General features: G+C 67.4%; 41 protein-coding genes and 6 tRNA genes (2 of these 47 running past the window's edge). 29 read left to right on the forward strand and 18 right to left on the reverse strand.

Features of this window, described 5'->3' with window-relative positions; all coding sequences use genetic code 11:
- Positions 1–457: the 3' portion of an AAA family ATPase gene (locus VD997_10535; protein HYE62423.1), read on the forward strand. Its footprint begins 149 nt before the window's first position; the window shows 457 of its 606 coding nt (coding positions 150–606); its start codon lies off the left edge, out of view; its stop codon occupies positions 455–457.
- A 141-nt stretch (positions 458–598) separates the two neighbouring features.
- On the opposite strand, the gene VD997_10540 is transcribed toward VD997_10535, so the two are convergent.
- Positions 599–1,072, reverse strand: a complete 474-nt coding sequence (locus VD997_10540; protein ID HYE62424.1) for a VOC family protein — start codon at positions 1,070–1,072, stop codon at positions 599–601.
- Between the two features lie 24 nt (positions 1,073–1,096).
- Between VD997_10540 and VD997_10545 the strand changes: the two genes are divergently transcribed.
- Together VD997_10545 and VD997_10550 are read left to right on the forward strand one after the other, a co-directional pair.
- Positions 1,097–2,095: an NAD-dependent epimerase/dehydratase family protein gene (locus VD997_10545; protein HYE62425.1), complete on the forward strand. Its 999-nt coding sequence runs from the start codon at positions 1,097–1,099 to the stop codon at positions 2,093–2,095.
- Between the two features lie 50 nt (positions 2,096–2,145).
- Entirely contained in the window at positions 2,146–2,607 is a 462-nt protein-coding gene (locus tag VD997_10550; GenBank protein HYE62426.1) for a nuclear transport factor 2 family protein, read from the forward strand.
- A gap of 91 nt (positions 2,608–2,698) precedes the next feature.
- Here the strand turns inward: VD997_10550 and VD997_10555 are convergent, their stop codons facing one another.
- Positions 2,699–3,307 (reverse strand): hypothetical protein, encoded by a 609-nt coding sequence (locus VD997_10555; protein HYE62427.1) that lies wholly within the window; start codon positions 3,305–3,307, stop codon positions 2,699–2,701.
- A gap of 168 nt (positions 3,308–3,475) precedes the next feature.
- Here VD997_10555 and VD997_10560 point away from each other — a divergent pair, with 168 nt between their 5' ends.
- The 13 genes from VD997_10560 (at position 3,476) to VD997_10620 (ending at position 22,106) form a co-directional block, all read left to right on the forward strand.
- Positions 3,476–4,648, forward strand: a complete 1,173-nt coding sequence (locus tag VD997_10560) for a tetratricopeptide repeat protein (GenBank protein HYE62428.1) — start codon at positions 3,476–3,478, stop codon at positions 4,646–4,648.
- A 107-nt stretch (positions 4,649–4,755) separates the two neighbouring features.
- On the forward strand, positions 4,756–5,859 hold the full coding sequence (locus VD997_10565; protein ID HYE62429.1) for a hypothetical protein: 1,104 nt from the start codon (positions 4,756–4,758) through the stop codon (positions 5,857–5,859).
- A 21-nt stretch (positions 5,860–5,880) separates the two neighbouring features.
- Positions 5,881–7,023 carry a hypothetical protein gene (locus VD997_10570; GenBank protein ID HYE62430.1) on the forward strand — a complete coding sequence of 381 codons (1,143 nt, stop codon included), beginning with the start codon at positions 5,881–5,883 and terminating at the stop codon, positions 7,021–7,023.
- A gap of 335 nt (positions 7,024–7,358) precedes the next feature.
- Positions 7,359–7,787, forward strand: coding sequence for a 50S ribosomal protein L11 (gene rplK, locus VD997_10575; GenBank protein HYE62431.1), 429 nt, complete (start codon positions 7,359–7,361; stop codon positions 7,785–7,787).
- A gap of 52 nt (positions 7,788–7,839) precedes the next feature.
- On the forward strand, positions 7,840–8,541 hold the full coding sequence (rplA, locus tag VD997_10580) for a 50S ribosomal protein L1 (GenBank protein HYE62432.1): 702 nt from the start codon (positions 7,840–7,842) through the stop codon (positions 8,539–8,541).
- 3 nt (positions 8,542–8,544) lie between these two features.
- A complete protein-coding gene (gene rplJ / locus VD997_10585) occupies positions 8,545–9,102 on the forward strand; it encodes a 50S ribosomal protein L10 (GenBank protein ID HYE62433.1) in 558 nt (185 codons plus the stop codon).
- 133 nt (positions 9,103–9,235) lie between these two features.
- Positions 9,236–9,634, forward strand: a complete 399-nt coding sequence (gene rplL / locus VD997_10590) for a 50S ribosomal protein L7/L12 (GenBank protein ID HYE62434.1) — start codon at positions 9,236–9,238, stop codon at positions 9,632–9,634.
- A gap of 359 nt (positions 9,635–9,993) precedes the next feature.
- Positions 9,994–13,809, forward strand: coding sequence for a DNA-directed RNA polymerase subunit beta (rpoB, locus tag VD997_10595; GenBank protein ID HYE62435.1), 3,816 nt, complete (start codon positions 9,994–9,996; stop codon positions 13,807–13,809).
- A gap of 237 nt (positions 13,810–14,046) precedes the next feature.
- Positions 14,047–14,202 (forward strand): hypothetical protein, encoded by a 156-nt coding sequence (locus VD997_10600; protein HYE62436.1) that lies wholly within the window; start codon positions 14,047–14,049, stop codon positions 14,200–14,202.
- Positions 14,202–14,456, forward strand: a complete 255-nt coding sequence (locus tag VD997_10605) for a hypothetical protein (GenBank protein ID HYE62437.1) — start codon at positions 14,202–14,204, stop codon at positions 14,454–14,456. Before VD997_10600 ends, VD997_10605 begins: the two co-directional genes overlap by 1 nt.
- A 50-nt stretch (positions 14,457–14,506) precedes the next feature.
- On the forward strand, positions 14,507–18,892 hold the full coding sequence (gene rpoC / locus VD997_10610; protein ID HYE62438.1) for a DNA-directed RNA polymerase subunit beta': 4,386 nt from the start codon (positions 14,507–14,509) through the stop codon (positions 18,890–18,892).
- A 186-nt stretch (positions 18,893–19,078) separates the two neighbouring features.
- Positions 19,079–20,896, forward strand: a complete 1,818-nt coding sequence (locus tag VD997_10615; GenBank protein ID HYE62439.1) for an NACHT domain-containing protein — start codon at positions 19,079–19,081, stop codon at positions 20,894–20,896.
- Between the two features lie 550 nt (positions 20,897–21,446).
- Positions 21,447–22,106, forward strand: coding sequence for a fibronectin type III domain-containing protein (locus VD997_10620; protein ID HYE62440.1), 660 nt, complete (start codon positions 21,447–21,449; stop codon positions 22,104–22,106).
- Positions 22,107–22,193: 87 nt separating this feature from the next.
- On the opposite strand, the gene VD997_10625 is transcribed toward VD997_10620, so the two are convergent.
- The 3 genes from VD997_10625 to VD997_10635 all read right to left on the reverse strand — a co-directional run bounded on the left by VD997_10625 (position 22,194) and on the right by VD997_10635 (position 25,341).
- Positions 22,194–23,399 (reverse strand): HAMP domain-containing sensor histidine kinase, encoded by a 1,206-nt coding sequence (locus tag VD997_10625; GenBank protein ID HYE62441.1) that lies wholly within the window; start codon positions 23,397–23,399, stop codon positions 22,194–22,196.
- A gap of 119 nt (positions 23,400–23,518) precedes the next feature.
- Positions 23,519–24,004 carry a universal stress protein gene (locus VD997_10630; protein ID HYE62442.1) on the reverse strand — a complete coding sequence of 162 codons (486 nt, stop codon included), beginning with the start codon at positions 24,002–24,004 and terminating at the stop codon, positions 23,519–23,521.
- Complete coding sequence (locus tag VD997_10635) at positions 23,998–25,341, reverse strand: hypothetical protein (protein ID HYE62443.1); 1,344 nt, start codon at positions 25,339–25,341, stop codon at positions 23,998–24,000. Before VD997_10635 ends, VD997_10630 begins: the two co-directional genes overlap by 7 nt.
- A 230-nt stretch (positions 25,342–25,571) precedes the next feature.
- Between VD997_10635 and VD997_10640 the strand changes: the two genes are divergently transcribed.
- The 3 genes from VD997_10640 (at position 25,572) to VD997_10650 (ending at position 27,467) form a co-directional block, all read left to right on the forward strand.
- The gene (locus VD997_10640) at positions 25,572–26,150 is read left to right on the forward strand and encodes a hypothetical protein (protein HYE62444.1); all 579 of its coding nucleotides are present in this window, start codon (positions 25,572–25,574) and stop codon (positions 26,148–26,150) included.
- Between the two features lie 48 nt (positions 26,151–26,198).
- Positions 26,199–26,735, forward strand: a complete 537-nt coding sequence (locus VD997_10645; GenBank protein HYE62445.1) for a hypothetical protein — start codon at positions 26,199–26,201, stop codon at positions 26,733–26,735.
- Positions 26,736–26,945: 210 nt separating this feature from the next.
- Entirely contained in the window at positions 26,946–27,467 is a 522-nt protein-coding gene (locus VD997_10650) for a DinB family protein (GenBank protein HYE62446.1), read from the forward strand.
- A 188-nt stretch (positions 27,468–27,655) separates the two neighbouring features.
- On the opposite strand, the gene VD997_10655 is transcribed toward VD997_10650, so the two are convergent.
- Entirely contained in the window at positions 27,656–27,877 is a 222-nt protein-coding gene (locus VD997_10655) for a hypothetical protein (protein ID HYE62447.1), read from the reverse strand.
- Between the two features lie 75 nt (positions 27,878–27,952).
- On the opposite strand from VD997_10655, the gene VD997_10660 reads away from it, so the two are divergent.
- Positions 27,953–28,504 (forward strand): hypothetical protein, encoded by a 552-nt coding sequence (locus tag VD997_10660; protein HYE62448.1) that lies wholly within the window; start codon positions 27,953–27,955, stop codon positions 28,502–28,504.
- Positions 28,505–29,196: 692 nt separating this feature from the next.
- On the opposite strand, the gene VD997_10665 is transcribed toward VD997_10660, so the two are convergent.
- The 3 genes from VD997_10665 to VD997_10675 all read right to left on the reverse strand — a co-directional run bounded on the left by VD997_10665 (position 29,197) and on the right by VD997_10675 (position 30,920).
- Positions 29,197–29,484 carry a hypothetical protein gene (locus tag VD997_10665; protein ID HYE62449.1) on the reverse strand — a complete coding sequence of 96 codons (288 nt, stop codon included), beginning with the start codon at positions 29,482–29,484 and terminating at the stop codon, positions 29,197–29,199.
- A 110-nt stretch (positions 29,485–29,594) separates the two neighbouring features.
- Complete coding sequence (locus VD997_10670; GenBank protein ID HYE62450.1) at positions 29,595–30,110, reverse strand: phosphatidylglycerophosphatase A; 516 nt, start codon at positions 30,108–30,110, stop codon at positions 29,595–29,597.
- Between the two features lie 72 nt (positions 30,111–30,182).
- Positions 30,183–30,920 carry a CDP-alcohol phosphatidyltransferase family protein gene (locus VD997_10675; GenBank protein ID HYE62451.1) on the reverse strand — a complete coding sequence of 246 codons (738 nt, stop codon included), beginning with the start codon at positions 30,918–30,920 and terminating at the stop codon, positions 30,183–30,185.
- 209 nt (positions 30,921–31,129) lie between these two features.
- Here VD997_10675 and VD997_10680 point away from each other — a divergent pair, with 209 nt between their 5' ends.
- The 5 genes from VD997_10680 (at position 31,130) to VD997_10700 (ending at position 38,389) form a co-directional block, all read left to right on the forward strand.
- A complete protein-coding gene (locus VD997_10680; protein ID HYE62452.1) occupies positions 31,130–32,161 on the forward strand; it encodes an NADH-quinone oxidoreductase subunit J in 1,032 nt (343 codons plus the stop codon).
- On the forward strand, positions 32,158–32,505 hold the full coding sequence (nuoK, locus tag VD997_10685; GenBank protein ID HYE62453.1) for an NADH-quinone oxidoreductase subunit NuoK: 348 nt from the start codon (positions 32,158–32,160) through the stop codon (positions 32,503–32,505). Before VD997_10680 ends, nuoK begins: the two co-directional genes overlap by 4 nt.
- A gap of 73 nt (positions 32,506–32,578) precedes the next feature.
- On the forward strand, positions 32,579–34,882 hold the full coding sequence (nuoL, locus tag VD997_10690) for an NADH-quinone oxidoreductase subunit L (GenBank protein ID HYE62454.1): 2,304 nt from the start codon (positions 32,579–32,581) through the stop codon (positions 34,880–34,882).
- A 139-nt stretch (positions 34,883–35,021) separates the two neighbouring features.
- Complete coding sequence (locus VD997_10695; protein HYE62455.1) at positions 35,022–36,767, forward strand: NADH-quinone oxidoreductase subunit M; 1,746 nt, start codon at positions 35,022–35,024, stop codon at positions 36,765–36,767.
- Positions 36,764–38,389 carry an NADH-quinone oxidoreductase subunit N gene (locus tag VD997_10700; protein ID HYE62456.1) on the forward strand — a complete coding sequence of 542 codons (1,626 nt, stop codon included), beginning with the start codon at positions 36,764–36,766 and terminating at the stop codon, positions 38,387–38,389. Before VD997_10695 ends, VD997_10700 begins: the two co-directional genes overlap by 4 nt.
- A 171-nt stretch (positions 38,390–38,560) precedes the next feature.
- On the opposite strand, the gene VD997_10705 is transcribed toward VD997_10700, so the two are convergent.
- On the reverse strand, positions 38,561–39,361 hold the full coding sequence (locus VD997_10705; protein HYE62457.1) for a hypothetical protein: 801 nt from the start codon (positions 39,359–39,361) through the stop codon (positions 38,561–38,563).
- Between the two features lie 695 nt (positions 39,362–40,056).
- On the opposite strand from VD997_10705, the gene VD997_10710 reads away from it, so the two are divergent.
- Positions 40,057–49,545, forward strand: a complete 9,489-nt coding sequence (locus VD997_10710; GenBank protein ID HYE62458.1) for a hypothetical protein — start codon at positions 40,057–40,059, stop codon at positions 49,543–49,545.
- 59 nt (positions 49,546–49,604) lie between these two features.
- Here VD997_10710 and VD997_10715 read toward each other — a convergent pair whose 3' ends face one another.
- Complete coding sequence (locus tag VD997_10715; GenBank protein HYE62459.1) at positions 49,605–50,375, reverse strand: SDR family oxidoreductase; 771 nt, start codon at positions 50,373–50,375, stop codon at positions 49,605–49,607.
- 143 nt (positions 50,376–50,518) lie between these two features.
- On the opposite strand from VD997_10715, the gene VD997_10720 reads away from it, so the two are divergent.
- Positions 50,519–51,958: a hypothetical protein gene (locus VD997_10720; GenBank protein ID HYE62460.1), complete on the forward strand. Its 1,440-nt coding sequence runs from the start codon at positions 50,519–50,521 to the stop codon at positions 51,956–51,958.
- A 613-nt stretch (positions 51,959–52,571) separates the two neighbouring features.
- Positions 52,572–53,900 (forward strand): hypothetical protein, encoded by a 1,329-nt coding sequence (locus VD997_10725; GenBank protein ID HYE62461.1) that lies wholly within the window; start codon positions 52,572–52,574, stop codon positions 53,898–53,900.
- Positions 53,901–53,964: 64 nt separating this feature from the next.
- Here the strand turns inward: VD997_10725 and VD997_10730 are convergent.
- From VD997_10730 to pckA, 6 genes are all read right to left on the reverse strand, one after another.
- Positions 53,965–54,039 (reverse strand) — tRNA-Arg (locus tag VD997_10730).
- Between the two features lie 11 nt (positions 54,040–54,050).
- Positions 54,051–54,124, reverse strand: a tRNA-Leu gene (locus VD997_10735).
- A 14-nt stretch (positions 54,125–54,138) separates the two neighbouring features.
- Positions 54,139–54,212 (reverse strand) — tRNA-His (locus VD997_10740).
- A gap of 35 nt (positions 54,213–54,247) precedes the next feature.
- Positions 54,248–54,321, reverse strand: a tRNA-Leu gene (locus VD997_10745).
- Positions 54,322–54,363: 42 nt separating this feature from the next.
- Positions 54,364–54,436, reverse strand: a tRNA-Asp gene (locus VD997_10750).
- A 557-nt stretch (positions 54,437–54,993) separates the two neighbouring features.
- Complete coding sequence (gene pckA, locus VD997_10755; GenBank protein ID HYE62462.1) at positions 54,994–56,589, reverse strand: phosphoenolpyruvate carboxykinase (ATP); 1,596 nt, start codon at positions 56,587–56,589, stop codon at positions 54,994–54,996.
- 175 nt (positions 56,590–56,764) lie between these two features.
- Here pckA and VD997_10760 point away from each other — a divergent pair.
- Positions 56,765–56,838, forward strand: a tRNA-His gene (locus tag VD997_10760).
- 54 nt (positions 56,839–56,892) lie between these two features.
- On the opposite strand, the gene VD997_10765 is transcribed toward VD997_10760, so the two are convergent.
- Positions 56,893–57,671: the 3' portion of a response regulator gene (locus VD997_10765; GenBank protein HYE62463.1), read on the reverse strand. Its footprint extends 376 nt past the window's final position; 779 of the gene's 1,155 nt are visible here — the last part of the coding sequence; its start codon lies beyond the right edge, outside the window; it ends in the stop codon at positions 56,893–56,895.

Genomic DNA, 57,671 nt, shown 5'->3' on the forward strand with positions numbered 1-57,671 from the left:
AGAGCGTGCTGCCTTCGCAGCCGGCCGAGTCATGCTCGCACGACTGCGGGAACTTGCGGCCGCGGGCGAGAGCTTCGCCTTCGAATCGACGCTTTCGAGCCGTACGTTCGCACCGTGGCTCCGCGGACTTGTCGGTTCAGGGTGGCGCGTCCATCTTTCCTATGTCTGGCTCTCGAGGCCTGAACTCGCGGTGCGTCGGGTCGAGAGGCGAGTTCGTCGTGGCGGCCACAGCATCCCCGTAGACGTGATCAGACGGAGATACTTCCGTTCGGCCGCGAATCTGTTTGAACTCTACTTACCACTCGCGCGTTCTTGGGCGATCTACGACAACTCTGGCCCTGGCGCATCCATCATCGCTGAGCTCCGCCCGGCTCGATCCTCCAACCCAATAATCCATGATGCGGCCGCCTATAGCGCCCTGAAGGGAGCAGCGGAAAATGCCAGCGAAGAGGATTGAGAAGAAGCCAAGAAAATCGCTTGATGAGCTGCTGGAAGACGGCCGAGCCATGAACGCCGCCGTTCGCCGCGCCACTCGTGCGGCCGCAAAGGCTGACGCCACCCCCGTCCGAGCGACGCGGCGGAAAAAGACCGGGTAAACCTACCGCCCCGCAGCCGCCTTCAACTCCGCGATATCCAGCTTCACCATCCGCATCACCGCCTGCATCACTTCGGCGCTGCGTGGGCCCTCGATCAGCGGCCACAGCTCCGCCGGGACGACCTGCCACGAGAGGCCGAACTTGTCCTTCAGCCAACCGCACTGCACCTCGGCCCCGCCGTCGGCGGTCAGCTTCTGCCAGTAAGAGTCCACCTCGGCCTGGTCCTTGCACGTGACCACCATCGAGATCGCTTCGTTGAACTTCGCGTGGGGCCCGCCGTTGAGCGCGGTGAACTGCTGCCCTTCCAGCTCGAACGCGACCGTCATGACGGTGCCCTCGGGCAGGTGCATGTTCGCGCTGTAGTGGGTCACGCTGAGAATCCGCGAGTTCTTGAACACCGACACATAGAAACGCGCGGCCTCCTCGGCGTTCGTATCAAACCACAGCATCTGCGTGATCTTCTGCGTTATAGCCATGCCCGCATGCTAGCCTGCCACCCCGTGGCACCCCCCGCAACCCCAAAGAAGATCCTCATCCTCGGCGGCACGCAGTTCGTCGGCCGGCACATCGCCGAGGCCTCGATCCGCGCGGGCCACGCCGTCACCATCCTCAACCGCGGCCTCACCCCCGACCCCCTCGCGCCGCAGGTCGAACGCCTCCGCGGCGATCGCGACGCCGGCCCCGACGGCCTCGCCGCCCTCCGCAATCGCACATGGGACGCCTGCATCGACGTCAGCGGTTTCACGCCCCTCCAGGTCCGCCCCGCCCTCGATCTGCTCCGCAACCGCATCCACCGCTACGTCTTCATCAGCGCCGTGGCCGTCTACGGCGACCCGCCCCGCGGCCCCGTCACTGAAAACTTGCCGCTCCTCGCACCCGCTCCCGACGACGTCGTAGACCTCGACCAGGAGATGTACGGGCGCGCCAAGGTCGCCTGCGAGAACCTCTGCAACGCGACCTTTGCCGATCGCGCCACCATTCTCCGCCCGCAGATCGTCGCCGGCCCCCACGACCCCTCCGACCGCTACTCCCACTGGGCTCGGCGCGTCTCGCAGCCCGGCCCGATCCTCGCCCCCGGCGACGGCTCCGACCACGTGCAGGTCATTGACGCGGCGGACCTCGCCCGCTTCGCAATCCGCACCATCGAGCACCACATCGGCGGCATCTTCAACCTCGCCGGCCCGCGCCTCACGTGGCGAGAGTTCCTCCGCGCCATGGGCGCCCGCGACAAGGACCTCGCCTGGACGCCAGCATCACTGCTTCAACGCGAGAACATCACCGAGCAGCAGCTCCCCCTCTACCGCCAGGATGGCGGCTACCGCAGCGCCCTCATGCACGTGGACAGCACCCGCGCGCAGGCCGCGGGCCTCGTGCTCACCGAACCCGCGGCCACCGCCGCCAGCATCCGCGCCCACCTGCATGACATCCCTAGCTCCCCTGTGCTCACCCCCGCACACGAGCGCGAACTCCTGCAGCTCGCCGCCCACGCCCGGGACTGAGCCGCACAAATCATCTGGAAGCGCCCACCCGCACCCGGTACGCTGCCCTCATGAGCACCACCACCACCCCCGCCCCAGCCACCAACACCGCCAAGCCCGACTTCACGCCCCCGCCGCCCAGCCCCGAGCACCTCGCCACCAAGCAGGTCGCCGACCGACTCGTCGCCCTCGTCCGCGAGGGCAAGAGCTACCAGGCGATCCAGGAGCTCTACGCCGACAACGCCCGCCACCTCGAGCCCTTCTCCATGCCCGGCTGCCCCGGCGTCAACGAGGGCAAGCAGCGCCTGCTCCAGATGTGCGAGCACTGGGAGAAGACCACCACCGTCCACAGCGCCACCTGCGGCGACCCCATCGTCAACGGCAACCAGTTCATCTGCCCCATGTCCCTCGACGCCACCAGCACCGAGGGCCCAATGGCGAACAAGCGCATGCAGATGAGCGAGACCGCCCTCTACACCGTCAAGGACGGCAAGATCACCGAGGCGCGGTTCTTCTATGGCTGCGGGATGTAGCTCCTCAGCTGGGCACGGTAAGAGAAGGTCAACGGTCGATCGTCATAGAGGTCCTCGCAGACCTCGATGACCTACTGCCTTTCACTCGAACCTACTCCACCCGCTGCGTCTCCCCAATCAGCGCCCGCATTGCCCGCTCCATCCGTTCCGCGGTCTCTTCATCCAGCCGCCCCGACACCCCGCCACTGAACACACACGCGCCCAGGCGATCGTTGAACCCGCCCGTCGCGCTCACCAGCCGCAGCGTCGCGTTCCGCACGCTGCCCTCGAACACCTTGTCGCCCGCGTCCGCGCCGTCAACAAAGAACCCGCCGCCGCCGTACACGCCGATCTCCCCGCGCGCCAGCACCATGCACCGCAGCGTGGCCGTGCTCGCCGTGTCCGCGATCGGCGTCCGCCCCGACTTGGGCCGGATGAACATCCGCACGTGGACCAGCGTGCCCGCCATGTCGCTCACGTCCGCCCCCGCGTTCCACACGCTCTCGGGCAGGTCGGTCATGTAGATGTCCACCGTGTCCGCATCCCGCGGCGCGTACACCCGCGTGGGCAGGCTCAGCCGCAGCTCGCCCTCGCCCTGCAGCGATTGCAGGCGCGCCTCCCCGCCCGAGTGCCCGATCCCGCACCCGCCCAGCAGGCAGCACGCGAAACAGCACAGAAACACCGCCGCCACCAACCCAGCGCGTGAACAGCCATTCAGCATGGCGTGAAGATACGCGAATCAACTCGGGCCCGCGCATCCAGCCGGATGGAACCGCTCGCCCCTCCCCGCGTCTATACCCTTACATGTGCGGGCGCACGACGCGCCCGACCCAGGCGCGAAGCTCGCGGCCACAGCCGCTGGAGCGAACACGCCAGAAAGGGCCCAGCGATGGTCCGTCCTCCCGTGCTCGCCGCCGTTGTTGCGCTTGTCTCATTGGCCGGGCTCGCCCCCGAGTCCCTCGCCCAGGCCCGCTCGCAGCCCCGCTCAAGCGACGCCGGCCAGCGCCACCACCGCCCGCCCCGTCCCACGCCGCCGCCCCGCCCGACCCGTCCCGTCTACCGCGGCGGCAATGACGCGGGCGGTGACAGCAACGTCCTGCCCGGCTCCATCGCCCCGCGCTCTTACCTCGGCATCGGCACCAGCAGCCGCGCCAACATCGACCTACTCAACAACCCCGCGGCCAACCGCCAGTTCCCCTCCCCACCCGTCGTCGTGACGCCCATCCCGCCCCGCCACGACCACGATCATCACCACCACCACTGGGACCGCGACGACCGCGCCCGCTGGTGGTATTACAAGAACCGCGACCGCCACGACCATCACCGCACGCCCATCTACTACCACTTCCCGCGCGAGACCTTCGTCAGCATCGGCTCTGGCCTCTCCATCGGCGGCTTCGGCTACCCCTACCCCGTGAACTACCCCGTCTACACGCAGGGCTACACCCCCACCGTCGGCGTGATGAACCTCCCCGCGCCCGCGATCGTCTACGACCAGGCCACAGGTGCGTACATCTACGCCTACGGCAATCCCTACGGCCCGCCCCTCGTCCCTGCGACGACACCCGCCCCCGCGCCCGCCACCACCCCCGAGGTCGTGTACGCGCCGCCGCGCGAGCTCACGCCGATGGAGCAGGCAGTCGAAGAGCTGCGCCTCGGCATGCCCGACCGCGCCCTCACCACCTTGCGCGACCACCTCAAAAAGAACGCCGACGATGCCCGCGCCCACCGCGTGCTGGCCGTCGCCCTCCTCGAGCAGCGCCGCTTCGACGACGCCGTGGCGTCCCTTCGTCAGGCCTACCGCACCGACCCCACGCTCGCCGACTCCGCGCTCAACGCCTACGAGCTGGGCTACACCGACGAGTCCCTCCGCTCGCTCGTCGTCCGCACCGTCACCTACGCCAACCGCGTGAACACCGGCTCCTCCTGGCTCACCGTCGCGGCCCTGATGCAGGCCGAGGGCCGCACCGAACAGGCCCGCAACGCTCTCGACAAGGCCCGCCGCCAGGGCCTCGAGCCCGAGGTGCTGGGCGCCATGAAGGCCGCCTTGAAGCAGAGCTAGACCGCGGCGGCGGTGAGCGGACTCAGCACCCGGAAACTGCAACCCAACCCGCCCCGCCCGTGGTATCACTGTGGTACCGGCGCCCCGCGCCGGCCGGGGACCACTCAATGCACCGCACCGCCGTGACCGTCGGCTGCCTGACGCTCGCCCTCCTTGCCGGCGGTGCCCGCGCGCAGACTCCACAGACCCCGCCACAAGACCGGGTGGAGAAGCCCCGCTACGACGAAGCCGGCCCGCGCTCGGGTGGCCGCTCGCCCATGCCGACCAAGCGCGTGTACGAGGATGGCCTGCAGCGCCGGCTCTTCCCTAGCGGCTTCAAGCGCATCGCCATCCCTTCTACACGCCCTCAAGGCTTTTCGGAGAAAGGGGGCCGCCGCCCGCTGCCCCGCATGATCTTCGTGCGCGAACCGGTCGTCCCAAACGTGACGCCCCGTCGCAACGACGACATCATCGGCGCCGCCAGCCTCTCCGACACCATCCGCGCCAACAACCAGAGCTACACCCGCGAGTACGAAAAGGTGACCCGCCGCAGAGAGGTCGACCGCAAGCACGTGCTGTCCATCCTGCGTGATCAAGAGCGGCTCGCGCCCGAGGCCCTGATCGAAGGACCGGCCCCGCGAAACTGCAACCCTTCCCCCTGCTCGCCCTGCCAGCCGCGCAAGAGCGTGTTCAAAGAGTCCGAAGCGGCCCGCCCGTCCATCGGCGCGGAGCGCAGCCCCCCGAAAGCCACCGACGCACCCGCGGCCTCGACCACAACCGCCGCACTCAAGCTTCCGCTGCTCACAACAAGTGAAGCGCCCCGCGTGCAGCTCACCGACGCCAACGCCGAGGCCTCCCTGCGGGAGCACGTCAAGGCGAACCCCGACGATTTCCGCGCTCGCCGCGACCTCGCGCTGGCGGAACTGAATTTCCATCGACCAGCCGACGCCGCCCGCACCATCGCCGCCGCCTACGCCAGCGACCCGCTCCTCGCCCGCGAACCGATGAACCTTGCCGCTCTGGGCCTGGACGACACCACATCACGCAGTCTGGCCACGCTGGCCCACAACACCGCCATAAGAGCGAACACGTCCGACACCTGGCTGCTTGTCATCGTTCTCCGACAGGCGCAGGGCCAGCTCGTGCAGGCGATCGCCGCGTGCGACAAGGCCGAGAAGGCCGGCCTCGACGCGGCCCTCGTCGGCGTGTTCCGCCACTCCATGTCCAGATAAGCTGTCCATCGGAGAAAAGCCGTGCGTCCCACCCCTGCCGCAGTCCTGCTCACCGCGATGCTTGCGACCGCCGCGGGCGCGCAGACCACAACGACGTACGACGAGCCCGGCCCCGGCCGCTCCAACGTGTCCCCGACCGCTCGCTCCCGCGCGCCCCGCACCACGGTGGGCACGCCCGCGCAGACCACCTCCCCCGCAGCCCCGAAGACGACCCAATCCACCGGCGCCGTCCGCTCTGCCCCCGCCGCACGCACGTCAGCAATGAGCGTCAACACCCGCCCGTCCGGCCGCTGGATCACACTTCGAAAGATCTACCCGGAGGGCTTCGCGCGCATGCCGCTCACCTACGGCCGCATCATGCCCATCGGACTGCCGCGCATCCCGGAGAAGGTCGTCGGGCACGTCCGCCCCACCATGGCCCTGCTCGAGAGCCCGCGCCGGTTCCTCACTGAGACGCCCATGCCGACCGACGCTCCGATGAGCGTCCTCCGCAACAAGCGCGCGTTCGAGCCAGACCTCATCCGCGCCCACATCCGCGACGGCGAGCACGCGAAGCTCGCCCCCGCCGCGAGTGCCGCGCACGCGGAGCGCGGGCGTGCGAGCAGCGACCGCGCTCAGGACGAGCGGTTCGAGCGCTGTCGGCGCGAGCACCAGTTCCGAGTCGCGGGCATCGGTCCCCCCACCCCCAACGAGCGCATCGGCAGCGGCATCTCCGACCCCAACCTCCGCCCCAGGTACGAAGAGGGGTTCGACCCCAGGACCCTCGCCACCGACACGCCGCGCGCCCTCACCGAGCTCCAGTCGCATCTCAAGACCCACCCCGACGACTTCCACTCCCAGCGCCTGCTCGCGATCGCGCACCTCGCCAGCCGCGACGCCGCTCAGGCCGCCACCACCATGGCCCAGGCGTACGCCTCCGACCCGCTCCTCGCGAGCGAGCCCCTGGACCTTGCAGCGCTCGGCTTCGAGCCCGCCCGCATCCCCCCGCTCACCGCCCTCGCCGCCGGGCACGCCAACAAGGACGCCACCAACGCCCACCTGCTCACCCTCGTCCTCCACCAGGCCCAGGGCCACAAGGACAAAGCCAAAGCCACCCTCGACCGCGCCCGCAAGGCCGGCCTCTCCCACGAGCTGGCCGACCTCTTCGCCGAAGCCCTCCGGTAATCACCGCCCCCCGAAAGGGGGCCGCGGAGGATGGCTGCACCTCCCCACCTCCCCACCTCCCCACCTCCCCACCTCCCCACCTCCCCAGCTTCACCCCTCCACTCCACTTCTCCTCCCCTCCTCCACTCCTCCACTCCCACCCCCTTGCCCCACCCCGCCTCCCAGCTATCATCCTCTCCCTTCTGGAAGCCCCTGCGCTGACGCGGAGCGGGTTTACATCCAGGACCGGTTGAACTACCGGACTCCGCTCGCACCCAGGCCGGGGCGGGCACGCTGAAAGGGCCAGGCAGGTTGCCGAGCCCTCCAGCAAAGGAGCCGGTGGGAGGTTTGCAAGAATGGCCAAGAAAGAAGTCACCAACGTATTCAAGATCATGGCCACGGGTGGCGCTGCCACCCCGGCTCCTCCCCTGGGCCCGGTTCTGGGCTCCAAGGGTGTGAACCCCGGCCAGTTCATCCAGAAGTTCAACGCCGCGACCCAGAACGTCAAGGGCAAGGTCGTCGGCTGCATCGTGACGGTCTACTCCGACCGCACGTTCGACTTCGAGGTGAAGAGCTCCCCCGCCAGCGTCCTCATCCTCGAGGCCGCCGGCAAGGAGAAGGGCTCGGGCGTCCCCAACAAAGAGAAGATCGGCAAGATCTCCAAGGCCCAGGTCGAGAAGATCGCCAAGGAGAAGATGGTCGACCTCAACTCCGCGAGCCTCGAGGCCGCGATGCGTGTGATCGAAGGCACCGCCCGCTCCATGGGCGTTACGGTCGAAGGTTGACCGGTACGAGCCCCGACCGTGAGGGAGGGGTTCTGAAAGGAGAAGAACCAGTATGCCGGTCAGAATCAGCAAGCGTCGTAAGGCCAACATGGCCATCACCCCCAAGGACGCGATCCTCCCCACCGAGGCCGTCGCCACCCTCAAGAAGTTCAAGGGCCCCAAGTTCGACCAGACGGTCAACGTGGTGATGCACCTCAACCTCGACACCGCGCAGAGCGACCAGAACCTCCGCGGCGCCATCAGCCTCCCCAAGGGCATCGGCAAGTCCAAGCGCGTCGTTGCCTTCTGCCAGTCCGACGTGGCCCAGCAGGCCCTCGCGGCCGGCGCCGTCAAGGCCGGCGGTGAGGACCTCGTCGCCGAGATCGAAAAGGGCTGGATGGACTTCGACGTCGCCGTCGCGTCCCCCGACATGATGCGCGTCGTCAGCCGCCTGGGTAAGGTCCTGGGCCCCAAGGGCCTCATGCCCTCCCCCAAGGCCGGCACCGTGACCCCCCAGGTCCCCGAGGCCGTCAAGGAATACTCCGCCGGCAAGGTCGAGTACCGCGCCGACAAGGCCGGGAACATCCACGCCGTCATCGGCAAGATGAGCTTCCCCGAGGACAGCCTCGTCGCCAACCTCGAGTTCTTCATCCACGCGATCGAGCGGGCCCGCCCCTCGACCGTGAAGGGTCAGTACATCAAGAAGATCACCGTCAGCGGGGCCATGACCCCCGGCGTGCAGGTCAAGCACGTTTCTGCCGTGGTGGAGGAGTAAGCCATGTCGAAGACCGTCAAGCAGATCATCATGCGGGACTACAAGAACCGCATCGCCGGCGGCGGCGAGGACTACGGCAACGCCCTCCTCATCTCCATCCGCGGCCTCAAGGCCATCGACACCACCAAGCTGCGTGGGTCGCTCGCCAAGAAGAAGATCAAGATCACCGTCCTGCGCAACTCGCTGGCCCGCAAGGCCTTCGAGGGCACCAGCCTCGCCCAGCTCGGCGAGCTGATGTCCGGCGCCTCGGCCCTCGCCCACGGCGGCGAGTCCGTGGTCGAGGTTGCCCGCGAGATCGTCGAGGCCATGGGCAAGATGCCCGGCCTGGAGCTCAAGGGCGCCGTCCTCGATGGCACCCTCTTCAAGGGCAAGGCCGGCGTCACCGAGCTGTCCAAGTTCCCCACCAAGGACGAGGCCATCGCTCAGGTTGTCACCCTCATTGTCAGCCCCGCGCGCAAGCTCGTGGCCCAGGTGCAGGGCCCCGGTTCCACCCTCGCCGGCATCATCAAGGCCGTCGAGACCAAGCTGGAGAAGGGCGAGACCATCGCCAAGGCCGGCTGATTCCAGTCCCGAAACATCATCACCGACTGGCCCGCCGCGGCGGGTTAAAGGCCGGATGTTCCGGCCCCTCTCGGTGAGTGTCAGAGAGCAGGCAAACCCGCCCGCCCTCAAGCGTTAGAGAAAGAAGCACACCATGTCCGACACCACGTTCAGCGCCAACATCAAGACCCTCGGCGATCAGCTCGCTGGCCTCACCCTCAAGGACGCCGTCGAGCTCGGCAAGTACATGAAGGAGACCTACGGCATCGAGGCCGCCGCGGGTGGCGGCGTCATGATGGCCGCCCCGGCCGCCGGCGGCGCCGCCGCCAAGGCCGAGGAGAAGACCAGCTTCGACGTCGTCCTCAAGGCCGCTGGCGACAAGAAGATCCAGGTCATCAAGGTCGTCCGCGAGGCCACCGGCCTGGGTCTGGCCGAGGCCAAGGCCTTCGTCGACGCCCCCGGCAAGCCCGTCAAGACCGGCCTCTCCAAGGAGGAGGCGGACAAGCTCGCCGCCACCCTCAAGGAGAACGGCGCGACCGTTGAGATCGTCTAAGTCCCATCCAGGTGCCACGATCCATCTCGGGTTGTGCGCCTGACCAAGACTTCCCCCGAGAGACCCGCCCTGACCGGCGGGTCTTTCCTTTTGCCCCTCCCCCACCGCCATCAGTCCAAACCCCGGTTTATCGCCAATCCGGCTGAAAAGGGATTGACCGCTGGCCTGAAATTTGCACGCGGGTGGATGGTTGACCCCACCCCCCGCGGGTATACTCATCGGTTCCGAACGGTTTAGGGCGAAGGCGGTACGCCGTTGAACCAGCACCACATTCAGAGTTGAGACGACCCGTTTGACTTGCCGGATTTAGTGGGACAAACGAGGTCTTGTTCTCCATCGAGAGGCACCCGATGGCAGTGATGTCTACGTCGAATATCAAGGTTCGTGACTTTTCCAAGCGCGGCGACGCGCTCCCCGTGGGCGATCTGACGCAGGTCCAGACCGACGCCTACGAGCGCTTCCTCCAGCTCACCAAGGGGCCGGACGAGCGTGATACCACCATCGGCCTGGAGGCCCTGCTCCGTGAAGTCTTCCCGATCGAAAGCTACGACGGGACGATGAAGCTCGAGTACATCAACTACACCCTGGAGGAGCCCCGGTACACCTCCGACGAGTGCCGCGAGCTCCGCCTCACCTACGGCCGCCCCTTCCGGATCGGCGTCCGCCTCAAGCGCGAAGGCCGCCCCGAGCTCCCCGAGGAGCAGATCTACCTCGGCGAGTTCCCCATCATGATGGGCGGCGGCGAGTTCATCGTGAACGGTGCCGAGCGCGTCATCGTCAGCCAGCTCCACCGCTCCCCCGGCGTTGACTTCTCCATCGTGTCCGCCGAGGCCGACCGCCCGCTCCACTCCACCCGCATCATCCCCGAGCGCGGCAGCTGGATCGAGCTGGAGGTGACCAAGAAGGACGTGCTGGCGATGCGCATCGACCAGTCGACCAAGCTGGCCGCCACCACCTTCCTCCGCTGCCTCGATGAGTCCGTCGCCGAGACCGACGCCATCCTGAGCCTCTTCTACGAGATCAGCGACATCAAGGTGGAGAACATCAAGCCCGAGCACTGGGCCGCGGAGTCGATCATCGACACCAGCACCGGCGAGGAGCTGATCCACGTCGGACGCCAGATCGGCGAGGCCGCGGGCGCCATCATGGCCAGCAGCCTTAAGAAGGTGAAGGTCATCGAGAACCCCAGCGACGTGCTGATCCTCAACACGATCGCCGAGGAGAAGCTCGAGCAGTTCGAGACCGGCGACACCACCTACGAGAAGGCCCTGCTGAAGATCTATTCCAAGCTGCGCCCGGGCAACCCGCCCCAGGTGGAGAAGGCCAAGGCCCTCTTCTTCGAGAAGTTTTTCGACGAGAACCGCTACCGGCTCGGGCGCGTGGGCCGCTTCCGCATCAACCGGAAGTTCGACCTCAACACGCCAGAGGACATGATGTTCATCCGCAGCGAGGACTTCCTGCGGGTGATCCAGTACCTGCTCGACCTCCGCAGCGGTCGCCAGGACCCCAAGACCGGCCGCCCCGTCGCGATGGTCGACGACATCGACCACCTCGGCAACCGCCGCCTCCGCACGCTCGACGAGCTCGCCGTCGAGGAGCTCCGCAAGGGCTTCCTCAAACTGCGCCGCACCGTGCAGGAGCGCATGAGCGTCAAGGACCCCGAGGAGCTCACCAAGATCGCCGACCTGGTGAACACCAAGTCCATTAGCAGCGCCATCGACTTCTTCTTCGGCCGATCCGAGCTCTCGCAGGTCGTTGACCAGACCAACCCGCTCTCGAGCCTCGTGCACGAGCGCCGCCTCTCGGCCCTCGGACCGGGCGGCCTCAACCGCAAGCGCGCCGGCTTCGAAGTCCGCGACGTGCACATCTCCCACTACGGGCGCATCTGCCCCATCGAGACGCCCGAAGGCACCAACATCGGCCTCATCGCCTCGCTGGGCATCTACTCGTCTATCGACGAGTACGGCTTCCTCCGCACGCCCTACCGCGAGGTCAGCAACGGCAAGGCCACCGGCAAGATCATCCAGCTCCGCGCCGACGAGGAGATGAAGGCGATCCTCGCCCCCTCCGACTCGCTCGAAGAGGGCGGCAAGCTCAAGAAGGGCGCCATCCTCGCCCGCGTGAACGGCGAGCTGGCCGAGGTTGATTCCGGCGAGGTTAACTACCTCGACATCAGCCCCAAGCAGATCGTCGGCATCTCGGCCGCGCTCATCCCCTTCCTCGAGCACGACGACGCCAACCGCGCCCTCATGGGTAGCAACATGCAGCGTCAGGCGGTGCCGCTCATCAAGGTCGACCCGCCCTGCGTGGCGACCGGCATCGAGAAGGCCGTGGGCCACAACAGCGGCATGGTGGTGAAGGCCCGCAACGCGGGCACCGTCACCTTCGTGGACTCCGAGCGCATCATCATCGACAACGCCGATGAGTACGTGCTCCGCAAGTTCGTGGGCCTCAACGAGCGCACCTGCCTCAACCAGCGCCCGGTGGTCAAGCTCAACCAGAAGGTCGAGAAGAACCAGGTGCTCGCCGACGGCGCCTCGACCAAGATGGGCGAGCTCGCCATTGGCAAGAACGTGCTCGTCGCGTTCAACACCTTCGACGGGTACAACTTCGAGGACGCCATCGTCATCAACGAGCGTCTGGTGAAGGACGACGTGTTCACGTCGATCCACATCGACGCCTTTGACGTCGAGATCCGCGAGACCAAGCTCGGCCGCGAGGAGTTCACCCGCGACATCCCCAACGTCTCCGAGAAGATGCTCCGCAACCTCGACGAGAGCGGCATCATCCGCCTGGGCGCCCGCGTGGGCCCCGGCGACATCCTGGTGGGCAAGGTCAGCCCCAAGAGCAAGACCGAGCTCACCCCGGAAGAGAAGCTGCTGCACGCCATCTTCGGCCGCGCCGGCGAGGACGTGAAGAACGACTCCCTCGAGGTCCCCGCGGGCGTTGAGGGCGTGGTTATCGGCGCCCGCAAGTTCAGCCGCCGCCTCCACATGAACGAGGAGCAGAAGAAGCAGCTGAAGAAGGAAATCACCACCTACGAAGCGGAGATGGACCAGAAGGCCATCGCCCTCTTCAAGCAGATGACGAACGCGATCAACGAGGCGCTCGGCACCCCGATGATCGACCCCAACACCCGCCAGAAGGTCGGCGCGTCGGACATCCCCGAGGTCATCCTCGAGCAGATCCGCACCTTCGACATCAAGTGGGCCAAGGGCGGCAAGGACACCCGCGACTCGGCCGAGAAGCTCTACCGCCAGTTCTGGCCCCGCATCACCGCCATCAGCGCCGAGAAAAACCGCAAGGTCTCTCACATGAAGCGCGGCGACGAGCTGCCCACCGGCGTGCTCGAAATGGTCAAGGTCTACCTCGCCACCAAGCGGGCCCTGTCCGTCGGTGACAAGATGGCCGGCCGCCACGGCAACAAGGGTGTGATCGCCCGCATCGTCCCCGAAGAGGACATGCCGTTCATGGAGGACGGCACGCCCGTCGAGGTGCTGCTCAACCCGCTGGGCGTGCCCAGCCGTATGAACGTCGGGCAGATCCTGGAGACGCACCTGGGCTGGGCCGCGAAGGTCCTGGGCTTCCAGGCCGTGACCCCCGTGTTCGACGGGGCGACCGAGCAGCAGGTGCACGACGCCGTGGCCGAGGCGAACAAGAACGTCGAGGAGCGTCTGGCCAACCACGAGAAGGCCGGCACCTGGCCGCACCACCGCGAACTGCTGGCCCGCATGCCCAAGGGCGGCAAGATCCAGCTGTTCGACGGCCGGACGGGCGAACCGTTCAACCAGAAGACCACCGTGGGCTACATGTACATCCTGAAGCTCCACCACCTGGTGGACGACAAGATCCACGCCCGCGCCACCGGCCCCTACTCCCTCATCACCCAGCAGCCCCTGGGCGGCAAGGCGCGCACGGGCGGCCAGCGATTCGGTGAAATGGAAGTGTGGGCGCTCGAGGCGTACGGCGCGGCCTACATCCTCCAGGAGCTCCTCACCGTCAAGTCCGACGACGTCGAGGGCCGCACCAAGATCTACGAGTCCATGGTCAAGGGCACCAACAAGCTCGAGGCGGGCATGCCCGTCGCCTTCGACGTGCTCTGCAACGAGCTCAAGGGCCTGGGCCTGAACATCACGCTGGAGAAGAAGAAGCTGGAGGGCGGGAGCCTGCTGTAAAGCGGCGGAACTATGGCGACGTGGTCTGAAATGGCGAACGAGAATGCCCTGGCGGCAAACCGGCTCATCCGTGAGCAGGCTGCCCGCTCAGGCATCTCGCGCGCCTACTTCGCCGCGTACTGCCATGTCACCGCTCGTCTGCACGCTCAAGGCGTCCGTCAGTTCGGTGAGCGGGGCAACCCCTCCCACACCGAACTTCCGAGCCTTGTGCGCAGCACCCTGAGTGGCCTTCGCCCCATGCAGCGGCAGGTCGTTGCCGGCGCTGTCTCCCGCTTGTACGTCCGGCGAATCGCCGCCGACTACCAGCCCCGCTTCTCCGTCGGACCCGCCACGGGGCACGAGGCGCTCCGTGACATGAACCTCGTCACACAGATCCTGGGAGGGAACCGCTGATGGTCGCTCCCGTCGGGGACATCAAGAAGCTGGTGCAGGAACGGCTCAATGACGCCGCGGCCCGCCTCAGTTTTCGCCTCAATGTCACCACCGACAAGCTCGTCGAGGGCTGGATCTACCTGGTGGTCGAGCCCGACCGCGACAACGTCGAGATCGAGGATTACGTCCAAGTCCTTTCCAAGGTCGAACAGGAACTTGAGCAAAAGCACAAGGGCCTGCACCTCCTGCTCCTGCCTGCATTGCCCGCCGACTGAACGCCCGCACTGAACACTGATACCCCACCTCCCCTGAGGAGTTTCCGAGTATGGCCGAGACCGTTTACGACCGCGTCAATGACTTTTCCGCCGTCAAGATCACCCTGGCGTCGCCCAACGACATCCGGGCCTGGTCCTACGGCGAGGTGAAGAAGCCCGAGACCATCAACTACCGCACCTACCGCCCCGAGAAGGACGGCCTCTTCTGCGAGCGCATCTTCGGGCCCGAGCGTGACTACGAGTGCGCCTGCGGCAAGTACCGCGGCACCAAGTACAAGGGCATCATCTGCGACCGCTGCGGCGTCAAGGTGACCCACTCCCGCGTGCGCCGCAAGCGCATGGGCCACATCAACCTGGCCTCCCCCACCGTCCACATCTGGTTCTTCAAGTCCATGCCCAGCCGCCTGGGCACCCTGCTGGGCATGAAGACCAGCGACCTCGAGAAGATCATCTACTACCAGGACTACGTCGTCACCGACGCCGGCGACACCGAGCTCAAGTTCAAGCAGATGCTCACCGAGGACGACTACCGCAACGCGGTGGACAAGTACGGCAACGCGTTCAAGGCCCTTATGGGCGCAGACGCCATCCGTGAGCTCATCGAGAAGACCGACCTCGACGCCGAGGTCGCCCAGCTCCGCACCGACCTCAGCCAGACCAAGTCCAAGCAGAAGATCAAGGACCTCGCCAAGCGCCTCAAGCTCATCGAGCAGATCCGCGGCAGCGAGAACGACCCCGCCTGGCTGGTCATGGACGTCGTCCCCGTGATCCCGCCGGACCTGCGCCCGCTGGTCCTGCTCGAGAGCGGCAACTTCGCGACCAGCGACCTCAACGACCTCTATCGCCGCATCATCAACCGCAACAACCGCCTCAAGAAGCTGATGGACCTCAACGCTCCCGAGGTCATCATCCGCAACGAGAAGCGCATGCTGCAGCAGGCGGTGGACGCGCTCTTCGACAACAACCGCTGCCGCCGCCCCGTGCTGGGCAGCAGCAACCGCCCCCTCAAGTCGCTCACCGACATGATCAAGGGCAAGCAGGGCCGCTTCCGCGAGAACCTGCTGGGTAAGCGCGTGGACTACTCCGCCCGCTCGGTCATCGTCGTCGGCCCCGAGCTCAAGCTCAACCAGTGCGGCCTGCCCAAGAAGATCGCCCTCGAGCTCTACCAGCCCTTCATCATCCGCAAGCTCAAGGAGCACGGCCTCGCGGACACCATCAAGTCCGCCAAGCGCATGCTCGAGCGCCGCGACGCCGCGGTGTGGGACATCCTCGAGGAAGTCATCTACCAGCACCCCGTGCTGCTCAACCGCGCCCCTACCCTGCACCGAATGGGCATCCAGGCCTTCGAGCCCGTGCTCGTGGAAGGCAACGCCATCCACATCCACCCGCTGGTGTGCGGCGGCTTCAACGCCGACTTCGACGGTGACCAGATGGCCGTGCACCTCCCCCTCTCCGTGGAGGCCCAGGCCGAGGCCCACGTGCTGATGCTCAGCACGCACAACATCTTCTCGCCCGCCAACGGCAAGCCGATCATCTCGGCCTCGCAGGACATCGTCATGGGCGTGTACTTCATCACGTTCATGACCCCCGACGAGATCGCCGTCGAGAAGATGCCCCGCTTCAAGGACCGCAAGGAGGCCATCCTGGCCCTCGAGCGGCGCCAGATCGGGCCGCACGACAAGATCGTGCTCCGCGTGGACGGCTTCGACACGGTCGTTGAGAGCCAGACCGGCGCCATCAAGCCGATGCCGGCCAACCGCCGCATCGTCACGACCGCCGGCCGCGCCCTCTTTGCCGACGTGCTCTACCCGGGCATGCCCTTCTACAACTGCGCCCTGGGCAAGAAGGGCTGCGCCCGCGTGATCGACGACTGCTACGCGATCGCCGGCCGCGCCCCCACCATCGACCTGCTCGACAAGCTCAAGGAGATGGGGTTCAAGCAGGCCACCCTGGCCGGCCTCTCCTTCGGCATCACCGACCTCCGCATCCCCCACGAGAAGCAGGCGCTGCTCGACGAGGCCCAGAAGAAGGTCGACCGCGTTGAGAAGAACTACGACCGCGGCATCATCACCGCCCGCGAGCGCTACAACCAGCTGCTGGACATCTGGTCGCACTGCCGCGAAGAGGTGCAGAAGAAGCTCGTCACCGCCCTCCGCAACGACCGCCGCGACGAGAACGGCAACGAGCTCCCCCCCGACGCCAAGGCCGGCAAGAGCTACCTCAACCCCGTGTACCTCATGACCGACTCGGGCGCCCGCGGCAACATCAGCCAGATGCAGCAGCTGGCCGGCATGCGCGGCCTCATGGCCAAGCCCTCGGGCGAGATCATCGAGACCCCCATCCGCGCCAACTTCCGCGAGGGCCTCAACATCCTCGAGTACTTCTCGTCCACCCACGGCGCCCGCAAGGGCCTGGCGGACACCGCCCTCAAGACGGCGGACTCGGGCTACCTCACCCGCAAGCTGTGCGACATCGCCCAGTCGGTGATCATCGGCGAGATCGACTGCGGCTCCAAGCGCGGCGTCCTCAAGCGAGCCATCTACAAGGGCGAGCAGGTCGACGTCCCGCTGCGCGAGCAGATCATCGGCCGCGTCACCGTCAACGCGGTCGTCAACCCCGTCACCGACGAGGTCATCGTCAAAGAGAACGAGATGATCTCCGCCGAGGCCGCGGCCAAGATCGAGGAGATCGGCATCGACGCGGTGCTCGTCCGCTCGCCGCTCACGAGCGAGTCCAAGTCCGGCTGCTCCGTGCTCGACTACGGCATGGACATGTCCACCGGCAAGCTCGTTGAGCCCGGCATGGCGGTGGGCATCATCGCCGCCCAGTCGATCGGCGAGCCGGGCACGCAGCTCACGATGCGTACGTTCCACACCGGCGGCATCGGCCAGCGCGCCGCGCAGGACACCGAGTACCGCGCCCTCAACGCGGGCCGCCTCGAGCTCCGCGACGCCCACGCCGTGCCCACCAAGGACGACGAAGGCCACGACGTCATGGTCGTGCTCAAGCGCAACGGCGAGCTCGCGATCATGGACCCCAAGGGCCGCGAGGTCGAGAAGTGGAAGGTGCCCTACGGCGCCTGGGTGTTCGCCAAGGAGGGTGACGAGGTCAAGAAGGGTCAGCTGCTGGTCAAGTGGGACCCGCACCGCACGCCCATCCTGGCCGAGAAGGACGGCGTGGTTTCCTACGTCGACATCATCGAGAAGGAGACCTACCGCGTCGAGGACGCGGGCGGCGGCCGCAAGGACAAGGTCATCATCGAGCACAAGGGCGACCTGCACCCGGCGATCAACATCACCGACGAGGCGGGCAACATCCTGGACTTCCACTACCTGCCCGCCCGGGCACGCCTGGAGGTCGAGGACGGCCAGAAGATCAAGGCCGGCCACATGCTCGCGCGTCAGCCCCGCACCGGCGGCGGTTCGCAGGACATCGTGGGTGGTCTGCCCCGCGTGACGGAGATCTTCGAGGCCCGCAAGCCCCGCGACCCGGCCTTCATGGCCGAGATCTCCGGCCGCGTCGAGATCTTCTCCGACAAGCGCAAGGGCAAGATGACCATCAAGGTCGTCTCCGAGGCCGGCATCGAGAAGGACCACCACGTCCCCAGCGATAAGCAGCTGCTCGTGCACACCGGCGACTACGTGCAGGCGGGCGACCCGCTCACCGAAGGCCCGCTGGTCCCGCACGACATTCTGCGGATCAAGGGCGAGGAGGCCCTCTGGAGCTACATGCTCGACGAGGTGCAGAACGTGTACCGCGCCCAGGGCGTGGCCATCAACGACAAGCACATCGAGCTGATCCTCTCCCAGATGATCCGCAAGGTGAAGGTCGAGAACCCCGGCGACACCGACCTGCTCCCGCAGGAAGTGGTCGACAAGTACACCTTCAAGCAGAAGAACCGCGAGATCGAGTCCTGGGTCCGCGTCTCCGAGGTGGGCGGCACCGACCTCAAGCTCGGCGAACTGGTCAGCAAGGCCACCATCAAGGAGGCCAACGCCAAGGCCGAGGCCGCGGGCAAGGAGGGGGCCAAGGCCAAGCGGGCCCGCCCCGCCACCGGCCGCACGCTGCTGCTGGGCATCACCAAGGCCTCGCTCCAGTCCGAGTCGTTCCTCTCGGGCGCCTCGTTCCAGGAGACGACCAAGGTGCTCACGGAAGCGTCCCTCAAGGGCGCCAGCGACTTCCTCATCGGCCTCAAGGAGAACGTGCTGCTGGGCCACCTCATCCCCGCGGGCACGGGCTTCCGCCCCTACCAGGAGATCAAGGTCAAGCCGCTGGTCGCCATCGAGGAGGACTACGACGACGAGTCCGAGATGATGGAAGAAGCCGCCGCCGCCGCCGAGGCCCTGGGCGCGGACAGGTCTGATGGGCATGTGCCCCAGATCGAAACCACTTCATCGACCGGCGCCATGGGCGGCACACCGGCGGGCACGCAGTAACCGTGCCTTGAATGTCCCGGTGGCACAGGCGTCCCGCCTGTGCACTTCGAAGCAGCAACCCAAGGGCCGCCCTCACCACGAGGGCGGCCCTTTTCGCACTGCGCGGTCTCGTTAGCCGGCATGTCCGTCGCTCATCCCGCGCCGCTATGATCCCGGCGATCAATCGCATCGGAGAACCGGGCAGCAATGGCAGACGAGGTACAGCAACTCGACATCAACGAAGTAGTCGCAAGCCTCGTGGCACGGACTGCGCAAGGACTTGGGCAGACCCTATTGGGTGGTGGAAAGAGCGTACTCGACGAAGCTCGCGTAAGGCTTGGCAGTGCCTTCACCCGCTACCTCGACGAGCAGCTCAAGCGCCGCAGTCAGATCCGTACACTCCTTTACCGGGACGCGCCACAGTTCATCTACAACTTCTATGTCCCCCAGGACCTGCAGTTTCGCAATGACGACGTGCTCAAGAACGTCGGCGCCGTTTCACTGCTGAGCAGAGCGAAGCACTGCGTCATCGTCGGCATGGCCGGAATGGGCAAGTCCACCCTCTTGCGCCATCTGTTCGTCGACTTTGCCAAGACCACCAATCACGTTCCACTCTTCATCGAACTGAAGGGCGTCAACCCAAATGGACAAACGCTGGAATCGCTGATCGAGGCCGAACTGTCGCTTCCATCCCTCAACTTGGCCCCCGGTGCAATCAAACGAGCATTTGAGAAGGGACAGTTCGTGCTGCTGCTAGATGGGTTTGACGAGGTGAACCTCGAGAAACAGGATGCGGTTTCGACTGCGATCCAGAGGCTTGCCAACGAGAATCCAGCCTTGCCGATCCTCGTCACGTCGCGCCCTGATGACCGGTTCATCGGATGGGTGGGGTTTAGCAGTGTGACCGTGCTACCGCTATCGCTAGAGAAGGTCCGCACCCTTATCGCAAGGATCGAATACGACGAGGGCACCAAGATCCGGTTCCTCGCGGACATTGAGTCCACCCTTTGGCAGACTCATCAGTCGTTCCTTTCGAACCCGCTGCTTCTAACAATCATGCTGATTACGTACTCGCATAACGCGAGCGTGCCCTCACGCATGCATCTGTTCTACTCGCAGGTTTTCGAGACGCTTTGGAACCGTCACGACGCTCTGAAAGACGGGTACAAGCGCACGCTGAGTTCAAACCTCGAGAAGGACGATTTCGTGGCGATGCTTGAGGCATTCGCATTCAAGACCTACTGGGACGCGAAAACGACCTTGACCCTTCAAGAGGTGGATGAAACGCTAGCGTTTGCACTGAAGGTGGCCCGAGTCCCCGGCGATCGGTCGAAGTGTCTGGAGGACTTAGTCCGAGCACTGTGCATCCTGAACCGCGATGGACTGCACATTAGTTATACCCACCGGTCCTTCCAGGAATACTACGCCGCTCGTTTTCTGTTGCGAGCCTCACCTGATCAGCGCGGCAAACTCATCGAACGCGTCGTGAAGAATTCGTCGCGCGCGGACCAGGTGCTTCAGTTGATGTGGGAGATGGACAAGGCTCTCGTCGAGCGAGAGCTACTAATCCCAAAGCTGTCGGAGTTGGAGGAGTCCCTGAAGGGGAAGTCCGGCGACGACCGTTTGGTAGCGTTCACCTCATTCTGGGCCCAGCGACTCACGATCGTCAATACTGTGAACAGGGGCGCATTACTGCTCCATACCGCCAAGCAGCCCGAGGCTCCAATCTTTGACTTCGTTTCCACCCACTACCGGAAGGCGGAGTGGGAGAAGATCAAGGAAACCTTTGGGAAGCGAAACGCGGACGAAGTCTCACGTGGGATTCTGGCTCGACGGCACGATGATAACGGCAATCTTGAGATAGACGCGGCAGACTTCGAGGGCAATCGTGAGATTATCCGCGAACTTGCGGGCGTGAGGTTTCACCATTCGACAGAGGCCATGGATCTTTTGCTCCGGATCCTTGATGACATGCGCCGTGAACACAAAGAGCGATCTGTTTCACTCGACGAGCTCTTTTCATAAAAGGCGTCACTTCCCCGGCAGGTGGCATCACCCTCGTACCACCACCTTTCGGCTCTGCGAAAGGTGATGATTGGACGTGGGCCGCCGCGGGGGCACCACCATTCGCAGAGCCGAATGGTGGTGGCACGGCTCCGTTACGCCACGCCACCCGTCCGGTACGACACGTCCCGCGTTCGTTACGCGACGGCACTATTTCCGTAAGAGTTCTGGGGGATCGCGTACGGAATCCCGCGCGTTCCTTACGTGGCGGGGGCGGTCGCGTAAGGACTGCGCGGGACCGCGTACGGAAACGCCGCCGCGGCGTATGCGGGGCGGGGGAATCGGTGCGGAATCCGCGGCGTCGGGCACGCGGGGCGGGCGGTTCCGCGGGCTTTGGGCCGCGTTCCAGGCCGATCCTGTGCGGTTGCGGTGGTGTGGGGATGCGTCCGGGGGCGTCGGCGGCCCAAACGTGTCAAAAACGGCAGAGTCCGCTCAACCCCCCCACCCCTCACGCCGATGCTGTCTCCATCATGCCTATCCAGCGCATCATCCGCTCCCCCGCTCCGCCGCCGTGAACTTCGCGGGCCAGCACGTCGAGCCCTTCCAGCAGCACGCGGCGTTGCTCGGGCTCAGCCCGCAGCAGCTCGCCAGCTACGAGCAGGCCGTGGTGAACGCGCAGGACGCCCTCGCGCAGGCCACCGCCGCGAAGCAGGCGTGGAAGACGGCGGCCTCGCTCGCCGCGACCCGTATGCGCGAACTGAACCGTGTGATGACCGAGACGGTGACGCTGATCGACCTCAACGCCGCGAACGCGGCGGACCCGATGGAGCTGTACCAGGCCGCGATGCTGACCCCGCCCAACACCCCGGGCGTGATGGCCGCGCCGGGGCCGTGCACGCACCTCCGCGCCACGCTCAACACCGACGGCTCGCTGACGATCCAGTGGAAGTGCAAGAACCCCGCCAACGCCCACGGCACGATCTACCAGGTCCTGCGGCGGCTGCCGAGTGCCGACGGCGGCTGGGGCCCGTTCACGCAGGTCGCGCTCGCGGGCCGTAAACACTTCCGCGACGGCACCCTGCCCGCCGGCGTGGGAACCGTGCAGTACACCGTGCAGGCCCGCCGCGTCGACGTGCTGGGCCCGGTGTGCGCGCCCTTCACGGTGCAGCTGGGGGCGGGGGCGCTCACGGCCGGCGGGGAAACCGCGGGCGAGGCCAGGCTGGCGGCGTGACACCCACAGGAGACTCGAAACACAGCGCCCACGAAGAACACCAGGGAGAGGCTTGGAAGGACATGAATGAGCGGGCTGATCCCTGGTTCAACCCCGCTCCGCCAGCGTGAAGCAGAACGTGGTGCCCTGCACGCCCGGCGGGGGGTCCTCGATCCAGATGCGGCCGCGGTGGCGTTCGATGATGCGGCGGGTGAGGGCCAGGCCGGCGCCGGTGCCGGCGTTGGGCGGGTCGTGGGGGTCGCCGGGCTCGGGGCGGCGGAACATGCGGAAGACCCTGTCGCGCTTCTCGCGCGGGATGCCCGCGCCGTTGTCGCGCACGTAGAACACCGGCGGCTTGACGTCCACCGAGGCGCCCAGCCCGATCACGCCCATGTCGAGCACGCCCACCTCGATCACCTTCGGGCTGGAGCGGTTGTACTTGACGCCGTTGGCGATCAGGTTCGTAAAGACGCGGATGATGCTCGCCTCGTCGCAGCGCACCGGCGGCAGGGGGCCGCGCACAATCACCTCCGCGTTCTCCTGCTTGAGCCAGGGCTCGAGCGTCTGGACCACGCGCCCCGCCACGGCCGCGGGGTCCACCACGGCGGGCCCGGACTCACCCGGCTCCGCGGCGCCGGCCGCCGACTCGCGGGCGTAATCGAGCGCGACGCCGAGCATGTGGGCCATCCCCTGGGCGGAGGCCTTGAGGCGCCCCAGGCGGTGCCGCTCGTCGGGCGTGAGGCGGTCGGCGGTGTCCTCCTCCAGGAACGTGGCCAGGTAGGTGATGCCCCGCAGCGGCTCCTTGAGGTCATGGGCCACGGCGTGGGAGAACTCGTCGAGCCGCTCGTTGGCCTCGCGGAGCTCGCGCTCCGCCCGCGTGCGCTGCCGCACCTCCGCCTCCAGCTCGCGGGCGCGGCGGTCGAGCTCCGTGAACGCGGCCCGCTCACGGGCCACCGAGCGGCGGTGCGCCTCGCTGAGCACGACCACGCCCGCGCCCAGCACGCCGTTGAGGGCCACGGCCACGATGTCCGCCGGGCGCGACACCGCGAAGAAGCCCTCGGGCGGCAGCGACCAGATGGACGTAAGGGTCGCGACCACCACCGCGGTCGCGCCCGGGAGCACGCCCAGGCACAAAGCCGCGACCACGATGCCCAGGAACTCAAAGGGCAGGAACTGGCCCATGGGGCCCAGCAGCCGCTCGGGGACGACCTGCAGCGCGTGCGCCCCCGCCATCAGCGGCAGGGCGAGCAGGCACCGCGCCCACAGCGGGAGCCGGAGGGTGGCGTCGAAGTAGTTGCGACGCGGGAGCGCCATGCCGGTCTTTGTATCAATCCGCTCCGCGGGGGGCAACGAAAACCGGCGTGAATCGGCGTGGTGAGCGCGGAGGCTGAGGCGGGCGCTCATGCGGGCGCGGATGGAAGCCCGACCCCCACTCAGTCCCCCCGCAGCACGAGCACCGGCGCATCAAGCTCGGACTCCATCCGCACCGTGGGGTCCAGCCGCTTCTCCATGGCGCCCAGCAGGCCGGTGGGCCGCTCGGCGTGCATGACCAGCAGGTCGGCGTGCACGCGGCGGCCGTACTCCAGCACCTCCTGCGCAGGATCCACGCCAAAGAGCACGGCGTAGCGCACGTCGAGCCCGGGCGTGCGTTCCACCACGGGCCCGACGCACTCCCGCAGCCGCGCCAGCTCGCGGGCCTCGTACGCGTTCCGCTCCTTCTCGGAGGAGGCCTCCGCGGGCGAGCGGTAATGCAGCTTCATCCACGGCGGCGTGCACGCGTGCACCACGTGCAGCACCGCCCCCCCACCACCCGACCCCCGCGCGATCACCGCCGCCTGCTCCATCAGCCGCGGGCAGCTCTGCGAGAAGTCCACCCACACCAGCACGTTCCTGTACACCGGTTCGTTCGCCATCACCATGTTGAACTCCTTTCCCGCGCCGCCCGCTCGCGGCCGTCTCGATGTTCCGCTTCGCGAACGTCGGCCGCGCCCGCCTCACGCCCGGGTGTCGCCGCACCCGCGCCCACCCCCGCGTCGAGCGTCGCGGCCAGGGGCACGGGCCTCAGCAGCCGACGCACCGCCAGGATGAACACGCCCGTGAGCAGCAGGTTCAGCGAGAGCGAGAGCACCGCCACCGTCAGCGTCGCCCCGCCGATGCCGTACCCCAGCGAGATCGCCAGCACCCCCGCGCCCACCTCGCCCCGCGGCCACATCCCAATCGAGAGCGCCAGCCGCTCGCGGAGCGTCGCCTCGCGCCGGTAGCACAGGGCCGGGAACATCTTGCCCAGGTTCGAGATGGCCGTCACCGCCAACACGTGCACCGCGATCATGCCCCAGCCCATGGCGGGGGCGGAATCCGCACCCTCCGCGCCGCCCCCACTTCCCCCGCTGCCGATACTTCCGAAGATCGACGGCATCGACAGCCCCACCAGCACCATGAACACCGCCGACACAATGGTCGCCACGAGCTGCTCGTCGCGGGTCTCCGGGCCCTCCAGCTCCCCCTCCTTCGCGTCGTTGCCGTGCGGGTTGCTCCACGTCGGGCGCTTCATGATGCACCCCAGCACGAAGGCGGGCAGCAGCACCTCCAGGTGCACCGGCACCGCGGGGTCGTACGCCTTGCTCCCCATGTACGCGAGCTCGGAGATCGTGGTGATCGCCACCGCGTAGCCCATCACCCACGGCCACGTCACCGGGATGCTCACGCGGTGCAGGAACTTCCACGCCGCCCACAGCAGCAGCCCCGAGATGATGACGATCCCCCCCAGCTGCGGACGCATCCCCACCATCATGACCTGCAGGGGGATCATCAGCAGGATGGTGTCCAGGTCGTCCAGGATCGCCAGCACGCGGGCCTTCCTGAACAGCCACGTCGCCGCCAGCCCCGCGGCCGCAAGCATCGAGAACAGCACGCCCGCCGAGGTGGGCGAGGCGAACCGCGATTGCAGCAGCATGTCGCGCCACACGCCCCCGTCGCCCCAGTCGGCGCGCGGCGACATCACGAACACGAAGTAGAGCGCGACCATGATCCACGGGAACGCGGCCGCGGTGAAGGCCACCACGTAGTCCCACCCCAGGGCCCGCAGCTTCGTCTTGTCCAGCTCAAACTCGTAGCCCACGTGGATCATGATGAAGGACAGGGCCGCCATCGTGCCCAGCATGACCCACTTGCGGAGCGTCTCGGCGTCCGCCGGCACCAGCTGCGACAGCCCGAGCCCGGCCACCAGCAGCAACGAGAACAGCGCGACCTTCCGCATGGAAGCCTCCATCGGTCCGACAAAGGCATGATGGGCGCGGGCCAATGGTTTTCTGCGCTGCTGCTGGATTTATCGAGAGCTGCTGCTCCTCCGGCTGGTGGCGGCCATTTGCCTGATGCCAAATGAGCGTCGCACAGCCGACCAAAGCCCAGGGATCATGATCCCTGGGCTCTTCCGTTCGCACCGCACCAACCGCAACCCCCACCCCGCCCACCGGTACACTCCCGCGCGTGCCCCCCAGCACCCCCACTACCTCCACAACTCCCACCACCGCCGCCGCCCACCTAGCTCGGCTCAAACGCCGCCACCGGCGCACGCTGCTCTGGCCCGGGCTGATCCTCACGTCCGTGAGCCTGGTGCTCTTCTTCATCAGCGTGTGGGGCGTGCGCTACGTCTCGCCGCCGCGGTTCCCCAGCGATCCGCCCTCGCCGCGGTTCCCCGCGGGCTATCCCATGTGCACCACCGTCGGCGGCCGCAACGGCATCTTCTACTTCAGCAACCGCGTCTCCAGCGCCCACCACGGCTGGTTCATCAATACCGACTCGCTCCCAACCGGCGACGTCAAGTTCTGGCCCTGGCGCGGCCGCTTCCTGCACCTCAACACCTCGCCCGTCGGCTCCAGCTGGTTCGAGCTCTCCTTCGAGGTCCCGCTGTGGATGCCCACACTCACCGGCTGCGGCCTGCTCACCGCCTACCGCATCGCCCGCCGCCCCACCCGCCTGCAGCGCGGCCTCTGCCCCCGCTGCGCCTACCCCCGCTACGGCCTCGAGCCCGACGCCTCGTGCCCGGAGTGCGCGCTGGTGCCGTGAGGCGTGAGTCTCGGCGCGTCCCCATCCGGCGCTGTTAGCATGCCCGCGATGCAGCAACCAACACTCCGCCGACGAGTCCCCGTCTCGCTGCTGGCGGTCATCACCGTGCTCGCTGCTCTCGCATGGTTCGTGAGCGCGTGGTGGGGAATCGCGCTCATGGACCTCGGCTGGCGCTGGTCACCCTCGCTCACCCGCGGCCAGCTGCGCCTCTACTTCCGCACCTACCCCGTCGACCAGCGCAACATCGACGTCATGACCGACAACCCCGCGACCTTGGGCCGCCTCGGCCCGCTATGGCTCGGCGCTGTCGACCGGCGCCCCATCCCGCGCTGGGAAATGCTCCCCGAGCACGACCATGCTCGGACGGGCACGCGCATCGACCTGCCGGTCTGGCCTCTCCCGATCCTCACCGGGGCCGCTTGGTTCCTGCTGCGCCCGAAGCGTCAGCGGCCCCTCGGCGCGTGCGCCGCCTGCGGCTATGACCGCAGCACGATCCCTGCGTCGGCGCCGTGCCCCGAGTGCGGCAGGCTCACCGCAACGCCCGAATCTCAGAATGTGATTGCAGACCCCCGCCGTGCCCTTTAGCATGGGCTCACGCAGGTCGACGTCGTGCACCAGGGCAACTACTCACTGTCGCTCACGATTCCATCGCCCGCGGCCGCGCTGCCGCTCGCGGCCTTGCCGCTCATCACGCGCCGCCGCGGGCGCTGACCATCCGTCCTGCGTTACCCAAAGCCCAGGGATCATGATCCCTGGGCTTTCTTGTTGATCCTGCCAGCGCGTTAGCATCTTCCCATGCTCAACCCTGTGAAGATGTACGACTACCTCGCCCTTGCCCGCGGCCGCGTGCTCGACAAGGTGCGCACGCTCTCGCCCGAGGACTACACGCGCCAGTTCCCCATCGGCCTGGGCTCCCTCGCCCGCACGCTCACGCACATCATGGGCAGCGAGTGGTACTACGTGCAGCGGATGCTGGACCGCGAGGTGCCCGACTACTCCACGTGGCCGATCCAGGACGAGAAGCCGCCCGCGTTCGGCGTGCTCAACGAGCACTGGAAGGGCGTGGCCGACGGCACCCGCGCGGCCATCGCCACACTGAACGAAAACCACGGCTGGCACCGCGTCCTCGAGTACCGCTACACCGACGACCACGGCCGCCGCATGGTCAGCACCGCCACCCCCGCCGACCAGTTCACCCAGCTCTACCAGCACGAGGTCCACCATCGCGCGCAGGTGGTCAACATGCTCAAGCAGCTGGGCCACACCCTGGGCGACCTGGACTTCAACATGCTGATGTTCGCGCGAAGGCCGGAGTAAGGGGGGGCTGATGAGGACGTAGAAGTGCGCCGTGGCTGAGTCTTGAAGCCGTAGGCCTCACCTCCAGTAGCCGGGGGTCAAGCGAGGAGTCCTCGACGAGCGCGACCCCCGGTCCGCGGCGCCGACAATGCCTGCACCCCAAAGGGGTGCTCGTTGCTTCACCCGATGCGCCCGCCCGCCGCTCGCGCTCACGGCACACACGCGTACAGCAAGAACCCAAGCACCCCCACCACCATCGCTACCACCACGCAGTTCTGGATCAGCCGCTCCCGCCGCCCCGCCGCGGCCGCGCCGTCGAGCACCTCGCGCTCCTCCACCGCCCGCGCCCCGCACTCAGGGCACACCCCGCCCGCGCTCACGTGCGCGATGCTGTACCCGCAGTTGAAACAGCGCGGATGATCCGCCCCCATGCAAAGAGAATACTACCGAATGCACGATGGCCGCACGCCGCATCCGCCGCCAGGACTCCTAGCAAACAATCCCCCATGCCCGCAACCGGTATCCCCGCCCTCGAGCGCCTCGTCGCCCGCCTGTTCATCCGCCGCTTCGTGCGCAACAACCCCGTCGAGCACGCCCCCATTCTCCTGCGCGACCAGCAGCGCACCCTCGCGGCCATGATCGACCGCGCCGGCCCCGATGCCGAACGCCGCGTGCAGATCAAGCGCCTCCGCGGCCTCGAGCAATCCTCCACCAACTACTCGCTCGCGATGGTCGCCAGGCACCTCGCCATGATCAACCGCGACCTCGCCACCACCCTCTCGCACCTCAAGGCCGGCCGCCCCTGCCCCATCGTCGTCAGCACGGCCAACTACAAGCCCCCGCCCGACACCCGCGCTCCCGCCGCCATGCGCGAGCTCACCGACGCCAACGACGCCCTCGCCCGCGAGCTCGCCGACCCCGGCGCGATCCGCGCCAGCCGCGTGACCCACGTGCACCCGTGGTTCGGCCCGCTCTCGTGCGAGGTGTGGGCCTGCTTCGGCCCCTTCCACCAGGCCCTGCACCTGCGGCAGGCGGACGCCATCGTCGCGGGTTTCTAAGAGAGCCGATCGCGCGAGCGATCGGGCCCATGTTCGAGCAGTCCCTTGCAGCACGAGGTTCACCGCCACGCGCAGGCGATTGTCACGCCAAAGCAGATGAGCATCGTTCACAACGACCTGGACTTCAACACGCTAATGTTCACGCGGCCGGCGGAGCCCTGAAACTGCAATCGGAGTGGCACGCTGTTGATACCCTGAGCGAATGAGCCGGCCGCGAGGTTGCTTCCACTGGCGCTGCGTACCCCCATCGGCCGCTGCGCTCATCGCTCTCCTCCTGCTAGCGGGCGTGTTCGGAGCACAACTGAGCATGGGCCGTTACGGGCTCGAGCTGAAACGCGGCACTCTGATCCTGGTTCATGCTACGCGCGATGTCGAGTGCCGCGGCGAGAAGTGGTTCTTTCCAGATTTCCCAAAGGTCACATTCGAGTTCCGTAGTTGGAGCGTCTGGCGCCCTCACCGGCAGACTCAGAGCGTCAGTTCAGCCCACATTCGACTGCCCCCATCGAGCGTCGATGCGATTGTCGTCCCCTTGTGGCCCTGGCTTGCAGTGACGCTTGTCGTCTGGATGGCCACAGCGGTTTGGATGAGGGTGCAATCCAGTGTCCGCGGACGGTGCGCGTCCTGCAGCTATGAACGTCGGGGTCTGCAGCCCGCCGCTCGATGCCCGGAGTGCGGCTCTATCCCGGACTCCGTCAAGCCTTCTTCCTGAACCGCTTCCGGCGCTCCTTGTCGCCCCCGCCGATCACCCCCAGGTCCAGCAGCACGCCCAATATCACGGCCGCCAAACCTAATCCGTGCACCCCACCCTGCGAGTTCACCGCCCACGCGTACGCCAGCGTCGTGAACGGCGCAAAGAAAAAGCCCAGGATCGGCCACAGCGCCGTCTGGAACGCCCGCCCCATGTAGTCCGTGAACAGGTACAGCAGCACCATCACGATGCGGGGGAAGAAGAACCCGATGATGGCGAAGAGGCAGGGCATAGGAAAAGCGGAAAGCGGAAACCGGAAAGCGGAGCAAGACTGTTGATGAGTCTACAAGCGGGTACGCGCCACGCCACGTTCTTCCGCTTTCCGCTTTCTGATTTCCGCTTTCACATCCAAAGCCGCACCACCACCCACGTCACCACCGCCGCGTACACGCCCGCGACGAGGTCGTCGATCAGCACCCCCCATCCCGCGTACAGCCGCTGCAACCCCCGCGCCGGCGGCGGTTTTACGATGTCCATCACGCGGAACGCGACGAAGGCCGTGAGCAGCGCCAGCAGCGCATCGGACCATTCCGGGTACCACACCGGCAGCACCAGCAGCGGCAGGCACTGCCCCGCCGTCTCGTCCGCCACGGCCTGCGACGGGTCCTTCTCCCCGAACCGCGCCTCCGCCCCATCCCCCTGCGCGACGCACGCGTAGCAGAACGCCACCAGCACGATCAGCAGCGCGAGCACGTACAACCCGCGCACGAGCGGGGCGTGCTCCGCCCCCACCACCCGCGCCACAAAGAAGAACGCCCCCGCCAGCAGCACCGGCGGCAAAGACCCCCACGTTCCCGACGCCGGCCACATGTGGCCGAGCCCGAACACCGTGATCCAGTTGACGCGGGGGCGGTTCATCGGCGGAGACTAGCGGATGGAAGTCGGAAGTGCGAAGTCGGAAGTCGGAACAGGAAAACGCACCCGTCGGCGTTACTCCGACTTCCCACTTCCGACTTCCGACTTCGACAACACCCCTAATCCCTTCACCACGTACGGCACCCCCGAGATCACCGTCACCACCACCGTCGCCCACACCGCCAGATCAATCACCCGCCGCCACACATACCCCTCGCGCACCTCCGTGATCCCCAGCATCACCAGGATGAACGGGATCACGCACGCCTGCAGGATCATCTTCGCCTTCCCGCTCCACCCCGCGGAGAAGTCCACCCCATCCTCCTCCGCCACCGCGCGAATCGACGTCACCAGCAGCTCCCGCGCCAGGATCACCACCACCATCCACGGCAGGACCCCGCTCACCTGGAAGTGCGACCCGTCCCCCTTCTCCAGGGCGAACTGCGGCCCCGCCAGCATCACGAACGCGCCCACGACCAGCACTTTGTCCGCGAACGGGTCCATCACCCGCCCGAACTTGCTCACCACGTGCCACCGCCGTGCCAGCGGCCCGTCCAGCGCATCAGTCAGTGCCGCCAGCCCGAACAACGCCGCGGCGATCAGGTACCGCCACACCGGCTGCTTGGGCGTCACCAGCAGGTCCCGCACCGGGTAGCTCCACACCGCCAGCTGCACAAAGAACGCCACCGCGATCACAAGCCGCAACGCCGTCAGGGCATTGGGCACCCACCGCCGGTACGTCAGCTCCGGGGCGAGCGCGGCAGGATGGTCAACCGGCGCAACCGCCGGCGGTGTCGTCGTCACAGCGCTCATCCTATGGAGTATGCCCCGCAACTCCTCATCCGCCGTCCGATTGTCGTCAGGTTGTCGGTAACCCCGCCCACGCCGCGCCGGCACACCCCTCACCCTCTGGCCCGGTTGCCGCCCTCGCCCCCACCCTCTATCCTCTCACCCTCACTCGCCCGGCCAGAGGGCCAGAGTGCGCGCTCCAGCCGCGACGGCTGGGTCTCGGGGTCCGCTCTTTGGGTTCCATCATCCACCCTGCCATCTTCTTCGCCGTGCTGGTCCTGGGCAGCCTGGGCGTGTGCCTGGCCCTCCCCCGCCGCAAAGCGTCCCCGCAGCTCTTCGGCGCCCTCATCGCCGGTCTCGCCGGCGGCCTCCTGCTCATCGCCATGGGCATCGCCGGGCGCGACCACCTCCCCAACATCTACTTCTACATCTTCTCCCTCATCGGCCTGGGCTCCGCCCTCCGCGTCATCACGCACCCAAGGCCCGTCTACGCCGCCCTTTACTTCATCATGACCGTCCTGGCCTCGGCGGGCCTCTTCCTCATCCTCTCCGCCGAGTTCATGGCCTTCGCCCTCATCATCGTCTACGCCGGCGCCATCCTCATCACCTACCTCTTCGTCATCATGCTCGCCAGCCAGGCCCCCGAGGAGGGCGAAATCGAGGCCCTCGCCACCTACGACACCCAGGCCCGCGAGCCCATCGCCGCCACCGTCGTCGGCTTCCTCCTGCTCGCCGTCCTCACCACCATGATGTTCCGCGGCGTGCCGCAACTGCCGCTCCCCGGCCCGGTTGCGCCCAACGAGCTCCTCGCCCAGATGCCCCGCAAGGTCGAGAGCGTCCTCCGCAACAACCGCAACCCCGACACCGGCCAGCCCTACCTCAAAGCCGACGGCACCATCCAGATCACCGAGGTCGCCCCCTCCCCGGCCCACCCCGCCGAGCCCCTCTTCATCACCATCAACAACCCCGGCGAGGAGCCGGTTGTCCTCGCCCAGGACAAGTGGCCCGAGGAGCTCACCGTCAAGAACGTCGAGGCCCTGGGCTTCGACCTCCTCCGCAACCACCCCGGCTCCATCGAGATCGCCGGCGTCATCCTCCTCATGGCCATGCTCGGCGCCGTCGTCCTCTCCCGCAAGCAGGTGCAGCTCGACGAAGACGCCAAGGCCAACCAGGCCCGCAAGCTCGCCCAGGACACCCTCGGCGGCGTCAACCCCGGCCTGGGCCGCTCCCCCCTCGAGTCCACCCACGCGGGAGGCACCCGTTGATCAACCTCCTCGCCCAATCCGGCTTCCCCGACGCCATGCACGGCGTCACCCTCGCCCACTACCTCGTCGTCTCCGCCCTCCTCTTCGTCATCGGCCTCATCGGCTTCATCACCCGCCGCAACCTCATCATCATGTTCCTCTGCACGGAGCTGATGTTCCAGGCCGCCGGCCTCGCCCTCATCGCCTTCGGCCGCTACCACCTCAACTTCACCGGCCAGACGTTCGTCATCTTCATCCTCACCGTCGCCGCGGCCGAGGCCGCCATGGCTCTCGCCCTCGTCGTCCTCCTCTTCCGCCGCAAGGAATCCCTCAACGCCGAAGAGTGGAACGAGCTCAAGGGATAACCACGTCCGCGCCTGACGAGCCCGGAGCGTCAGCGACGGGTCTTCCGACCGCCGCCCATCAGGACACGCTCGCTTGCCTAGCACGACCGCCATCCTCGACGCCATCACCCAGCTGCTGCCCACCATGCAGCACGACGCGCCGAACCCCGCGGGCACCTCCACCCCCGCCTTCTTCCCCCTCAAGTCCCTCTACGCCCTCATCCCGCTCCTCCCGCTCCTCTCCTGCATCCTTTGCGGCGTCTTCGCCGCCCTCCGCATCAAGTCCAAGCTCCCCGCCTGGACCACCGTCCTCTCCCTTGCCGTCTCCTTCGTCCTCACCGCCCTCATGGCGCGCGACCTCTGGTCGGGCGGGCACGCCCAAACCGGCGTCCTCCACGTCTTCGACTGGATCAACTTCTCCTGGGCCACCGGCGCCGGCGAGCAGACCAAGCACTTCATCGCCAACTTCGCCTTCTACATGGACCCCGTGTCCACCCTGTGGATGCTCTTCGTCACGGGCCTGGCCACCCTCATCGCCCTCTACGCCAGCGAGTACATGAGCGGCGACCTGGGCGCCGGCTACTGCCGCTTCTTCGCCGCGTTCAGCCTGTTCGTCTTCTCCATGGCCTGCCTCGTGATGGCCGACAACCTCGTCCTGCTCTACCTGGGCTGGGAGGGCGTGGGCCTCTGCTCGTACCTGCTCATCGGCTACTTCTACAAGAAGCCCAGCGCCGTCGCCGCCGCCAAGAAGGCCTTCATCGTCAACCGCATCGGCGACCTCTTCCTGGCGCTCGGCATCTGGCTCACCTACGTCCACCTCGGCACCGTCCAGTACAGCGAGATCTTCGACCGCATCCAGCCCTACCTGGCCGCCGCCGCCAACGGCCGCTTCGACCAGATCCCCCTCGTCGTCCAGATCATCCCGCTCCTGCTCATGGGCGGCGCCTTCGGCAAGTCGGCCCAGTTCCCGCTGTACGTCTGGCTCCCCGACGCCATGGAAGGCCCCACCCCCGTCTCGGCCCTCATCCACGCCGCGACCATGGTGACCGCCGGCGTCTTCCTCATCGCCCGCACCTACGGCCTCTTCCAGCTCTCCGAGATCGCGCTCCCCATCGTCGCCTGGACCGGCGGCTTCACCGCCCTCCTCGCCGCCACCATCGGCATGGCCCAGTTCGACATCAAGCGCATCATGGCCTACTCGACCGTGTCGCAGCTGGGCTACATGTTCGCCGGCCTGGGCGTCCTCACCTCCGGCGGCGCCGTCTTCCACGTCGTCACCCACGCCTTCTTCAAGGCCCTGCTCTTCCTCTGCTGCGGCGCCGTCATGCACGGCTTCGCCGGCCAGCTCGACCTCCGCAAGCTCTCGGGCGTCATGAAAATGAAGGGCTGGCTCGTCGTCGGCGTCGGCATGCTCATCGGCTGCCTCAACCTCTCCGGCTTCCCCGGCTTCGCCGGCTTCTTCAGCAAGGACATGATCCTCGCCGAGGCCTTCTCCCACCACGGCCACTACCAGTGGCTCGGCTGGCTCCTCCTCTTCACCGCCGGCCTTACCGCCTACTACACCTTCCGCGTCTTCTTCCGCGTCTTCGTCGGCCCCAAGTACTTTGAGCCCGGCGATGAGCTCCACGGGCACGCCGACGCCGCCCACGACGCCGCCCACGACACCCACGGCCACGACCCCCACTCCCACCACGCCAAGGCCTCGGTTGAGCACTCCGGGACTCACCCGCAGAGCGAGGCCGCCGAAAAGGAACTCGCCGACAAGGCACACGGCGAGCACGGCCACGGTGACCACCACGCCGACTTCCACCCCCACGCTCCCGGCTGGGCCATCAACACCGTCCTCGCCACCCTCGCGGTCCTTTCGATCGCGGCAGCCGGCCTCTACTTCATGGGCGCCCACGGCGGCTTCGTCCCCCACCTCGTTGAGCAGAGCTCCGCGAACCTCATCCACAGCGAGCACGCCCCCGAGCACGCCACGCTCTTCGGGCAGAACCCGCACGCGATCATGTACTACGTCTCCGGCGTGGTTGGCCTCATCGGCATCGCCATCGCCTACGTGCTGCACCTCCAGGGCCGCACCACCGCCGCCACGAGCAAGGCCGACGCCCTGCTCCCCGCCTTCGGCCCCGTCGCCAAGGCCGTGCAGAACAAGTGGTACGTCGACGAGTTCTACGACTTCCTCATCCGGAAGCCCCTCCTCGTCCTCTCGCACATCTTCCACACCATCGACCAGATCCTCGTCGACGGCCTGGTCAACCTCGCCGGCTACCTCCCCAAGGGCACCGGCAAGGTCCTCCGCCCCAGCCAGTCCGGCGAGCTCCACGGCTACGCCATCGGCATGGCCGGCGGCCTCGCCGTTCTCCTGATCATCATCCTGTGGGTCGCCCGCACCTGAACCTTGATGCCTTGATGCCTCGTGCCCTGATGCCTTTCTTCACCTTCAACCTCCTCCCCGCCCTCGCACCGCACCACGCCGAATCCGTGCACCTCGATCGCTCCGCTGTCCTCGGGTCCGCCGAGTCTGAGCCCCCCGCATGCTGATCTATCTGATCTCCATCCCGCTCCTCTTCGCCGTCCTGGTGCTCGCGGCACCCCGGGAGTGGGCCCGCATCACCGCCCTCTGCGGCACGCTCATCGCCCTCGCGGTAGCCGTGTTCGCCATGCTCCCCGGCGAGGGCCGCTTCAACTGGGCCACCCCCGCAGAGTTCCAGTACGCCCACACCTACGCCTGGCTCCCGCAGCTGGGCCTCAACTTCTCCGTCGGCGTCGACTCTGTCGCGCTGCTGCTGATCGCCCTCACCGCCCTTCTAGGCCCCATCTGCGTGCAGGCCTCCGCCACCACGATTACGCAGCGCGAGAAGACCTACTACTCCTGGCTGCTCGTCCTGCAGGCCGCGATGACCGGCGTCTTCGCCGCCCGCGACCTCGTCCTCTTCTACACCTGCTTCGAGTTCACGCTCGTCCCCATGTTCGTGCTCATCAGCCTCTACGGCAGCACGAACCGCAAGAAGGCCGCGGTCAAGTTCTTCCTCTACACCTTCACCGGCTCCATCATCGCCCTCGCGGGCCTGGTGTACGTCGCCTGGAAGCACGCCCACAACACCGGCGGCGAGTGGACCTTCGACATCGCCACGCTCCAGCAGGTCGCCGCGTCCATGAGCCCGCGCGAGCAGGCCTGGGTCATGCTCGCCATGCTCGCGGGGTTCGCCGTCAAGGTCCCGCTCTTCCCCGTGCACACCTGGCTGCCGCTGGCGCACACCGAGGCCCCCACCGCCGGCTCGGTCATCCTCGCCGGCGTGCTGCTCAAGCTCGGCACCTACGCCCTCTACCGCTTCGTCCTCCCCTTCACCCCCGCCGCCGTCGTCGAGTACGCCCCCGCCATCGGCGTCCTCTGCATCATCGGCATCATCTACGGCGGCCTCATCTGCTGGGTGCAGAAGGACGTCAAGAAGCTCGTCGCCTACTCCTCGGTCGCCCACCTTGGCTTCTGCATCCTGGGCATGTTCGCCCTCAACAACAACGGCCTCACCGGCTCCATCCTCTACATGATCAACCACGGCCTCAGCACCGGGGCCCTCTTCCTCCTCATCGGCATGGTCTACGAGCGCTACCACACCCGCTCCATGAACGAGCTCGGCGGCCTCGCCGCCAAGATGCCCGTGTGGGCCACCTTCATGGTCTTCTTCACCATGGCCTCCGTCGGCCTCCCCGGCCTCAACGGCTTCGTCAGCGAGTTCCTCTGCCTCCTCGGCACCTTCCAGTCCAGCAGCGCCTGGGGCAGCAGCACCGGCCTCACCGAAGCGGGCCTCCCCGACGCGGGCCTCTGGGGCTCGGCCCAGGCCAGCGTCCCGGGCGCCACCCACGGCGGCCTCGGCCCCTGGTTCGCCGCCATCGCCGGCATCGGCATGATCATCGCCGCCATCTACCTGCTCTACATGTGCGGCAAGATCGTCTGGGGCCCCCTCGTCGAGCCCGCGGGCCATGGTCATCACCACCATGCAGTAGGAACCCCGACCGTAAGGGAGGGGTCTTCGTCCGAGACCAACCACGAGGCCCCGCTCCCCACCGACCTCAGCCGGCGCGAGATCGGCATCCTGCTCCCCCTCGCCGTCCTCTGCATCTACCTGGGCGTCTACCCCAAGCACGTCCTGCAGGTCCTCCAGCCGCCCATCGATCAGACCCTCAAGGTCGTCAACGCGGCCGCGCCGCTCAAGTCCGTGCCCATCATGACCAACCCCCACGCCGCCGTGTCTGACGAGACCGTGGAGGCCGGCCGATGATCGAACGCCTCCCCTTCCTCTACCCCGAGATCGCCCTCTTCATCACCACCTGCATCGTGATGATCCTGGGCCTCTCCCGCAACGTCGCCGTCCGCCGCGCCACCGCGGTCGTCGCTGGGCTTGGTGTTGCCGCCGCGGGCATCATCGCCGTCTGGAAAACACCTCCGAACGATGGCATCGCGCTCACACGTGAGCAGGGCCAGATCCTCCTGCCCTTCATGGTCCCCTACGCCAAGGCCCTCATCGCCGGCGTCGGGCTCCTGCTCCTCATGCTCCTCGCCGGCACCGTTGACCGCGCCGAAGAAGCCGCCATCCGCGCCGGCAAGCGCGCCTTCGACCCCCTCCGCAGCAACCGCGCTGAGTTCTACGCCTTCTACCTCTTTTCCCTCACCGGCCTCATGCTCTGCGCCGGCGCCGACGACCTCATCTGGCTCTTCCTCGCCCTCGAGCTCACCAGCCTCCCCACCTACATCATGGTGAGCATCTCCACCGCGCGCAACCGCTCGCGCGAGGCCGGCGTCAAGTACTTCTTCCTGGGCGCCATGGGCGCCGCCGTGTTCCTCTACGGCTTCGCCCTGCTCTATGGCGGCACCGGCACCACCAACCTCAACGCCATCGCCGACGTCTTCGCACGCGACGGCGTCAATAACATCGCCCTCGCCGGCCTGCTCGTCTCCATCCTCGGCCTGGGCTTCAAGGTCGCCGCGGTGCCCATGCACTTCTACACGCCCGACGTGTACGAAGGCGCCGCGCCGCAGGTCTCCGCGTTCCTCGCCTTCGTGCCCAAGACCGCTGGCTTCATCGGCATCCTGCTTCTCTGCGCCACCGTTGGCTGGAACCACGGCCCTGATCCCAGCAGCAATCACCACCTCCCCGACGTCGTCCGCCTGACCCTCTGGGTCATGGCCGCGCTCACGATGACCGTGGGCAACGTCCTCGCGATTCTTCAGAACTCCGTCAAGCGCATCCTCGCCTACTCCTCCATCGCGCACACCGGCTACATGCTCGTCGGCGTCATCGCCGGCCCCGGCGACGGCCGCTTTTCGCAGAACGGCATCGCCGCCGTCCTCTTCTACCTCTTCGCCTACGGCCTCATGAACCTCGGCTGCTTCGCCGTGCTCGCCGCCCTCGAGCGCCGTGCTCTCGGTGGCACCGGCCTCCCGACCGGTGATTCCGAGCCCCGCGAGATCGACAACATCGCCGACCTCCGCGGCCTGTGCGCCTCCCGCCCCGTCCTCGGCTGGACCATGGTCATCTGCAGCCTCAGCCTCCTGGGCTTCCCCCCGCTGCTGGGCTTCTTCAGCAAGCTCCCGCTCTTCACGAGCGCCATCAGCGCCGGCGAGATCCCCCTGGTCATCGTCCTCGGCATCAACTCCGCCATCGCCGCCTTCTACTACCTGCGCCTGGCCTTCACGCCCTTCCTCGAGAACGCCGACGCCTCCGTCGAGCCCGCTCACGAGAGCCCCTTCGCCACCCGCAAGTTCGCCGGCCTCCTCGCAGCGATCGCGGTCGTCGTCCTCGGCGTCGCCGGCTACAAGCTCATGGACCCGGTCATGCAGCACACCGAGCAGGCCGGCGCGTACAAGGCCCAACTCCCGGCAACCACCGCCAACGCCGAGTAACGCGCTCACCGTCTTTTCTTGAACCCGCACAGCGGGTGCCTTGCAATAGCCCAGGGTGAAGCGAGTCCGCGAGCGGAACCCTGGGATGTGCACGCGCGTCCTTGGAACCCGCGCAGCGGGTGACCCTTCTTGTAACACGACCGCGCGTTGATCACACGCGCACCTACCGCGTCACGCCGCCTTCGCACGCCCCGTCCACCCCTGGACCCCGAGCCCCACCGCGCTCACACACCCCCACACCACCAGCCACCCCACCGCCCCCATCTCCACCCCACCCACACCCAGCGCCCCCACCACCCACGCGAAGCTCACGAGAAACACCGCCGCGCCGAGCAGCGACGTCACCAGCGCCTCTGTCTTCTTCGGCGCCAGCGCCCCGACCACAAACCCCAGCACACCCGCCCCCAGCCCCACAAGCACCAGCACCCCGCGCGACTTCTCCGGGACGCAAGCCCACACGTTGCCCACATGGTCCGACGCCTGCCGCACCTCCACCCGCGCGGTCTCCTCCACCGCCTCCGGGCTCTCCACGCTCGGCTCCGGGTCCATCGCGTGTGAAATCAGCGTGACCTGCTCCCGCACCGCGAACTCGACCTTCGCCCCTGTCGTGTCCACCGACAGCACCGCCCCGGCAATCAGGACACCAATAGCCGCAAAGGTCCCCGCCCCCGCGATCGCCAGCGTCGCCCGGAACAGTCCCACCGCAACCAGCGCCCCCACCACCGAACCAACCCCCATCGCCGCCAGCGCCGCCGGGCAGTCGTGCGTGTGCCCCTCCAGCAGACCCGTCAGGGCCACCACCCCCACCAGCCCGCCCGCGGCAGCCCCAAAGACCACCGTCACCGGTTTCAGCACCCTGTTCCCTGCCAATAGCAGGAGCAGCCCGCCGATAACGCTAGCCACCGCAGGTAGATACGCCATCCAGGGCACCCGCCCCGCCGCGTCGATGGTCGGCTGGACCCATTCCCACATCTCTGAATCCTCACCAGGGTTGCCCCTTCAGGATTCGGCCTGATCACCCCCGAGTTGCACGATTGCATCGCACTTCCCGCCTGCGCCGCCCCCGCCGCCCTCCCAACCCGCGCAGCCCTCACGCCCCCACCCGCCGCGCACACATTGCATCCCGCCTGCAACCCCCCGCTCACCGCTGCGTAGGTGGACATACCCAAGCGGGGACCTGGGCAACCTGCGCCCGTCCGTCCACGGCGGACCCGCGCTCCCCACCCCCAACAGCTCGAGGGGTCCGAACCGGGACCGACCGCGCGTCTGGACCCGCTCCCGCCCCCCGCGGCCCCCACCGGCCGCCCAAAGCAATCCCCCGAGTTGTACGACGGCGCGCATTGCGGTAGTCTGAACAGGTCCGAGAGGCGCAGGCGGCCACCCCGACCGCGCACCTTGGGCGCAGACTGACCCGCGCCCTGGCCGTCGCAAGACGCGTGCCGCGGCGCACGACGGGTCTGAAGCACGTCGCGTCAGGCCGCTCCAGCGCGGAGCGCCGCGACCGCTTCGGTTGGGCCGCAAGGCCCAGGCCACCGTGGGAGAGTCTCAGCGTTGCTTCGGCGCTCACCCCGCCGACTCGACGTTGCGACAGCGTCACGGGAACTCGCCGCAACAACACCGCGGCGAGCGTTCAAGGATGGACTTCCGGTTTTCGTTGAGGAGCTGATATGGGTCGCACGCCTGTCCGTCGCAGCAGCAGCAACCGCTACCTCCGCCAGCGCCGCCCCATCGGCGGACCAAAGGCGCTCACCAGCAGCGCCGGCCTCACCGACCGCCCCACCGTCGACCAGCTCGAGCGTCGCCAGATGCTCTTCTCGCTGGCCATCACCCCCGACATCGTCGACCCCAACACCGGTCTGGGCACGGTGCGGCAGCACTTCAGCTACGTCATCCCCTACCTCCACACCAATGTCGAGATCCAGCCCCCCCAGCCGCCTGAAGTCACCACCGAGAACTTCAGCGAGGCCGGCTTCGGCCCCATCGGCAGCGGCCAGTTCTTCCAGTCCGGCCTCCGCGTCCGCCACAACATCTTCCCGCCGGGCGACATCCTCATCAACGCCCAGCCCCCCAACGCCGACAACCAGGTGCGCTGGCTCCAGGTGACCGAGGACACCATCGGCGAGTTCATGACCCTGGAGTTCTTCACTCCCGCGCAGGACAACGCGCCCGCGCGCCCCGTCGTCGTCACTTCCGCCACCGTCACCTTCGAGGGCCTCAGCGCGGCCGACCTTACCGGCCTCCTCACCGATAACGTCCGCGTCGACCTCACCCGCGGCGCGAACCAGGCCGTCGTCGCCTCCTTCACCGGCGCCGCCCTCCGCAACCAGTTCCAGACCGGCAACCCCGCGCTCGGCACCGGCGCCGCCCAGTTCAACCTCGAGGAAGGCTTCGACGCCATCCGTATCACCATGATCGAGGCCCCCACCGGCGGCACGCCCGGCTTCCGCATCCGCGATGTCTCCTGGTCCGTGCCCCAGGCCCGCTTCGCCGAACTGATCGAGTCACGTATCTTCAGCGCCGTCGTGGTGCTCACCGGCCCCGTCGGCGCGACTGCCACCTTCCTCGATCTCTACGGGCGTGACATGGTGGCCTCCCTCGCCGCGGGCCAGCCCGAGGGCGGCCAGGGCCGCCCCATCATCGACGCCAACGACGACGGCGTCCCCGACTTCAACGACGGCATCGGCTCCATCCACCTCCTCAACACCGACTCCCGCACCGCCATCTCCATTTGGGGCGGCACGGCCGCGCCCTTCACCGACGACGCCCCCGACGACTCGGACTTCAACGAGTTCAACCCCGACTTCCGCGGCAACTGGGCCTTCACCCTCACCGACGAGCTCATCGGCAACTTCGACGCGTTCGAGGACGCCGGCTTCGCCTACGCCTGGGACATCCCGCCCGGTGAGACGGAGATCGACTTCGCCGGCCTCCCCCCGGGCCCCGGCTCCGTCATCATCGGCTCACCCTGGGTCCGCCCCAACGGCAACCCCGCGCAGTACAACCCCGGCGGCCTCGCACCCGGCCAGGGCAACACCATCACCGATGGCTTCACCCAGCCCGACCAGGGCATCTTCATCGATGACGGCGGGAACCTCGGCAGCGTCTACCTCCACGGCATCCTTCACGGCTCCTCCCAGTTCCAGGGCTTCGTCGACCGCATCTACGTCGGCTACCTCGTCGGCTCGATTACGGTCCAAGGCGACCTCGGCGCCCTGTATGCAGGCACCGACGCGGGTCAATGGGTTCCCGATCCTGACTTCAACCCCACCAACGACATCGACCCCGTCAACAAGACGGCCGGCCAGCTCCTCGTCGGCCGCACCATGGGCGAGCTCGCCATCGCCGGCCGCAGCCTGCTCGACGTGCAGGTCGTCGGCGACCTCAACAACGCCGCCGTTCGCCCCGCCCGCGACAACTTCACCCACTACGAACGCGAGTGGGTCAACGCCATCAACACCAGCTTTGGCACACGCGACGTCATCAACACAATCCTCAACAACACCAACTGGGTTGCCCGCAGCCCCAACGACCGCTACGACGCCACCAGCGACCAGGCCATGGTCTTCGGCCCCGAGCTCTTCCGCAACGATCAGCTCCTGGGCGCCGAATGGATCGGCGGCATGACCACCGGCGTCCGCATCAAGGGCGCCCTCTCCGGCCAGGACCCCACCCAGGGCGAGGACACCAACGACGTCTACGCCTTCGCCGTCGACGGCTCGCAGGACATCTCTATCGAGGGCATCGCGTTCCTCAACGGGACCGAGCAGGCCATCTACATGCGCATCATGGACGAGAACGGCCGCACCTACGCCGCTCCCCAGGAAGGCATCCCCGGCCGCTCTTCCCGCATCACCTTCAAGCCCCGTAGCCCCGGCGTCTACTACCTCGTCGTCTCCGACCCCACCGACCGCCAGACGGCCGATACCCAGATCGCCAACGTCCGCTACACCATCAGCATCACCGGCCTCGCGGCCGCCACCCTCGGCGCCTACCGCACCGGCGGCGGCTCGGGCTTCACCGACGTCGCCGCGGGCGAAGGCAACGTGGTGCAGGTGCTCGCGGGCAACATCGGCTCGCTCCGCATCGGCACCGGTTTCGTCAACTCCGGCGGCGCCCTGGTGGACCCCCTCTCAATTATCAACACCGACCAGGACGACGACGACAACATGGCCTGGCAGGGCGGCAGCATCTCCGCCCCCGGCAACGTCTACAACATCACCGCCGGCTCCGACATCGGCCACCCCAACAACACCGCCGGCAGCCCCATCAACATGATCGTGGGCGGCGACGTGGGCACCATCATCACCGGCATGTACTTCGGCTTCGCCGGCGACGAGGGTGACGTCAACTACTTCAACCTCCAGGCCGGCGGCCGCATCGCCGCCATCCGCGTCTCCGGCTCCATCGGCGTCGACCACGACCGCTCCGAGGACCCCGCCCGCTACGACCCCGTCACCGACAGCTTCACGTCCATCACCACCGGCGCCAACGGCGGCAACGGCGACATCGGCCACTTCGAGGTCGGCGGCAACATCTTCGCCAGCGGCCTCCGCGTCCGCACCTCCGACGGCTCCACCATCACCACCTTCCTCGTCAACAGCAACAACGACGCCGTCGACGAGGCCCCCAACCGCGTGGGCATCTTCCTGGGCACCGTCCTCGCCGGCGGCCTCCGCCTCGAGACCGGCCTGGGCTCAAACATCCGCTTCGCCGACGTCCAGCGCATCGACCTCATCTCCAGCCGCGACGTCTTCCAGCCCATCATCGGCGGCCAGACCATCGAGATCACCGACGACGCCGGCAGCCGCCTCCGCATCACCGTCGACAACGCCCCCGAGGGCACCCAGATCGGAACCATCCGCCGCATCCCCGTCGACGGCTCGCAGGGCGTGGCCATCGGCCGCATCAGCGTCGACCTCACCGGCGGCGGCGTCCTCCAGATCGACTCCATCTCCAGCGGCGTCGGCGCCCCCATCTCCATCGGCTTCATCGAGATCACCGGCGCCGACAACGGCGCCGGCATCCAGATCTCCGGCCAGACCCGCATCGAGGTCTACCGCATCGAGAGCACCGCCGCACTCGACTTCATCGCCAACAGCACCGGCGGCGACATGATCGCCATCGACGTCGCAGGCCTCAACCGCCTCGATCTCCGCGGCCACCTCGGCCGCACCACCGTCGGCAGCTGGGGCCCCTCGCTCCTGGGCCCCTACCTCGGCCTCGCCACCGGCAACGTCAACGCCGTGGGCGGCGCTCTCGGTGTCGGCCCCGCCGAGGCCTTCTACGAGAACTGGTCCGGCGCGATCTACCACCCCATCAACGTTGACGTCTTCGACGACGATAACAGCGCCCTTGACGACATCGGCAGCCCCCTCGACGGCTACCTCAACGGCCTGGTCGTCCGCACCGGCAACCTCGAAGAGGCCGTCATCCACGGCACCGTGGGCGACGTCATCCTCCAGGACGCCGCGGGCGAGCTGACCTCCCTCAACGCCAACGCTGACCGCATCACCCCCGTCGGCCGTTTCGAGGGCATCGTCGGCCACGTGTTCGCGGCCACCATCGTCGACATCAACATCGGCGACGGTCTCGCGCAGTCCGAGCGCGGTCCGATGCTCACCAGCGGCATCTTCGCCACCAACGACATCCGCAACGTCTTCACCTCCCGCACCAGCGGCGCAGTCATCAGCGGCGTGATCAACGCCTTCAACGAGACCGACGAGGGCGCCACCGAGGAGGAGAACATCGACGGGCTGGGCAACCTCACCCTCACCAACGGCCTCGTCCGCGACGCGAGCATCGGCTCCGAGCTCTTCGACGGCTTCTGGGCCTCCTTCTACTACGACGATGTCGACGCCCCCACCGGCAACATCGGCACTATCCGCCTCACCAACACCCCCCTCTTCCGCTCCCGCGTCTCCGCCGAGGACCTCAGCAACCTCACCATCAGCGGCGCCAACGGCTACTTCGACGCCTCCCGCCTCATCGCCACCGGCATCGTCGACCGGATCACGGTCACCGGCTTCCGCAACTCCACGCTGACCGGCACCATCACCGAGATCGCCCGCAACGAGATCCTCGCCGCCCGCGACGTCAACACCATCACCGCCGTGCAGGACATGAGCGACCTGGTGATCGACATCGCCGGTCGCGTCACCCAGGGCATCACCGCCGTCAACATCACCCGCAGCCAGATCGACGTTGACGCCGAGCTCAAGAACCTCGCCGCCACCAACGACGTCCGCGGCAGCGCCATCAACGTCGGCAACCTGCCCAGCATGACCGTGGGCCGCAACCTCCAGTCCTCCTCGGTGTTCGTCTCCGGCCTGCTCGGCACCCTCAGCGCCGGCAACCGCATCGCCAACACCGATATCCGCGTCACCGGCCCCGGCGGCACCATCGGAACGATCTCGGCCCCCAACCTCATCAGCGGCGAGATCCGCGCCAGCGGCACCATCAACGCCATCACCGTCTCCCGCGGCGACCTCATCGCCGACATCGTCACGATCAACGGCGGCAACGTGAACACCCTCACCGCCGGGCGCGACCTTGTGATCACCGGCGACATCGCCGGCTCGGTGGGCACGCTCACCGCCGGCCGCCACATCGGCTCCCCCGCCACCGCCGGCGTCCTGCTCATCCGCAACAACCTGTCCGGCCTCAACGCCGGCAACGGCCAGCTCTACGGCAGCATCCACGTCGGTGAGAGCATCACCGGCCCCGTCGTCATCGGCGGCGCCGCCAACAAGCTCGGCAACAACCAGGTCGGCAAGGGCTCGCTGGTTGCCTCCGGCCCCATCAACTCCGTCACCATCAACGGCGACTTCGACGGCGACATCATCAGCTTCACCAGCCTGGGCACCATCACCATCAACAACGGCTCGCTGCTGCCCGGCAACACCGTCGCCGCGTTCAACGGCAGCATCGCCAACTTCACCATCAACAACGGCAACCTCTACGGCAACGTCCACGCCGATGTCGACATCACCCGCCTCGCGGTCCTCGCGGGCGGCGACGGCGTCTTCGGCGACATCGGCATCAACCCCGCCAGCTCCGGCATCGTGTCCTACGACGCCCGCCGCAACCAGCTGCCCGTGGGCGTCAGCGTCAACGGCACCGGCCAGGGCCCCACCATTTCCGCCGGCCGCAACATCGTGGCCGTCGAGGTCCCCGGCGGGTCGGTCTTCGAGACCTACTTCATCGCCGGCCAGAGCATCATCAACGTCACCGTCAGCGGCACGGTGCAGAACGACCCCAACACCGTCGGCATCCAGAGCGCCTTCGTCGCCGGCGACAGCATCGAGACCATCAACGTCGGCGGCGTGAACAACACCGCCTTCGTCGCGGGCGTCTCCAGCCTGGGCGCCGACCGCCGCCTGGGCGGCGTCGGCGACAACGCCGACGTCACCAAGCCCGGCAGCATCAAGACCGTCCGCGTCGGCAACGGCATCGTCGATGCCCTCTTCGCCGCGGGCATCGACCCCGGCCTCAACGGCATCTACCTCGACGGCGACGACCGCTCCGTCCAGGGCCTCTCCACCATCAACACCCTCAACATCAGCGGGCCGGTCATCAACACCCGCGTCTTCGCCGACATCCTGCCCGGCAACATCGCCAACGACAACCGCTTCGTCCGCGGCGGCACCACCCTGCCAAGCACCAACGCCCAGATCGATAACGGCGTCGGCACCCCCGGGACCGCCTTCACCGGCACCCGCACCTTCAACAACGTCAACGGCGCCAACGTCACCTTCGCCGTCTCCGGCCCCGGCCAGGCGTTCTTCAACACCGCCACCAACACTCTCATCCTCCGCAACACCACCAGCGCCACCAACCTCACCGTCTCCTCCAGCACCGGCGTCACCACCAGCGTCGACGTCGTCACCAACGACGACGCCTCGCTCGGCAGCGTGACCTTCCAGGGCCGCGTCGCCGGCGACAGCGACCTCATCGTGGACGGCAACGTGGGCTCGCTCACCTACGGCGACTTCGAGGGCACCGGCACCATCTCCATCGGCGGCGACGTCAACACCATCACCTTCAACAACTTCCGCGGCGGCTTCCTTGACGCCGAGAACGTTCAGACCTTCCGCGTCAACGGCCAGTTCGGCGATCCCAACACCGCCATCTTCAACGAGGCCCGCGTCCAGCTGCTGAACGTGAACACGATCAGCATCGGCGGCAACGCCTCCGCCGTGATCAGTGTCGACCGCGACGCCCAGTCCCTGGTCGTCAGCGGCAACGTCGACCGCGCCGCCTTCCGCTTCGGCCGCAGCCTCGGCTCCTTCCAGTCCGGCAACTTCAACCGCTCGTTCCTCTCCGCCGGCGACAACATCGGCAACATCACCATCACCGGCGACGCCAACCAGTCCAACATCGCCGCTGGCGCCGACTTCGGCACCGACGCCGCCCCCGGCGGCACCGGCACCGCGGCCGACCGCGTCTCCAGCGGCAACATCGGCGCCATCAGCATCGCCGGCAACTTCGCCCAGTCGAGCATCTCCGCCGGTTACCTCCGCGGGCGCGACGGCTTCATCGGCACCACCGACGACCTCGTCGGCGGCGGCCGCTCCCACATCGCCTCCGTCACCATCGGCGGCGTCCAGGTCGGCTCCAGCCGCGGCAGCGAGACCTACCGCATCGCCAGCAACGGCACCATCGGCCCGGTCCGCATCGGTGGGGCTAACTTCACCGGCTCCATCGGCAACTTCGCCCTCGAGGCCCCGCGCCTCCAGCCTCAGTCGCTGGTCGTGACCGACCTCTTCGTCACCGTCACCAGCGGCATCTCCACCGCCAACATCGTCTTCAACCAGCCCATCGACGGCACCTCCATCAGCGGCGCCCTCAGCGTCGCCGAGGTCCGCGGCAGCGGCGACGTCGTCGTCCGCCTCGTCGAGGGCATCGACTACACCGTCACCTACGACAACAACACCAATACCGCCCGCGTCACGTTCAGCAACGCGGTGACCGCCCGCAACCTGCCCGCCGTCCCTGGCCGCCCCGGCCCCGGCGTCTACCGCTTCGAGATCGACCAGTCCCGCATCCGCGCCCGCCTCACGGGCGTCACGCTGGACGGCAATGGCGACGGCCTCTCGCAGATCGGCGAGGACTTCTCCGGTGACAGCATCGTCGGCGACGCCGGCGACCGCCTGACCCCGGCGATCCTCGACGTCGGGGGCCGCCGCATCGACCTCTACGGCCCCACCAACCTCGACTTCGTCCTCGACGACAACTTCACCCCCGACGGCCTGCCCGACCCCAACAACACCTACACCGTCCGCGGCTTCATCGGCGACCACCCCGACAACGACGCCAACGTCTTCCGCTTCGGCGGCGACCTCGACGTGTACGCCGTGACCCTCCAGGCCGGCCAGATCCTGCGTCTGGGCTCCCTCCAGGGCACCGCCCAGCTCGCCCAGTTCGGCCTGCTGGACGCCAACGGCAACTTCGCGGCCCTCAGCGGCGCCGCCCTGCCCATCTTCACCGACTTCACCGACCAGACCCGCCTGACCTTCGACGCCGACTTCCTCATCAAGCAGACCGGCACCTACTTCATCTTCGTAGGCAACCCCGCCAACATCACCGACCCCACCACCGTCACCAACCCGCCCCCCGCCCCCGGCGGCGTCGGCGACTACAACTTCACCGTCACGATCTTCGACGACGGCGACTCGGGCTTCAACGCCCCCACCGACGCCGGCAACGGCCAGGTGGTCGTCAACGCCCCCGGCTTCTCGCAGTTCGCCGGCAACGACGGCGTCCTGGGCACCGGCGACGACATCCCCTCCATCACCATCAGCGGCTACGTCTTCACCTACAGCCGCGGCGCCGACAACGTCGCCGGCAACGGCGACGACCTCATCAGCGGCGTCAGCCCCGACGGCGAGATCGTCTCCAGCCGCACCGGCCCCGGCCAGGTGATCACCGTCATCGACTCGGCCATCGGGCCCAAGGGCCACGCCGGCATCCCCGACGACTACGCCGCGGACGTCGACATCTACAAGCTCAACAACGGCCAGCCCATCGCGCCCGGCACCCTGATCACGATCACCGTGAAGCTCACCGACCTGGGCGCCGACCTGGGCAGCACGTCCGCGACCTCGCCCGTCGAGACCCGCGGCCAGGTGCAGTTCGGCGTCTTCGACATCTCCTCGGCCACCGGCATCGACGACGGCAGCCTGATCTTCAGCCCCACCGACTTCACGCCCAACGGCGGCAAGCCCAACACCATCCTCGCCGACAACGGCCGCGTGCGCTACGGCTACGACGCCAACAGTGACTTCTTCATCACCTTCCCCGCGCCCGACCGGATCGACCAGCCCGGCGCCGCGGCCCGCCTCGCGGTCTACATCCAGGGCGTCCGCAACACGGACTACCAGATCCAGATCGTCACCGGCGCCCGCATCGAAGACACCACGCGGCCGACCCAGAACTTCCTGCTCGAGACCGCGGGCGGGATCATCAACTGGCTCGAGGCCGGCGGTCAGGCGACCAGCCTCCTGCCCTTCTTCGCCTCGTCGCTTGCCTTCACCGGCACCATCAACGGCCAGTCGGTGCAGGACTACATCATCACGAGCGTGGTGGCCACGCTCAACAGCCTGTTCCAGAGCTCGGGCGGCGGCAACGGCTTCGACGTCAACTTCTCGGCGAACCCCGCGGACTTCGAGTTCCAGCCCTTCTCGACCGTCTTCATCACCTCCTCGGCGGACCCGATCTCGCCGATCTTCACCACCAACCTGCCGCTGGACCCGACGCCGGTCAGCCAGCCTTACGGCTACAGCGAGCACTCGGACGCGCTCAACGCGGACCTCGAGGACGAGGCCGTGGTGTTCGCCCCGTCGTTCGCCCTGCAGGGCCTGTCGCCCAGCCGCGCGGATGTGGACGAGTTCGTCCAGGCGCTGTCGGCCGCGGTCGCTCGGCGTGCGGGCGAGCTGATGGGTCTGCGTGTGACGGAGGCGTACGACGCCAACACCAACACGTTCGATCCGTTCGCGGCCAACGCCGTGGACGAGCGTCCGGGCAACGGTCGTGCGTACACGCTGCCGAACTTCAACCGCTTCCTGTCGGATCCCTTCGATAGCGTGAACCGGACCGACTTCTACCTGGGCCAGCAGAACGCCCGGTCACTGCTGGACAAGGTGCTGAACCAGCTCTAGTTCACTGATCTCATCTGACCTGACCGAAGGCCCGGAGCGAGCTCCGGGCCTTTTTCATCTCATGGGTAGTCCTGGCGCGTGGGGCGCACGAGGATGTCGCTGACGTGGACGTGCGGGGGCTGGCTGGCGATGAAGGTGACACAGCGGGCGACGTCTTCGGGCTGGAGGACGGGGCCGATGCGCTGGACGACCTCGTCGAACCACTTGGGGTCGTAGCCCGCGACACCCTGGAACTCGCTGACCACGAAGCCGGGCTCGATGAGGGTGACCCGGACGCCCTTGGGGCCAAGCTCGCGCCGGACGCCCTCAACCATGCCGTGCACGTTGAACTTGGTGCCGCCGTACATCGAGGAGAAGGGCGAGACGTGGCGGCCGACGACGGATCCGAGGACGATGAGGTCGCGCGGGCGGGTGACGACGTCGGGGCCGGACTTCCCGGCGGTGGCGGCGGCCACGCGCCTGCCGGCCTCGCGCATGAGGTGGGCGGCGCCGAGGACGTTGACGCGGATCATCTCTTCCCACTGCGAGACGTCGGAGGTGAGGACGGAGCCGTTGAGGCCGCGGCCGGCGTTGGCGATGACGAGGTCCGGCGGGCCGAAGGCGCGCTCGGCGTCGTCGAGCATGGCGGTGATGACCGCGGGATCGGAAGCGTCGCCGGGGAATGCCCGAACGCTCGGGCCCAGGCGGGCAACAAGGTCGTGGAGCTTCTCGCGCCGGCGGGCGTTGGCGATGACCTTGGCGCCCTCGCGGGCGAGGAGCTCGACGATGGCCGCGCCGATGCCGGCCGAAGCGCCCGTGACGACCGCGATCCGCCCGTTCAAGCCACCCATGCAGAGCCTCCGTTGGTGAGTTTCACAGGGTACCCCGGCGGGGCGGGCGACCCCTTCGGTCTCGGGGTGCGTGCCAGAAGGGTTTGCACGCACCGGCATCCAGCTACCATGAGGCTCCGCAATCCCCTTGTCAGGAGAGCCGTATGCGTGCGAATGAGTTGAGCCGTGCAGAGCAGCTGGAGGCGCGCCTGGTGATGGCGGCCCCCACCGCCACGTTCGTGTCGGCGTCGCACAACGACACCGGCGTGTTCGTGGTGGTCGATTACAGGTCGGACGCGGGGCTGCAGACGCAGAGCCTGGGGGCGGGGGACCTGATCGCCACCCGCGCGGGCGGGCCGACGCTCACGGGAAACCTCTTCGGGCCTGCCGTCCCACAGGAGGACGGCAGCGTCCGCGCCATCTATCTGTTCGCGGCGCCGAGCGGGGCCTGGAACTACACAGACACCGGGCACTATCAGGTAACGTCCCCCGACGGGCAGGTCACGGATGTGAATGACGATGACATCGGGGATGGGGTCATCCGTACGCTGTCGCTGTGGTTCACGCAGCCCAAGGCGGTGGTGACCAGCAACACCATGCGGACCAGCGACTGGCTCATCGTGGTGAACTACACCGACGATGTCGCCATCAACACGGCGACCATTGATGCGGCTGACATCCGCGTTGAGGGTGCCGAGGTGATCACGGGGATTTCGCTGCACCAGAAGATCGTCAACAGCGCGAACAACGTCACCGCGGTGTACCGGATCCCGGCGCCGGCGGGCGGGTGGAACTACCTGCACAGCGGCGCCTACACGATCGTGCTCAATAATCGGACGGTGCTGGATACCGGCGGGCGGGGGCCGGGCGGGCACAACCTGAAGACGTACCCGGGGCTGTTCTTCACGGCGCCGAGCGCCCGCATCGCCGGCTCGACCACTATGACGGGGAACGAGTGGCTCATCCCGATCAAGTTCTCGGGGCTGAACGGCATCATCCAGGCGAGCATCACGAACGCCACGAACCTCGTCACCGTGAGCGCTCCCAACGGGTACTCGCAGACCGCCACCCGCACGCAGCTCATCGACCATGGTGATGGGAGCTACACCGGCATCTACAAGGTCACCGCTCGCGGCGGGTTCTGGGATTACAGCGACAACGCCGGGTACACCGTGCGGGTCGAGCCCGGGGTCGTCAGGGACAACTTGTTTAGGGCCGCTCCCGGCGGGAACCTGCGGACCTTCGGGCTGTGGTTCGACAAGCCCGCGGCGGACATCGTGGGCGTCACCGCCAACCAGAATGATGCGAGCAGGTTCGAGGTTGTCGTGCGCTTCCATGACAACGGGGCCATTAACCTCGCCAGCATCACTGCTGGTGCTGTCAGTGTGAGCGGGCCGACGGCTGTCACTACGACGCTGCTCTCGGTGACTGCTGATCCCGCTGGGGGGTATCGGGCCCGGTTCCGGTTCACGCCGGCCACCGGTGACAGGCTGGCGAACGGGAGCTACTTCGTGAGCACCGTCGCCAATGTCGTGCGCGACAATGGGGATGTCGGGATCAATGGTGGGGTGATGCAGCGGTATGGGTTGTGGTTTGCGCCGTGAGGTAGGGGAATAGGACTCATAGGAGTCATAGGACTCATAGGAGGCAGTTGAGGGTGCTTCCTGGGAACCGGAACGGCGGGTTGCGAGGTAGTCGCTGCGCAGGACTCGGTCGGCGGCGCGGCGGGCGGTTTCTGCGTTGGTCTCGAAGCGGATGATCTGCTGGAGGCGGGCGAGGGCGGCGTGGCGGGTTTCGTCGCGGAGGGTGGCCGAGCGCGACTGGGCGATTTCGCGGACGAGGCTCAGGCGCTGGGCGATGTGGGGCTGGCGGGCCCACTCGGCGAGGGCGACGACCGAGGTCTCGAACTCGCGGGCGAGCTCGCTGAGGCGGCAGTCGTGGTCGAACCAGGCGTTGAAGAGCTCTTTGTCGCGCGGTGAGAGGGGCGGGCCTGTCTCGGCGAAGTCGGGTTGTGGCGCGGTGGAGGCCATACTCAAAGGCTACCGCGGCCGTGCGCGGCGTCGAGAGGGAATGCGCGCATGTCGATGATTGTGCGCACAAACGTCGCCGATGGGTTGTAAGTGGTTGTGGGGAATGGGCGGGAAAAAAACGGGGGTGATGAGTAGGTCTTCTAGGTCGGCGAGGTCTTCTAGGGGGGATCGATACGATTCGGTTGTCATGCTCACGACGTTGTTCCTTGATTTGAACTCGTACTTCGCGTCGGTGGAGCAGCAGGTGCAGCCGCACTTGCGCGGGAAGCCGGTGGGTGTGGCGCCGATCACGGGGGATTCGGGGTGCATCATCGCGGCGAGTTATGAGGCGAAGAAGTTCGGGGTGAAGACGGGAACGCGGGTGGGTGAGGCGAAGGTGCTGTGCCCGGGCGTAGAGATTGTGGATGCGCGGCCGCGGCTGTATGTGCTGATGCACCACCGGATTCTCAAGGCGATCGACCGGCACATTCCGGTGGAGCGCGTGCACTCGATCGATGAGGTTTCGTGCCGGCTGGACCGACGGCAGCGGACGCCGGAGGCGGCGCGGGAGCTGGCGCTGCGGGTAAAGGCGGAGATCGCGAAGAGCTGTGGGGTGTGCATGCGGTGCTCGATCGGCATCGCCCCGAACCGGCTGCTGGCGAAGCTGGGCACGGACCTGATGAAGCCCGATGGGCTGGTGATCCTGCGCAATGAGGATTTGCCGGCCGCGATCGGGCACCTGTCGGTGCAGGAGTTCTCGGGGATCGGGCCGCGGATGACCAAGCGGCTGAAGCGCGCAGGCGTGAGGACGATCGCGGAGCTGTACGCCAAAAGCGAGGCGGAGATGCGGGCGCTGTGGGGCGGGCCGTTCGGGGAGCGGTGGTACCACGTGATCCGCGGGGCGGAGGTGCGGGAGAAGCCGACGAAGAAGGGGTCGATCGGGCATCAGCACGTGCTGGCTCCGGACCTGCGGACGCGGGAGGGCGCGAAGAGCGTGGGGCTGCGGCTGCTGCTGAAGGCGAGCGCGCGGATGCGGCACGACAAGTACGCGGCGAAGAAGCTGTCGCTGGGGCTGCGGTTCGAGGGCGACAGGCCGTCGACGAACGCGTGGAACGGGCCGTCGTGGGACGAGTGGGCGACCCTTGGGGGCGAGTGCGTGGACTCGGGGACGATGCAGGATGCGCTGGATGCGTTGTGGGCGCGGGCGCCGGAGGGGAAGATCCTGATGGTGGCGGTGACGCTGCACGACCTGGTGCCCGCGGCGAGCCACACGCTGCCGCTGTTCGGCGGGCAGAACCGCTCGGAGAGCCTGTCGAAGGCGATGGACGCGGTGAACAAGAAGTTCGGGGCGAACAAGGTGTACCCGGCGAGCATGCAGGATGCGCGCGGGCACGGCACCGGCGGGATCGCGTTCAACTACGTGCCGAACCTGGAGCTGGCGGACAGCGTGCAGAGCCGGCAGCGCGGGGGAGGGGAGAAGCGGTACATGAGCGATGCGGAGATGGAGGGGTTGATTGAGGGGTCGCTGCGGGCGTGAGGCTTGTCGGAGGGTGTGGCGTAGGACTCATAGGAGTCATGGGAGTCATAGGAGAAGAGAGAAGCAGCCCCGGCAGGAATCGAACCTGCGATCTCCGCATTCGTAGTGCGGCGTCTTGGATCCGCTCGACCACGGGGCCGTGGTGATGAATGACTCCGGCAGGATTCGAACCTGCATCACCCTGATTCTGAGTCAGGGGCCTCTGCCAGTTGGGCTACGGAGCCGGGAGTAAACTGCAATCAGCGCACCCGGATTCGAACCGGGACTCCCAGGATCACAACCTGGAGGGCTGCCGTTACCCCATGTCGCTGAGCGGCGCTCGCGGGTGGTTGCGCGAGCTGTGACGAAGACCCTGGCGGGAGTCGAACCCGCACTGCGCGGCATCTCGGGCCGCGGCCTCTGCCAGTTGGGCTACAGGGTCACTGAGGAGCACCGGTCGGGAGACCGGTGCCACCGTTTACAACGACCCCGATGGGGCTTGAACCCACAACCTCCGGCGTGACAAGCCGGTGCTCTGCCGATTGAGCTACGAGGTCTTTGTTAGTTTGGTGGAGACGGCGGTTCCTTGTGTGTGCGCGGTTATAGCGTGCGCGAGTGATCGCGGGCGCTGCGATGTGCGGCGGGGGGCAAAACGAAAAACGCGGCCTGCGGGAGGGGTCCGGAGGCCGCGTCGTCTGGTCGCGGAATGCCTGGATTTCAGGGCATTTCACGCGGCAAGCGGGTGCGGCCTTCGGGCCGCCCGTGCCGCGGATTGCTCAGCGGCGGGGCGGCGTGCGTCGATCTCGCAGGGCGAGTCGATAGCACAGTCGCTGCTGTAGCCGTCGAGCGTGATGTTGAGTGGTGGTGATCATGGGAGTACCTGCGGGAGGAGTATCGGTTGGATTTGGGGTGTAGTCAAATGGAATGTTGTGAATTTTTGTTGCGGGCGTCGGCGGTGTGTTGTGCGGTGAGTGTGGGTTGATAGGAGTCATAAGAGGCATAGGACTGATAGGAGCCGGAACGAAAAAGCCCCGGCGATGGCGCCGGGGCTTGAGGGGGGGGTCTATCGAGCACGATCATGAGGACATGATCGTGGCACGGGGGGTCGTGCCGATCAGGCGCGGGGGCCGGCCTTGCGGACGGCTTCGGGCATGTCGAAGGTGGCGTCGTTCTCGCGGAAGAGCTTGGCCAGCTTCTTGGCCTGGGCCTCGTACGCGGCCTTGTCCTTCCAGGTGTTGCGGGGGTTGAGCACCTCGGCGGGGACGCCGGGGACCGCGTCGGGGATGGGCAGGCCGAAGATGTCGTCGGGCGTGAACTTGGCGTTGGCGAGGGCGCCCGAGTAGATGGCCGCGACCATCGCGCGGGTGTAGGCGAGCTTGAAGCGCGAGCCCACGCCGTAGGGGCCGCCCGTCCAGCCGGTGTTGAGCAGCCAGACGTTGGTGCCGTGCTTGGCGATCTTGTCGGCGAGCTGCTTGGCGTAGGTGATGGGCGGGCGGGGCAGGAACACGCCGCCGAAGCAGGGCGAGAAGTTGGGCTGGGGCTCGGTGACGCCCAGCTCGGTGCCCGCGAGCTTGCTGGTGTAGCCGTTGATGAAGTAGTACATCGCCTGCTCGCTGGTCAGCTTGCTGACCGGCGGCATCACGCCGTAGGCGTCGGCGGTCAGGAAGATCACGTTCTTGGGGTGGCCGCAGACCGAGGGGATCACCGCGTTGTCGATGAACTCGACGGGGTAGGTGACCCGGGTGTTCTCGGTGAGCTTGGAGGAGTCGTAGTCGGGCACGCGGGTGGTGGGGTCGATGACCGTGTTCTCGAGCACGCTGCCGAAGCGGATGGCGTTCCAGATCTGCGGCTCGCCCTCCTTGCTGAGCTTGATGCACTTGGCGTAGCAGCCGCCCTCGAAGTTGAAGACGCCCTTGTCGCTCCAGCCGTGCTCGTCGTCGCCGATAAGGGCGCGGTTGGGGTCAGCCGAGAGGGTGGTCTTGCCGGTGCCCGAGAGGCCGAAGAACAGGGCCGCGTTGGGGTTGCCCGCGCTCTTGTCGGCGTTGCACGAGCAGTGCATGGGGAACACGCCCGCCTCGGGCATGTCATAGTTCATGGCGTAGAAGATGCTCTTCTTCATCTCGCCGGCGTACTCGGTGCCCAGAATGACGACCATCTTGCGGGTGAGGGACTGGGCGATGAGGACGGGGCTCTTGACGCCGAACTTGGCCTGCTCCTCGGCGGTGAGGCGGCGGCGGCCGGCGTTAATGATGGTCCAGTCGCTCTTGAAGGGGCCGACCTGCGGGCCGCTGGCCTGGGTGTTCTGGCGGATGAAGAGGGTTTGCGCAAAGAGGGAGTGCCAGGCCTGCTCGGTGATGACGCGGACGCCCAGGCGGTAGCTGGGGTCGGCGCCGGCGTAGCCCTCGAACTGGTAGAGGTGCGGGCGCTGGTTGAGGTAGTCAACGGCGATGCCGAGCGCGGCGTCGAAGTGCTCGGGCTTGATGGCCATGTTCACCTTGCCCCACCAGATCTTGTCGTGGATCTGCGTGGTGTCCTCGAGGTACTTGTCCTTGGGGGAGCGGCCGGTGCGGTCGCCGGTCAGGCACACCAGGGCGCCGTTGGCGGCGAGCTTGCCCTCGCCCGCGGCGATCGCCCGCTCGACCAGCTCGGCGGACGAGAGGTTGGTGAAGACCCGGTTCTGCGACAGGTTCAGGCGGCTCAGGTGGTCCATGGATGTGCCTCGAAAGGTGCGGAAAAGAGTGGGAGCAAGCCTAGGGCCGGGCTGAGCGGGTTGGCTACCTTGGCGGGGCGTGGGTGCGGGGTGGGCGGGCCGGCGGGGTTGCCGGTGAGTGAGGGCGGTCCTAATGTTGAGGTTCCTGCGCCTCGCCGAGTGGGCGGGCGTGATGGCGACTGTAGCTCAGTTGGTTAGAGCACCGGGTTGTGATCCCGGGGGTCACGGGTTCGAGTCCCGCCAGTCGCCCTTTGATGTTGATGAGAAGCCCCGGCAGTCGCCGGGGCTTTTTTGTTGCGCGGTTCAGGCGACGCGCTTGTGGGGCTTCGTGGTCTCGAGCGCGGAGTCGCAGGCGGCGATGACGAGCTCGAGGTTGGGCATGACGGCTTCGATGGAGCCGCCGCTGTCGAGGGTGGACTGGATCTGGTTAACGAGGGAGACGACCGGGGTCCAGCCGCGGGCTTCGGAGAGGGTGCGGATGCGGAGGCAGGCGCTGCGGACAGCGGCGGCGTCGCGGTGGAAGACGGCGGAGAAGAGGGCCTTGCCCAGGCGGGTGACCTCGTCGGCGGGGGCGGCCTTGGCGCGGGTGTCGCTGGCCGAGGTCTTTCTGGTGTCGGCGGGCTGCTCGGCGAGGAGCACCTCGGCGAGGGCGCGGAAGAGGATGTCCTGGGAGTAGGGGCGGCAGAGGAAGGCGCGGACGGGGGCGCTGGCTACACGGGCGCGGGTGCGGGCGGTGTCGTCGGGGACGATCATCAGGATGGGGCCAACGTGGCCGATCTCGCGGAGCTTGGACGCGGCCACGCCGGGCTCGGCGTCGCCGACTTCGGCGGAGAGGATGACGGCGGTGAAGCTGTCGTAGAGGGAGATGCCCTCGGCGAGGGTGGACGCGTACTCAAGCTGGAGGTTGGTCTCGCGGAGGAAGTGCTTGATGATGTCGCGCTCGCCCTTGGCGGGCTCGATGATGAGGACGCGGCCCTGGAGGTCGGCGGAGCGGACACGCTCGCGCTCGAAGCTGTTGGAGAGGGGGTCGGGGGCGAGGTATTCCTTGGCGTTGATGGGGCGGGGGAAGGCGATGCCGATCT

Source organism: Phycisphaerales bacterium (genome assembly GCA_035627955.1).
Taxonomy (GTDB): domain Bacteria; phylum Planctomycetota; class Phycisphaerae; order Phycisphaerales; family UBA1924; genus JAEYTB01.

What these genes read in the sequence shown, in the direction of transcription:
- pckA (HYE62462.1), bottom strand. Translation starts at nt 56,589, where the DNA reads ATGGACCACCTGAGCCGCCTGAACCTGTCGCAGAACCGGGTCTTCACC.
- rplK (HYE62431.1), top strand. Translation starts at nt 7,359, where the DNA reads ATGGCCAAGAAAGAAGTCACCAACGTATTCAAGATCATGGCCACGGGT.
- VD997_10695 (HYE62455.1), top strand. Translation starts at nt 35,022, where the DNA reads ATGCTGATCTATCTGATCTCCATCCCGCTCCTCTTCGCCGTCCTGGTG.
- rpoC (HYE62438.1), top strand. Translation starts at nt 14,507, where the DNA reads ATGGCCGAGACCGTTTACGACCGCGTCAATGACTTTTCCGCCGTCAAG.
- VD997_10720 (HYE62460.1), top strand. Translation starts at nt 50,519, where the DNA reads ATGCGTGCGAATGAGTTGAGCCGTGCAGAGCAGCTGGAGGCGCGCCTG.
- VD997_10660 (HYE62448.1), top strand. Translation starts at nt 27,953, where the DNA reads ATGCCCGCAACCGGTATCCCCGCCCTCGAGCGCCTCGTCGCCCGCCTG.
- VD997_10645 (HYE62445.1), top strand. Translation starts at nt 26,199, where the DNA reads ATGCAGCAACCAACACTCCGCCGACGAGTCCCCGTCTCGCTGCTGGCG.
- VD997_10560 (HYE62428.1), top strand. Translation starts at nt 3,476, where the DNA reads ATGGTCCGTCCTCCCGTGCTCGCCGCCGTTGTTGCGCTTGTCTCATTG.
- VD997_10705 (HYE62457.1), bottom strand. Translation starts at nt 39,361, where the DNA reads ATGTGGGAATGGGTCCAGCCGACCATCGACGCGGCGGGGCGGGTGCCC.
- VD997_10565 (HYE62429.1), top strand. Translation starts at nt 4,756, where the DNA reads ATGCACCGCACCGCCGTGACCGTCGGCTGCCTGACGCTCGCCCTCCTT.
- VD997_10675 (HYE62451.1), bottom strand. Translation starts at nt 30,920, where the DNA reads ATGAGCGCTGTGACGACGACACCGCCGGCGGTTGCGCCGGTTGACCAT.
- rplA (HYE62432.1), top strand. Translation starts at nt 7,840, where the DNA reads ATGCCGGTCAGAATCAGCAAGCGTCGTAAGGCCAACATGGCCATCACC.
- VD997_10550 (HYE62426.1), top strand. Translation starts at nt 2,146, where the DNA reads ATGAGCACCACCACCACCCCCGCCCCAGCCACCAACACCGCCAAGCCC.
- VD997_10670 (HYE62450.1), bottom strand. Translation starts at nt 30,110, where the DNA reads ATGAACCGCCCCCGCGTCAACTGGATCACGGTGTTCGGGCTCGGCCAC.
- rpoB (HYE62435.1), top strand. Translation starts at nt 9,994, where the DNA reads ATGTCTACGTCGAATATCAAGGTTCGTGACTTTTCCAAGCGCGGCGAC.
- VD997_10605 (HYE62437.1), top strand. Translation starts at nt 14,202, where the DNA reads ATGGTCGCTCCCGTCGGGGACATCAAGAAGCTGGTGCAGGAACGGCTC.
- VD997_10655 (HYE62447.1), bottom strand. Translation starts at nt 27,877, where the DNA reads ATGGGGGCGGATCATCCGCGCTGTTTCAACTGCGGGTACAGCATCGCG.
- VD997_10615 (HYE62439.1), top strand. Translation starts at nt 19,079, where the DNA reads ATGGCAGACGAGGTACAGCAACTCGACATCAACGAAGTAGTCGCAAGC.
- VD997_10540 (HYE62424.1), bottom strand. Translation starts at nt 1,072, where the DNA reads ATGGCTATAACGCAGAAGATCACGCAGATGCTGTGGTTTGATACGAAC.
- VD997_10665 (HYE62449.1), bottom strand. Translation starts at nt 29,484, where the DNA reads ATGCCCTGCCTCTTCGCCATCATCGGGTTCTTCTTCCCCCGCATCGTG.
- VD997_10630 (HYE62442.1), bottom strand. Translation starts at nt 24,004, where the DNA reads ATGGTGATGGCGAACGAACCGGTGTACAGGAACGTGCTGGTGTGGGTG.
- VD997_10635 (HYE62443.1), bottom strand. Translation starts at nt 25,341, where the DNA reads ATGCGGAAGGTCGCGCTGTTCTCGTTGCTGCTGGTGGCCGGGCTCGGG.
- VD997_10700 (HYE62456.1), top strand. Translation starts at nt 36,764, where the DNA reads ATGATCGAACGCCTCCCCTTCCTCTACCCCGAGATCGCCCTCTTCATC.
- VD997_10710 (HYE62458.1), top strand. Translation starts at nt 40,057, where the DNA reads ATGGGTCGCACGCCTGTCCGTCGCAGCAGCAGCAACCGCTACCTCCGC.
- VD997_10555 (HYE62427.1), bottom strand. Translation starts at nt 3,307, where the DNA reads ATGCTGAATGGCTGTTCACGCGCTGGGTTGGTGGCGGCGGTGTTTCTG.
- VD997_10725 (HYE62461.1), top strand. Translation starts at nt 52,572, where the DNA reads ATGCTCACGACGTTGTTCCTTGATTTGAACTCGTACTTCGCGTCGGTG.
- VD997_10715 (HYE62459.1), bottom strand. Translation starts at nt 50,375, where the DNA reads ATGGGTGGCTTGAACGGGCGGATCGCGGTCGTCACGGGCGCTTCGGCC.
- VD997_10625 (HYE62441.1), bottom strand. Translation starts at nt 23,399, where the DNA reads ATGGCGCTCCCGCGTCGCAACTACTTCGACGCCACCCTCCGGCTCCCG.
- rplJ (HYE62433.1), top strand. Translation starts at nt 8,545, where the DNA reads ATGTCGAAGACCGTCAAGCAGATCATCATGCGGGACTACAAGAACCGC.
- rplL (HYE62434.1), top strand. Translation starts at nt 9,236, where the DNA reads ATGTCCGACACCACGTTCAGCGCCAACATCAAGACCCTCGGCGATCAG.
- VD997_10650 (HYE62446.1), top strand. Translation starts at nt 26,946, where the DNA reads ATGCTCAACCCTGTGAAGATGTACGACTACCTCGCCCTTGCCCGCGGC.
- VD997_10600 (HYE62436.1), top strand. Translation starts at nt 14,047, where the DNA reads ATGCAGCGGCAGGTCGTTGCCGGCGCTGTCTCCCGCTTGTACGTCCGG.